Genomic DNA, 57,671 nt, shown 5'->3' with positions numbered 1-57,671 from the left:
GTGCTACTTTGGCTAGTAATAACAATTAAAAAGGAGAAAAAAGAGATGTCTAAACCAGTTATTTTGTGCGTTGACGATGAGAAAATAATATTAGACAGTCTCAGAACGCAGCTAGCAGCAGAATTTGGGAATGCGTACACCTATGAAGGAGCCGAAGATGCTGAGGAGGCGTTAGAGGTGATCAGCGAACTTTATGATGACAAAATTAGCCTTGTTGTGATTATTTGTGATTGGTTAATGCCCGGTATTAGGGGAGATGAGTTGCTGATTCGCATTCACCAAAACTACCCCAATGTTATTAAAATTATGCTGACTGGTCAAGCGGATGAAGTAGCCATTGACAGAGTACAAAAACAGGCTAACCTTCATGGTTGCTTATCTAAACCTTGGTTGGAATCCGATTTGCTAGAAACTATTAAATCTGGTTTATCTAAACTATGAGCCAACAGGTAATTATCTGTGTTGATGATGAAAAAACTGTACTCAGGAGCCTCAAAGCAGAACTGCAAGAGGCTGTGGGCAATGATTATATAATCGAAATTTCTGAAGGTGGGCAAGAGGCATTAGAGCTAATTGAAGAATTGCTAGAGGAGGGGGATGAAATTCCTTTAATTATTTCCGACCATATTATGCCTGATATGAAGGGAGATGAGCTGTTAAAACAGGCTCATATAATTTCGCCTAAAACTATAAAAATTATGCTGACAGGACAAGCAGATATTGGGGCGATCGCCAATGCTATCAACTCTGCAAACTTATATCGTTATATTACCAAACCTTGGCAACCGGAAGACTTAAAATTGACCGTTAGAGAAGCGCTAAATAGTTATCTTCAAGATAAACAACTGGCACAACAAAATGCCCAACTCCAGCAAATAAATCAGGAGTTGGCCGAGTTAAACAGCCAGCAAACCGTACTCATTGCTAAACTACACGAAAATGAAAATCGGTTGACACAGTTTTTGGAAGCAATGCCGATTGGTGTGGGTGTGCTGAACGCGGACGGCCAACCTTACTACATCAATCGGAAAGCAAAAGAGATATTTGGTAAAGGAGTTGTGCCGGATACCAGTTCCCAGCAATTGTCAGAGGTTTATCAACTCTATCAAGCAGGGACGAATCAAAAGTATCCTACGGAGAATTTGCCCAGCGTACGCGCGTTGAATGGGGAAAGTGCTACGGCTGACGATGCAGAAGTTCATCAAGGTGACAAGATTATTCCCCTAGAAATCTTCGCTACTCCCATCTACGATCAACAAGGAAATATTGTTTATGCTATCAACACTCTTCAAGATATCACGGAACGCAAAGAAGCTGAGGCAGAACGCAAAAAGTTTATTGAGGATCTCTTTGAGGTCAATTGCAATTTGGAACTTTCACTGGATGCAGAATTAGAAATTGCGGAGGCGACAAGTCGCTTTGTACCCAAAGAGTTGTTAGCTTTTTTGGGATGTGACAGTATTGTTGATATTAAATTGGGAGAAGCGGTGGAGTTGGAAATGTCAGTTTTGTTTTCTGACATCCGCGATTTCACTACTCTTTCGGAACAGATGACACCTGAAGAAAATTTTAAATTTATCAATTCTTATCTGAGTCGAATGGAACCGCTGATTGTGGAAAATAAAGGGTTTATTGATAAATATATTGGTGATGCAATTATGGCTTTGTTTAGCGAGGGGGCGGATGATGCTTTGAAAGCGGGAATTGCCATGCTGCATACTCTTGCGGAATACAATCGAGATCGCGCTTCTGTGGGCGATGTGGCAGTTGAGATTGGGGTGGGAATCAATACTGGTTCTTTGATTCTGGGTATAGTAGGCGGAAAAAGCCGCATGGACGGTACTGTGATTAGCGATGCGGTTAATTTGGCTTCTCGGATTGAAAGTTTGACGAAAAATTATGGGGTGTCGCTGTTAATTACTCAGCAGACTTTCGATCGCTTGAGGAATCCGGGTGATTATGCAATTCGGGTAATTGATAAAGTTCAGGTTAAGGGTAAGTCTGAATGGGTGACTGTTTATGAAGTTTTTGATGCTGATTTGCCGGAAGTTAAAGCGGGGAAGTTAGCGACTCTGCAACTATTTACTCAGGCTTTGTCTTTGTACAATATGAAGAATTTTAGGGAAGCTGGGGGACTTTTTGCGGATTGTTTGGGGCAAAATCCGGGAGATAATGTGGCTCAAATTTATTGGGAAAGGTGTAATTAAGGAAGAAAGAAGTTCGGCAATGGATTCGCTTTCTTCGGATGTAACGGATGTAATGGATGGAAGCCGGAAGAAGGAAGAAATAAGAAAAGCCAGGGTTTTAGCAATACAGAACTTATGCAAAATTTCTATAGGTCTAATTCTATAGAATTCAATGCACACTGCATCTTACCACTTTAGTCCGAGCGAGTTTTATGAGGACTAAAGTCCTCACTAGAAACCGTGACTCGTTATCCCGATGCGATCGCCCCGATCGCACTTTAGGATTGTTTGATAGGCTGTTCGATCGGCAATTCTATGATAAACTCGGCCCCGTGGCCGAGTGCAGACACGCAGCTAAGTTTGCCACCGTGTTCTTGGACAACTTTGTAGGAAATTGACAGACCTAAACCGGTGCCTTTGTCGGCGGGTTTGGTGGTAAAAAAAGCCTCGAATAACTGCTGGGAAACTTCTTCTGGCATACCGGGCCCGTTGTCAGAAATCCTAATTACAGCATTGGAGTTTTGGACTTCTGTCCTAATTTTAATCTTACTGCGGTTAGCTTTGACTTCGGCAACTGAACGCCCTTCGTTGTATTCCTCGATCGCGTCGATCGCATTTCCGATCAAATTCATAAATACCTGATTGATTTTTCCAGCATAACACTCAACCAAAGGCAAATTTCCATAGTCCTTAATTACCGCAATTTCGGGATAGTTACCTCTGGCTTTCAGGCGACTTTGCAGAATCAGCAACGTTCCTTCAATCCCTTCGTGCAGGTTAACTTTGCTCATTTGAGAATCGTCTTTGCGGGAGAAATTTCTGAGCGATCGCACGATTTCCCGAATGCGATCGGCCCCAACCTGCATCGAAGACATCGCTTTGGGCAAATCTTCTAGCAGAAACTCTAATTCGATATCCTTAATTTTATTTTGAATTGCTGCCGACGGCTGCGGGCACTGCTTCTGGTACATATCGAGCAAATTAAGCAAATCTTCCGTGTAGTGGCCGACGTGGACGAGATTGCCGCAGACGCTACTAACAGGATTGTTAATTTCGTGAGCGACCCCAGCTACCATTTGACCGAGAGTAGACATTTTCTCAGTGTGAATCAATTGAGCTTGAGTTTGCTGCAATTCGTGCAAAGTATTTTCGAGTTGAAGTTTTTGTTGGGTTAACTCTGTTTGCGATCGCCGCAAAGCTTCTTCACTGCGTTTCTGCTCGGAAATATCAGTAATTAACCCTTCCAAAGCTATCAATTCTCCCGAGTCGGAAAACACTCCCAAACCTTGCTCCCAAACCCATTTTAATTCGCCATTTTTAGCAGTAATTCGGTAATTTAGCTGATAGGGTCGATTTTCTTGCAAAGCAACTTGCACGGCATTCCACAAATTATCGCGATCGTCCGGGTGAGTCAATTCCGATATAGAAATTTCCCTAGTGCCGATAAATTCTTCAGGAGAATAGCCGGCTAACTGATAGCAACCTTCGCTGACAAACTCCATACTGCGATCGGCATCGTTGCGAAAACGGTAGGCCATTCCCGGCAAATTGCTCATCAGCGTCGCCAAGGCCCGCTGACTTTCCCGTAGGGCTTCTTCGGCGTGTTTGCGATCGGTAATATCCGTCATCACCGCCAGCATACAGAGTTCGCCGTCCAAATTAATCAATTCCGCTGACAGCAAACACACCACCACCGATCCCGACTTCATCCGAAACTCGCACTCCTGATTGCGAACAACGCCTTGTTCGTGCAAACTTCGCCTAAAATTAAGTCGGTCTTCAGGTCTTACCCAAATATTTAACCCCGGTACTGTATTCCAGAGCGTTTCTTCTAAATCGTAACCAGTCATCGACAAAAAACTATCATTAACTTCAATAAAACGACCCTCAGCAAAAGTAGTAATAATCATCGGATCAGGACTCGACCGAAAAGCCTTAGAAAACTTTTCTTCCGACAACCTCAACTTTTTAATAGCCTCTTCCAACTGACTTGTCCGCTCTTTAACCCGGCATTCCAATACCTCATTAGCCTGCTTCAGGGCTTCCTCAGCCTGCACCCGATAAGTGATATCGCGCACCACGCCTTGCAACCCTATTTTGCCGCCGATATCCATAGAAGTTAGCAGCACTTCCGCTGGAAATTCAGAACCACCCAAACGGCAGTGCCTCCAGTCAAAACGGCAATTTCCCGATCGCATAGCGGTATTAATGCGCTCTTGATAAAGACTCATAGAATCTTGTCCGTCCGGTTGCAACGGCGGGCTGAACTCCGAAGGATGCTTGCCGCAAAACTCCGACTCAGTGCTGCATCCAAATAACTTTAAAGTAGCCGGATTGCAATCCAAAAAACCCTCTTCGTCTAGCAGCATTACCGCATCAGTCGTCGATTCGTACAAAGTGCGAAACTTTTTTTCCGACGCCTGCAAAGAAGCAATCAACTGCATCTTTTCCTCAGCCGCCCGCTTTTGCTCAGTAATATCCTGCATTACTTGAGAAAAGCCCTGCAACTTTCCCCTTTCATCGCGCAAAGGAGTAACAATAATATTCGCCCAAAATTGCGACCCGTCTTTGCGAAGTCGCCAGCCTTCATTTTCGTATCGACCTTCTGCCACCGCCCTGATTAGTTTTTCTTTGTGCTTGCCGATTTCAAGATATTCTTTAGTGAAAAAACACTCCGAAGTATTGCCGACTATCTCATGAGCTCTGTATCCTAAAATGCGTTCTGCACCCGAATTCCAGCTAGCTACATACCCATCAGGATCTAACATGAATATAGCGTAATCCTTAACGCCTTCAATTATTAAGCGCAGGCGTTCTTCGCTTTCTCGAAGTGCAGATTCTGCTTGCTTGCGCTGGGTGATATCTTCTACAAAACCTTCGTAGTAGAGCAATTTCCCTGCTTCATCGCAGACAGCCCGCGCATTTTCAGCGATCCAAATTATTGTTCCGTCCCGCCGATAAATCTGCGACTCAAAATCCGATACGATGCCCTCTTCTTGCAAAGCAGAAACAAACTGATCGCGCCGATCGGGATTGACGTAAAGCTGATCGCTGATATCAGTCAGACTGCCCATTAATTCTTCGGGGGAATTATATCCGTAGATGCGAGCCAAAGCTGGGTTAGCGCTGATGTAGCGACCGGATTGGGTTGTTTGAAAAATGCCCGACACAGCATTTTCAAACATACTGTAATATTTTGCTTCCATTTGGTGCAGTGCCTCCGCGACATTCAGGCATTCTATCGCTTTATTTTCTAATTTTTGATTTCCCACTTGTGAATACCCTGCTCTTGTGTTTGAGGTGAATATTTTTGGTCGACCGCCTCTTAAATTTGAGCCGTTAGGCCGAAAGATGGTGTGTCGCAGCCGGAGACGAGTGTGTTTATTCATCTGTCCTACTGGGCTGTTAGTTCTTAGTGGTTGCTGCAGAAAGTTTAGTTGTTCGGGTATTTATTTAAGGCTTGACTGGCTGTCACGATCGCATTGGCATATCGATCGGGCTGCGGTGCAGGTGTTCTAGCAAAACCTGCTCCTTGAAATCTCCCTGAATATATTAGCAGTTGAATACCCTGAAATAAGTTAGTAGCAAGGATGTTGTTACAATAATAAAAGGCAGCGACTTCTACAACCGCAAGACTCTATTTTTAGGATTTGGGTGAGAGTACGATCAACTCTTACCCGAGGCAACAAACCCGCCTGCATCAGTTAACCGCTCGCTGTCCTTGCTGTCAGTCGATTGGAAACTTTATATTTTAGATGAAAGTTGACTCCACAGATGAATCTGGGGTTCTCCTAAAATCTAAAATTTTTTGGTTTCCGCAACTCCTGTCGGAAACTTTTATCGGTCTTTGGGTGCTCTGAGTTACTGTTAAGTATTATTGCTGGTAGATAATACAGCAGACTGCTGGCAGTTGTACGATCTGGGGTTTCTATGTAAAGTTGGCACAACAATAGGGTAATTGTTGTATCAAAAAATTCATATTCTGCTGCTGCGGGGGAAAAATTATGTAGCGGTGCTGGCATTTGGGCAAAAATCTGAACCCGATCGCGCAAAATTGGGTCTGCAAGTCTGGTAAAATCCCGATCGATTCTCGGTTTGGCCGCCAAGCTCGATCGGGCTAAATTTGACTAGAACTAATAAATGACAGATTCTCCTCTCCTAGCAACGCCAGAGTTATCCCCAGCTTCAACCCAGACGGCGGATTCTCCTCTGTGGCCAGCCCTCCTGCAACAACTATTAGACAGGCAATCTCTCTCGCGCGCCCAAGCAGCCGAGTTGATGCAGGGATGGCTAGCAGAAGCTATTCCCCCCGTTCTTTCAGGAGCAATTTTAGCGGCCATCCAAGCCAAAGGCATCTCTGCCCAAGAATTGGTAGGAATGGCTCAGGTATTGCATTCTCAGTCGCTTGCAGGCGACTCGGAGAGCGTTTTCAATCCCAAATCCTCAATCTCCAATCTCAAATTAATTGATACTTGCGGCACCGGCGGCGACGGCGCTTCTACGTTTAACATTTCCACTGCTGTAGCTTTTGTCGCCGCCGCCGGCAAAGTTCGAGTCGCGAAACACGGAAATCGCTCCGCATCAAGCAAAGTGGGTTCTGCTGACGTGTTGGAAGCACTCGGAGTCAACCTCAACGCCGATGCCGCGAAGGTAAAAGCTGCGGTAGACGAAGTAGGCATTACCTTTTTATTTGCTCCTGGGTGGCATCCCGCCCTTAAGGCTGTAGCGTCGCTCCGGCGCACTTTGAAGGTGCGGACTGTTTTTAACCTTTTAGGGCCCCTTGTCAATCCTATGCGCCCTACAGGGCAGGTAATCGGGGTGTTCGATCCTAGTCTGGTATCAACTATTGCCCAAGCTTTGGGCGAGTTGGGGACTGAGTTAGCTGTAGTCGTTCACGGCAGAGAAAAATTGGACGAGGCGGGGTTGGGAGATGTGACTGATTTGGCCGTTTTGTCGGATGGCAAAGTGGAACTGGCTACTTTAGACCCCCAAAAGGTAGGATTGACACCAAGTGCGATCGGCTCGTTAAAAGGCGGAAATGTTGAGGAAAACGCCGAGATTTTGCGGAACGTTTTGCAAGGCAAAGGTACGCCCGCACAAATGGATGTTGTAGCTTTGAATGCCTCTTTGGCTTTTCAGGTGGGAGGTGCAATTCCTATGGGTTCCCACGCAGCAGGAGTTTCTATGGCTAAGGACATTTTACTGAGCGGCGAATCTTGGTTGAAGTTGCAGCAGTTGATTGAGTTTTTGAAATGAAGGAAGAGGGAAGAAGGAAGAGGGAAGAAGGAAGAAGGAAGAAGTAAAGAAAAATTTAGAATACCCAAATCTTCCCGCTCTAACCGTCTAAAACTCAGCCTTCTGCATTCATACTTTTTCAAGTTGGGAAACTTTTTTCTCTCTTCTCTTCTTGTTGGTTAGTAAAAAAAATCCTTCTTCCTTCTTCCTTCTTCCCTCTTCCTTCTTCCTTCTGTTTAAGAGCGCGATCGAAATTCAATGACATCTTGCTTAATAGTCACATCTTTATTACCAAAAAAGTCGTGACCCAACAGTCCGATATCTAGGGATGGCGAGACTGCGACAACTACATTGTTAACCGCCAGACCCCCAGCTTCCATAGAAGTCAAGCGACCGAGGGGAAAAGTAGCCACTCCGTTCGGAGTTTGTGCTTGCACTGTTCCCTGGAGAACAACGCCCAAGGCTTTAGCCATTGCTGGTGTAATTACTGTGCCACTAGCTCCAGAATCTACCATCATCTCGAACTTTTGTTTGCCGTTAAACGTGACTTCTATGACGGGGATATTAGCCTCTCGGCGTTTGATTTTTGCCTGAAACACTCCCGACTTGGCCGCCGCCGAAGTAGTGGGCGTCAATTCTTTGGGGAGAAAACCGCAGACTGATTGGCTGAGGTTGACGGTTCGGCCTGACGAGCTCCGCATGAAGCATCCCTCACTTTCTTGAGCCACTGCTCGCGAGGAGTTGGCAACAGTCCCTACTAAAATTGAACTGCTCAGAGAAATAACTGTTGTTACAACCAGTAACGGTTTGCACCGTTTTTGAGAGTTCAGTAGATGCTTGTATAAGTTTGAGAGTAAAGGCAAGGGAGATTTACTAGCCATAGTTTCGTTAAACGCTGTAGCTCGATCGTAACAGCGACAACTGCCTTTTGGTATAGATTTAGACTTTCTGCCGTCATAAGCGGCTGGCAGATAAATTGCTGCCCCAGAGGGAGATGGAGAGACGAGGAGATGCCGAGGGTGGGGAGTGGGAGAATTTGCACTTGTTGCAGCTTTTTGATTACCTGTTGCTTCTGCCTCGGGCCTAGGTGCCTTGCTTTGCCGAACCCTTGCACAAATTAAAATAATATCTGTATATTGCCGACTAGCATCAAATCGCTGGCAGTGGTAAGAATTAAACCAAACGAAAGTATTTAAGGATGCCATGTCACTTTCAACTGCACAACCCGCTCTCCTAGTCCTGGCTGACGGTACTGCTTACCGCGGCTGGTCGTTTGGCGCTGAAGCCACCGTCGTTGGCGAGGTAGTATTTAATACGGGAATGACGGGCTACCAAGAAGTATTGACCGATCCCAGCTATTGCGGTCAAATTGTAACTTTTACTTATCCAGAATTGGGCAATACCGGGGTAAATCTCGAAGACGAAGAATCCTCGCGCCCGCAAATTCGGGGTGCGATCGCCCGCAACGTATGCAGCCGCCCCAGCAACTGGCGCTGCTCGCAATCTCTGCAAGACTACCTGAAACAGTACGATATCCCCGGAATTTACGGGATCGACACCCGCGCCCTCACTCGCAAAATTCGCACGGTGGGAGCGATCAACGGCGGCATTTCGACCACGATTCTCGACCAGGCAGAGCTTTTGGAGCTAGTACAAGACGCCCCCAGCATGGACGGGCTGAATCTGGTCCAGGAAGTCACCACTCGCGAGGTTTACGAGTGGTCTGAAGCCACGGACTCGGTTTGGGAGTTCAGTCCTACAGTCAAACCTGCTAATGGCCAAATGTGGACGGTGGTAGCGCTAGACTTTGGGATCAAGCGCAACATCCTGCGGCGTCTGGCGAGTTACGGGTGTCGGGTCATCGTTGTCCCCGCTGACACGTCGCCGGAGGAAATCCTCAAATACAACCCGGACGGCATTTTTCTGTCCAACGGCCCCGGAGATCCGGCGGCGGTCACGGAAGGGATCGCGACTGCGAAAGCTTTGTTAAAGTCGGACAAACCCGTATTCGGCATCTGCATGGGACACCAAATTTTGGGACTTTCCTTGGGTGCAGAAACTTTTAAACTTAAGTTCGGCCATCGTGGATTGAATCATCCAGCGGGTTTAACTGAGCAAGTAGAAATTACTAGCCAAAATCACGGTTTTGCGATCGACCCCGATTCCCTAGCCCCCGAAGTAGAAATTACTCATCTCAATTTGAACGATCGCACCGTAGCCGGATTGAAGCACAAAACTCTGCCACTGTTCTCCGTGCAGTACCACCCGGAAGCCAGTCCGGGCCCGCACGACGCCGACTATTTATTCGATCGATTCGTGCAGTCAATGCGAGACAATCAGAAAGTAGCCAGCAGTAAGTAGTCAGCAGTCAGCAGTCCTGAGTCAGTAGTCATCAGAGGCTGTTTGTGTCGATCGCTTCTGACTAATGACTCATGACTAATGACTCATGACTAAAAAACTGTAGACAAAAGACCAAAAAACTCCTATAATGAAGCCTCGACTTTAAGCCATATCTAGCTAGGAGGGTGTCATTCCTGAGTCATTGACCCTGACCGTTAGCCTCAGAGGCACTCGCGAAGTCAAGAATAACTATCAGTTATTTCGCCTGACTGGCCTGCTGGACGCTTTTTCTGAGGCAACTTTTCGGAAGGTAATAAGCAAATGTATTGACGAGGGCCCAAAACACGTAATTTTGGACTTGTCTCAGATAGACTTTGTGGATAGTTCAGGCTTGGGCGCACTTGTGCAACTTGTCAAAAAAGCCCAAACCTTGGAAGGGACATTGCAAATTGTCTCAAATCCCCGCGTAACTCAGACTGTTAAACTGGTTCGCTTAGAGAAATTTTTGTCTTTGCAGCCTTCGGTTGATGAGGCGGTAAAAAACGTCAAGGATGCTTGACGCCAAAGTGAATTAAATTAGCTATCCGGTTCTCAACGCTGGATAGCAAATTTTTATTTTAGTGCGGGTAAAACAATACCGATTTTCCCAGAAGCTGCGACACGCGCCAGCCACCCTTTCCCCGATGCTTAGAGTTTCGTTGGATGGGCAGTAAAATATGTGTGGCAAACACGCGGAAAAATGGTATAAAAATTAGAGCATCCCGATTTGGTAAAAAGCCTTTTTTAGGAGTGCGATCGTCACGCAAAGCTTTGCCTATATATCTCGTTTCGTGATCTGACAGCGAACACTCCTGGGAAAGCTATAATTGCTGAAGTGATGAAAGACGCAATAAGTAAGTGACTAGAAAAACCAAGCTGTGCGGAAGTTTTATTTAAAAAAGTATGTCGCCGATCGCAGATGACGGGCTCAAACTGAGTCTGACGGATATCAGTTTAAATCGAGTGCATCCTGCGAGGGCTACACCAGCAGAAATAGAAAGAATTTCGCCCGCAGCCTGGGCATATTTGGGAGATGCAGTATACGAACTCTACGTTCGGAGTTCGTACTTAGTCCCACCCAAAAGATTGCAAGCTTATCACGAATTAGTGGTGGGGCAAGTACGAGCCGAAACTCAAGCGCGTCATTTGCGATCGCTCTCTCCTTACTTGAACAGTACAGAATTAGCAATTGTCAAGCGCGGCCGCAATGCTGCAGCGGGCCGTTCTAAACGAGCAGATCCAGAGATATACCAACAAGCCAGCAGCTTAGAAACCTTGGTCGGATATTTGTATCTCACCGATCCCGAAAGATTGACCGAACTTCTGGGACTTTTAGATCTTGAGACTTAAAGGATTTAGCAGTTAAGAGTTGGGCATGGGGAGGGATTAATTAACCCTCCTTACACGGCTAACATAAAACCGCAAAAATGTCGATCGGCAAAACAGGATTTATCAGTTATTAACTAGCAATTTGAACACAGCAAAATCCTTGCTCCCTCGCTAGACTATCTAAAATCTCGAAGCCCAAAGATTGCTCCCTCAATCAACAATCTCACATCTACAATCTACAATCGACTAGCCTTCAGCCAAAACCTTTTGACCACAAGAAACCAATGAGAAAATTTACCAAACCCAACTTTTCGCGATCGAATTCCGACAGCAAGCCATTCAAAAGCGAAGGCCGCCGTCAGGACTCACAACCATCCTCTCCCCGCTTTGAACGCAAGCCCCGTCCCGACACTCGCGGAGTAGACGCGCCTCAAAAGCGATCGACCTTCGCCCCGCAATCGCGAGAAATGCCTGTGAGAGCAATTTTCAAACGGAGAGTCGATTCCGACAGCCAACCATCCCTTCGCAGAAATAATACTTTCCAAGACAGAGACAGCAGCCCGCAGGAATCCAGGGGCAATTATTACCAAGACAGAGACAGAGACAGCAGCCCGCAGGAATCCAGGGGCAATTATTACCAAGACAGAGACAGCAGCCCGCAGCCAGCCGGCAACAATTTCCGAGACAGAGACCGAGACAGAGACCGAGACAGCAGCCCGCAGCCGGCCCGCAACAATTTCCGAGACAGAGACAGAGACAGAGACAGCAGCCCGCAGCCGGCCCGCAACAATTTCCGAGACAGAGACAGAGACAGCAGCCCGCAGGAATCCAGGGGCAATTATTACAAAGACAGAGACAAAGACAAGAGCCCGCAGGAATTCCGGGGCAACCATTTCAGAGACAGAGACAAAGACAGAGACACTCGCCCTGTTGACAGTGCCTCAAATACAGTCGTGCAACCAGACGCAGACACAGACGACATGATTTACGGCCGCCATGCGGTGCAAGCAGCTTTAGAAACAAACCAAGTCCTCAACCGGATCTGGGTTGTTCCCCACCTGCGCTACGATCCCCGCTTTCATAGCTTGCTAACAGAAGCCAAAGCCAACGGCAGCATCATTGACGAAGTTGACGATTTGCGCCTCGACTACATCACCCGCAAAGCAAACCACCAAGGCGTAGCGGCTCAAGTATCAGCTTACGAATACCTGGATTTGAGCGAACTGATCGCAAAGGCTAAGTCGGCTTGCGAAGATCCAGTAATTGTGGTAGCAGAAGGACTCAACGACCCGCACAATCTAGGGGCGATCATTCGCACCGCAGAAGCATTGGGATCTCAGGGCATGGTGATTCCGCAGCGGCGGGCTGTTGGGATTACCTCGGCAGTAAGAAAAGTGGCAGCAGGGGCATTGGAAAGCCTGCCCGTGGCGAGGGTTGTCAATCTTAACCGGGCGCTGGAAGAACTCAAAGAGGCTGGATTCTGGATTTATGGCACTGCAGCAGGCGTCGGTCAATCTATAGAGACAGTCAAGTTCTCCGGACCCACTGTTTTAGTGGTAGGTGGTGAAGCTGACGGTTTGAGCCTTTTGATACAGCGCGGATGTGACGGATTAGTTTCAATTCCTTTAAGGGGCCATACTCCTAGCCTGAATGTCTCGGTAGCAACGGGGATGGCTTTATACGAAATTTACCGCCAGCGCGGGCCCAAAAAGTTTCACGTACACGGATCGTAAAGGTGCTTGAAAAAAAGAGCACAACAGAGTAGTTTATTGTGAATGCTGCCCAGAATTGAGCAGCACCACACCCGGAACAAGTAAGGATAGCCGATCGACTGTCGTTACTTGTTCAGGCGAAAGTAGAAGGGGCCAGCCCCCCAGGTTCAAACAGGAATTCGACACCAATCTATTTAGATATCAGCTTTAAATAGGTTTGGATCGGTTCTTGGCAGCAGTGAGCCACGTGTAAATAACAACAGCCTAGGCGTGTTCGCAGCACCCTGAAACACCGTCAAATACATTAGAAAAGCAGATGAAAGAATTCTTGATTAGCTTGCTCAACTTTTTCGGATTGGCTTGGTGGGTTGAAGTTAAAACTTCAGCGCCGCGGTGCATTTACTATTTTGGCCCGTTCTTAACCGATGGAGAGGCGGAAGCTGCAAAAGCAGGATATGTAGAAGACATAGAAAATGAAGGGGCAGAAGGTGTTAGTGTTTCGATTCACCGCTGCAAACCAATTACTTTAACTGTTGCAGAAGATTTGGGAAAGCTTGGTGATGGAGGGCTCTGGCCGGTTTTGAGCGGTCAGTAGAAGCAGGGGGAATTTTGAGTTTTGAGAGGGCTACGCTTCCCTCGCAACGCTGTGCGGTTTTGAGTTGTGAGTTATAACTTCAAAACTCTTGAGTGTTGGGTGATAAATTGCTTGTGAAAAACTCAAAACTCAACACTCGCAATTGCCAACTGCTTCGGGGTGACTCTCAATCCAGCGATCGATGTCTGCGAGTACCCGATCGGGAATTTCCCAAGGGAACAAGTGGGCTGTATTGGGATAGCACTGCCACTGACAATCGTGGAGGTGGCGGGCGGTTTCTAAACTGGATGCTGAGGTGATGTGCCGATCGCCCTCTCCGGCCAACACCAAGCTGGGACATTGAATATCGCCCAGGTGGATCAGTCGATCGTATCCAGCCCTCAGAGCGGTATTTAACGCCTTGGTGGCCGTGTTGGAAGTCTTGAGATAGGCGGGGGTACCTGCCTGTGCTAAGTAGCGGTAAGGGGTGGCGTTATGCTGCTGTATCAAGTAGCGAAAGAGCGATCGCCTCGCAAAAGTATCAATATTCCACTGCCAACCGGGTAGGGCCCAATTGATAATTCCGGCTAAACCTGTGTAAAGGTTATCTTGCCAAGAGATGGGAGGGTGACTTCCTCGCGGTTTGGCTGCGGATGCAAGTAGAATCAAACCAGTGACTCGCTGGGGATATTTCATGGCTAATTCCAGGGCTAAAATCCCTCCCAAAGACCATCCGATCACCAAACACCGATCGACTCCTAATCTGTCTAATAGTGCTTCTAAATCGACCAGATGATCGGTCATTTCAAAGAAAGTTGAGGTGCGGCTGTTGCCGTAGCCGCGCAAGTCGGGGGCGATCGTCTGGAACCGCTTTGATAGGTGTTCTGTAAATACCGACATACAATCGCCGGAACCTGGATGGCCGTGCAAGCAGAGAATAGGAAATCCTTTGCCTTTGACGGAAACACTGAGTTTGTGATGCGGCATTTTTTAACTGTTTGGGCGGTGCGTTTTCCCCGCTATAAATTGTATATTCCAGCGGTTAAAAGCTGGGGTTTCGGACAATGTAATCGGCAATTTTAGAAATAGACTGGCGCATTTGTAGCTCGCCGCTGCGGCTGTCAATCACCGTAATCACATAGGCCTCGTCGTCAATGCTCATTGCTAAAGTTGTGCCGAGCACCCGCGAATTTTGGCCTGTTTTTTCGCCCAACCACTGAGCTTTAGTTCCTTGCAAGGCAGCAAATCCCAGAGCGTGATCGTACTGACGATTGAGAGTTTCTATTAACAGTTTAGCACCGGGTGTTTCGCCGTTGTAAATTTGCACCATCATTTCGGTGAGTTCGTTAGCAGTCAGGCGGTTGCGACCCGAACCGGGGTTGGAAGGCATAATTTTTGCCCCCATCAATTTGAAGTTGACGCGGGTGACTTCGTAGCCGCTGTTATCTAAATATTGATTGATGTAATCCGATCCCAAATAATCGATTAGTTGATTGGTGGCAATATTGCTGCTGTGATAGATCATTTCTTCTAACAGTAGCTGTAGCGGGTAATTGCGATTGGACCTAATCTTTGCCGATGCGTCTTCGGTGAAATTACCGCGACTGACTAATACTTCCTGATTCAGACTAATTTTTTCTTTTTCGACTTTTTGCATCAGGGCGACAGCAATCGGCAATTTAATTAAGCTGGCAGGACTGGCAGGAGGCACATCGCCCCGGAGGTTTACGCATTCTCTAGAAAGCTTGCAAACACCGATCGAAGCTTGAGCCGACAAACCGCTTTCCCGCGCAAGCGCACCCAAAAAATCAGATTTTGCTTGCTGCACTTGAAAGGTTGCTGCTGTTAAATTTTCCCGGTATTCTTGAGTTTTTGAGGCAGTGAGCGAAGCTAAAAATGAATTTTGAGGAACTTCCTGCAAGTTGTTGAGCGCCTGATGCCAGAAAAATTGAGTTTGCTGCGAAGATTCGATCGACTTATTTTGCTGCCGTTGAGTTTCTACGGCTCGGTTGGCTAAACGGACTGCTTGCTGTAAGTCGTCCTTAGCCCTCTGTTCTACTAATATTTGAGCTTCCACCGCTTGCAACTGCTGTAGCAGTTGTTCTTGAGGATTGGCGGCAACGGGAACTAAGCGCGAGAGCAGGGTTGGTTCTGGGGAGGGAGATGGGGGTTGTTCTAATTCGGCGATCAGCCGATCGCGAGTTTTGTAGAGTTCGTCTAGGGAACGCGGGTTAGATGATTGAGAGAATGAACTTGCGATGGTTAACATCTGAACCAGTCCAATGCCGGCTACTACTGCCGCCATCTTGTTGGCGATCGACAAAAAACACCTGATATCTTGCATCTTGAACATCCTCAACACCACCACATTCAATATAAGCAGCTATTGTTACATCAGTCAAACGCTTTGAGATTTTAGATGGGAGATTTGAGATTGAAGAACAACTCTAAAATCTCCCATCTAAAATGGTTTTAATCGCGCCAATGTGGCAAAATAACCAAGATAAAGGGAGCGATCGCACCAAAGCAATCAACCCCCTTTAAATATTGGGAACTATCTACTTTTTGCGCCGCCGTCGCCAGTCAGCACCCAACCGCTTGAGGTAATCCCAGCCGCGTTGGGGCCAGACATGATCGCTACCGATTTTTTCGGCAATCCAGCGAGCTACTTTGGGGCCTGTCCAGTCTCCGCCGTCGGGGGCAGGGCCTTGCAGCGCTTGTCGCAGTTCTTCTTGCTCTTCAGGATTCAGCAAGGATTTCGCAGGAGGGGGCTGGCGGTCTCCGCTGCGATTTCTCACAGAGTTAGGCCCTTCTCGGTTGTAGCGCTGGACAATTTCTTTGGCGTAGTCGTAGTTGAGACCTACGACTTGGGCTGCTTGTTTGATAGTCCAATTTCTGGACACTAAGAGCAGCAAGTGCCAGCGGCGCGACTCTGTGGTGTTTTGTGCCTGCCGGTAGCGAATTTTGAGTTCCTCTGCCGTCAGGTGGGATTCTAAGTGAGCTTTAGGTGGCATTCCTCCAACGGGGCATCGGGAACTTCTTACCATATATCTTTGGTTTTGGGGATAATTCCGGATGAAATTATTTTCCTGGGGATCGTTCGGGCAAATAAGTAGCTTTTTTTACCCCAGATGCACGCAGCTAGTCGCACTTGAGGAAGGACTGCTGTTTTTTTGCAGGTGCGGGCAACAGGATACCTCGGCGTGGCGGTGACCGTTTCGAGCTTTTTTGTGAGCCCCAGATTTCTGACAGGCTTTTTAACCCCTGGCACAATGGGCCTGTATGGGAAAAGGTCGATCGCTATTTTCTTCGATCGCGCAGCCGCCATTAATTCACTCGGCTGACTGATAACTTTCAGTAATTTTTGACTAAAAATTGCCCTTCATAATCTGGTTATAATTATTAGGGGATGTGCTGTCATAATCTAATATTATATTTGTCGTAACTTTTTATTTTCAGTTGATTTTTTCTGGATAGCCAGGAGGGGAGTAATCTCGTCCAAACTCAGCTACAGATGCTTCAATATCTGTCTTTAAAAATAAATTATTTCTCACAAAACTGGTACTATATTATTAGTACATATTTAATTTTATCTGAATAGATTTGCCGGAATAAAGCAGTAAAAATATAGAAGTAGTGTATTTTGTATACATCTTTTTATCCCATAACTACTAAGTTTCGTCAAAGATAAGCTGGGTTCTAATATTTTAAAATTTAGATTACAGAATTGGGAATGACTGATTTCCTAATGATTGTGATCTTGCATACACATTCTTGGAGGCAGAACCTAATTATGTAGGGTCGCACTGCACACATTACCCCTTACTTATATAAATCTCGCATCAAACCACTTTTTGCATCAGTCCTGATACACTTGCATTCTTGGTTTGTTAAAAGATTAGGTAAAAAACTCGATCGCTATTTTGTGTTCGGTGGGATTTAAGGAATTTAATCTATTGTACATAAAATGACCGATCGCGCGATCGAACTTTCGCCACAAAAATAGCTGACTTTGCCTTCGGGCTGTAAGCAGGTACAATTGCCAGTTATATTAACTGTATTGTCTCAAAGTAGAAATAATAAAGGTACGAGCATGGCATCCATCCGCGAGTTGCACCGACAACTGGTCAATAAAGAACGCTCTGCTGTGGAAATTACTCAAGAAGCATTAGACCGAATTACCCAGCTAGAGCCGAAGTTGAAAAGCTTTCTGTGCGTGACGGCAGACAGCGCATTGGCGCAGGCCCATAAAGTGGATGCCCAAATCGCAGCCGGAGAGCAAATTGGCCTGTTGGCCGGCATCCCGATCGCCGTTAAAGATAATATGTGTACCGAGGGCGTTCCCACAACCTGCGCCTCTCGGATTTTGGAGAATTTTGTGCCTCCCTACGATGCAACCGTTGTCTCCAAACTGCAAGCAGCCGGTGCGGTGATTGTGGGTAAGGCGAATATGGACGAGTTTGCAATGGGGAGCTCGACAGAAACTTCTGCCTATCAAGTTACCGCGAATCCTTGGGACTTGGAGCGCGTGCCCGGAGGGTCTTCTGGGGGTTCTGCCGCAGCAGTGGCCGCTGGAGAATGCGTCGTGAGTTTGGGTTCGGATACTGGGGGCTCGATCCGCCAACCTGCCGCTTTTTGCGGGTTGGTGGGGCTGAAACCGACTTATGGGTTGGTTTCTCGCTACGGTTTGGTGGCCTATGCTTCTTCTCTCGATCAAATCGGGCCCTTTGGCCGGACTGTTGAGGATACGGCGATTTTGTTGGGGGCGATCGCCGGTTACGATCCGAGAGATTCCACGAGTCTTAATGTCCCAATTCCTGACTACGCTCAAGCTTTAAGACCCAGTTTGCGACCGAAGGGTCAGATTAGAATTGGTGTAATTAAAGAAACTTTTGGTGTAGGGCTGGACTCGGGGGTTAAAGACGCTGTTACTAAGGCGATCGAGCAATTTCAACAATTGGGCGCAGAAATTCAAGTCATTTCTTGTCCCCGGTTCCGCTACGGTTTGCCCACTTACTACATCATTGCTCCCTCGGAAGCTTCGGCAAATTTGGCGCGATATGATGGAGTCAAGTACGGTTTCCGATCTCCAGATCCCGATAATCTTTTGGATATGTATGCCAAAACCCGCTCTCAAGGGTTCGGTGCGGAAGTTAAACGCCGGATTGCGATCGGCACTTACGTATTGTCGGCTGGATATTACGATGCCTATTATCTAAAAGCTCAAAAAGTTCGGACTTTGATTAAAGAAGACTTTGAAAAAGCTTTTTCTCAAGTTGATGTTTTAGTCTGTCCCACTGCTCCTACTACCGCATTTAAGGCAGGCGAAAAATTCAATGACCCCCTGAGTATGTATTTGTCAGATTTGATGACTATTCCCGTGAATCTTGCTGGTTTGCCAGCTTTGAATTTGCCCTGCGGATTTGATGATAAAGGACTGCCCGTGGGTATACAACTGATTAGTAATGTTTTGCAAGAATCTCGGTTGTTTCAAGTGGCTCACGCTTACGAACAGTCTACGAATTGGCACTTACACCACCCGGAATTGCATTAATTTTTGAAAATCGGCGGAATGCTGCGGCGGAAGTTAGTAATCGATCTTGGCTAATTGTCTGAATTAATCATTTGCCATTAGCTTTTGAGCGATCTATACTTTCCCGCGTGCTCTATCTATGAACAATTTGCTAGTATTCCTTTTGTCTAAATCGCTAATAGCTTTTGGGATAGTTTTTGCCGTTGCTTATTCTGCTGCTTGTGTATTCCTATTTGTAGCGCAAGGTAAGTTTATCTTTTTTCCTGCGCGGGCGATCGAAACTACGCCAGATGATTTTCAGTTGAAATATCAAGATGTCTGGCTGCCAATTCCAACTAAAACAGGCGCGGTGGACAGCGTGCACGGGTGGTGGATTCCTGCCTCGGAAAATCCCCCCAGCCCCCCCTTAGCAAGGGGTGGAGCAAGAAAGGGGGAGGCTGTTCCCTCTGTTAACACCGGAGACTCGGATACCCCCCCCAGCCCCCCCTTGGCAAGGGGGGGAGCTAGAGGAGTCGGAACGTCCCCGCAAAGTGAGAGACCGGCAGTCGCTCCGGTTCCCCCCCTTAACAAGGGGGGGTTAGGGGGGGTAGTTTTGTACCTGCACGGCAATGCTTCAAATGTGGGAGCAAATGTCGAACACGCTTATCGATTTCATCGATTAGGTTTGTCGGTATTTGTGATGGATTATCGTGGTTATGGAAAAAGCCAGGGCGATTTTCCGAGTGAATCTCAGGTTTATGAGGATGCTCAACTTGCTTGGGATTATTTGGTGAAACAGCGGGGGATTAACCCGAATCAAATTTATCTCTACGGTCATTCTTTGGGAGGGGCGATCGCGATCGATCTAGCGGTGCGTCACCCGGAAGCGGCGGGGTTAATCGTAGAAGGTTCTTTTACTTCGACGCGGGCGATGGTTAATTTCCAAAAAGGGCTGTTTTGGATGTTTCCGATCGATTTTTTGCTGACACAGCGGTTTGATTCTCTTTCAAAAGTCGATCGCCTGCAAATGCCGGTGCTCTTTATTCACGGGACTGCTGACAATGTAGTTCCTGTAGAAATGAGCAAAAAACTGTTTGATGCAGCACCTGAGCCCAAACAGCTTTACATAGTTCCTGAGGGAGGTCACACTAATGTGGCACAGATCGGGGGCGCAGAATATTTGCAAATACTGAGCCAATTTTTAGGTTCTTCAAAGTAGATAAAAGCTATTGGCGGTAACAGGTTAAGTTTGATATCTGTACCGCCTGCTCGCATTTCTAACAGTACATATCTAAAGCGGAGCAGTTATCCCGATGATACCGCTTACTGCAACCTTAATACATTCAGCCACCAGTCATTCAAGGCATAGCAGTAATTGCAGTAATTGTTCGTGCTTATCGCTTGTTCTTTCTTAACTTCGCAGCCTCGCCGAGATATTTTTCTGTTCGGCATCCGGGCCCCGCAGAGATTGGCATCGGTGAGATTAGCTTTGTTCAATCTCGCATCCCTCAAGTCGGCAGATCTAAGGTCTGCACCGCTGAGATTTGCACCGCTTAAATCGGCTTCTTGGAGGTCTGCACCGCTGAGATTTGCACCGCTTAAATCGGCATTTCTCAGGTCTATTCTACTTAGTTTAGCGGCGCTCAAATTACTGCATTTTAAGTTAGCCAACTGGAGGGATGCGTCTCGCAGAAAACTCTCGCTGAGGTTAGCATTTTCTAAGTTAGCTCCCCTGATGTCGGCCCTGCTCATGTCGGCTTTGCTGAGGTCGGCGTCAGCCAAAAAGGCGTTTCTCATGTTGGCGTTGTTTAAATTAGCTTCCATTAAGTCAGCTGCAGTCAAGTCTGCATCAACTAAGTCGGCCCTGCTGAGAGTGGCGCGGCTCAAGGAAGCCCCAAACAAATCTGCACGGCTCAAGGAAGCGCCAAATAAGTCGCATCCGGGACATCCTCTGGTTTCTAGCAGCCGCTTGACTAGAGACACATTTTGAGCTGGTAAGGGAAGTGCGGCGCAAAATGGGAGTAGCATTATCGCTGCAGTCAGAATTTTCAGTTTGATTTTGGTCATAGTCTGGGTAAGTCCTGTAACTGCCTTTCATCACCGATTTGTCTGCTAGACTTACGTGCGGGAGACCAAAAACCCGGTTTCCTCGTTAATTCCTCGCTGTCAAACCCAATATTCTAAGCAGAAACTGGGTTGTTTGCGTAAGTCCTAGTCTAGTGGATGGACGTGAATCGACGGTGTAAGGTTCGATCGCGCTCACGGATATTACTTAGGCGTTGGGGATGAAAGCCCGCACATCAAGGCTCCGCGGCAGCAAGCGGCGAACGGCCGGAGGCGCTAAATACCAGGGATTCTGGAGCTGGCGACGGCTGCGACAAGTGGCTGACTCGGACAACGGATAAGTATTTGTAAGCGATGCAGTTGGATTTTGCTGCCGAGGGCGATCGTTCTCCGTACAGGCGATAGGTAAATAAGCCAATTGGCTTAGACTCTTAAGACATATTGCTGATGCGCTGCCTTCTCTAAAAAAGATAGCATTTTTGTATGATCCCCGAAATAATACCGAGCAAGCAAGTATAAAAAAAGTACCAAATGTCTCGGCGGGTGGGAAAATAGGGTACAGCTAATACTTTCAGACGAGGAAAATAGATGTCGAACAGCATAGATCAACTTGCAGAAGGCGGCAGGGGGATCAAACTCATGTGGCAGATTGCAGACGAGATCAGTTACACCCGGACTCTCGACAATCGAAATTGTTTGTCCCTGAGCAAAAGTTACGAAGTAGAAGGTCGCAATCGCTCCCAAAATATAAAAAAAGCTAGCGTTTTAGATGGGTTAATGAATTTATTAAACACCTGGGATTGGCAGACTGAAACAGAGCAGGAAGAAGAGCTGCATGAAACTTGTATTCAACATATTAGCCTGCAAGTCAACACAGATGTCAATGCTTTAACTCAAGTTTTGTTGTGGTTTGAACAGTTGAAAGATATATCGCTCCCCAAGGAAGTTTGGTGGAACTTTCAGTTGGCGTTGGCTGAAGGTTTCACTAATGCAGTTCGCCACGCTCACAAAAATCTGCCAGTAGAAACTCCTGTTCAACTGGAAATTAGGGTGTTTAAGGGACGGTTGGAACTCAAAGTTTGGGATTGCGGCCCGTGTTTTGATTTTGATGCTAAGCTGAAAGAAATTCTGGCAGCAGATAGAAATAACGGCTTGGATTTAGAGGTTTTGAACGATGCTTGCTTGATGCCTAGCAGACAGAAAACTGTGGAACAGTCTCTATTTCTAATTGCTGGGTAGCTTTAGAGTGAGGGACAATTAACAGACTGGCACGGTGAAAAATGTGTTATGGTAAAAACGGTGTTAGGGGAAAAGTTACGGGTTTTGTCTCCGCGTGGGTGAGGGTTTTTGAATAACGCCAACCTGCTGCGGCTTGGGTTAAGAGCTATGGTCTTGGGTGATTCTATAGCGGTTCGATAGAAACGGGTGCATCTGTCTAATTAAATATTAAAAACTAAACATTAAAAGTTAAAAAATATTCACACTAATTTTTGAGCTTTTAATTTATCATAGTATCTGGTCGCTCGCCAATTACTAATGATTTCCAAAGAAACTTTATTTGTTCTGTCTCTATTTCCCTACTTGGGATTTCTCTGGTTTTTGACTCGATCGGGAAAAACACCCCGTTTAGCTTTGATGGGATTTTACGGCACTCTCGTTTTTGTGGCTGTGACGATTCCCGCCGCAATTTACGCAAAAGTTGCCTACAACGAGTCGCTAGCAAATGTCGATTGGCTGCACGGTTCTGCAGAACTCTTCTTAACAATTGCCAATATTTTATTAGTTTTAGGTTTTAGAGAAGCAGTGATTAAAGCCAAAGCATCGTCACAGAAGGGCGGCGAGGAGCCAGAGTGTCTTTTAGATGGGGGAGAATAGCCGAGCTCATCTCAGTTTTGTATTTACTCTCCGCGTAAATGCTCCAGAATAGCCGTAGTTAACAGTTAATTAACTGTTGACATACCAGTTTGTGAGCCGCCAACCGGCAAAATTTTAGGAAAGCATTAGAATATATGGAAACTCACATCAAGCACTTCTAGTGTCCTCACCTTGGTTTCTTGCCACGAGCTCAACTTGAGAGCCGAGATTTTGGGTTAAGAAAGCGAGTTTCTCGGGTATTATCGAGAATGGTGCTCTGGGCGTGAGTGGAAACAGACTACCATGTTGCTAAGTTTAGCTGTGGTGGGAATCTCCAGGCCGGAAAAAAGATGAGCTATTGCCTCAATCCCCATTGCCAAAAGCCGCAGAATGCTGACTCAACCAATTTTTGTCTGGCGTGCGGCTCTAAATTGCTACTGAAAGAGCGTTACCGCGCCATTCAGCCTATCGGTGAAGGAACATTTGGCAGAACTTTTTTAGCTGTCGATGAAGATAGGTTGAAAACTCCCTGCGCCATCAAACAATTTTTCCCCCAAGTTCAAGAAAAAGCTGAATTAGAAAAGGCAACTGCACTGTTTAAACAAGAAGCTCACCGATTGCACGAACTCGGAGAGCACCCGCAGATTCCAAGTTTGCTGGCTTCTTTTGAACAAGCCAAACGTCTGTATCTTGTGGAAGAGTTAATCGAGGGAAATAATTTGTTTCAGGAGTTGCAGCAGCGGGGAGCTTTTAGCGAGGAACAGATTTGGGAATTGTTAATCAATTTGTTGCCTGTTTTGCAATTTGTTCACGAGCAGCAGGTGATTCATCGGGATATTAAGCCGGAAAATATTGTGCGGAGAACTCCCCAAACCTTGCGGGCTGCGGGATATCCCAGCTCGACTCCTGGTAAACGAAAAGGAGGGGCAAATTTACCTCAATCTTCTGCTGGTATGAAAGGGCTAATTGTCGCTGAATCTCCTGCTGTACAGGGGAAGGCCAGGGGGGGTCAGTTTGTGCTAGTAGATTTTGGAGTTGCTAAGCACATTACCGGCCTTTCTGAGGCGCAAACTGGGACGATAACTGGAACTGCAGGCTATGCGCCGATCGAACAAATTCGCAGTGGCAAGGCGTATCCGGCGAGCGACCTTTACAGTTTGGGCGTTACCTGCATTCACCTGCTAACTGGGGCGGTATTGAAGGATTTGTTCGATGCTTTGGAATGCCAATGGATTTGGCGATCGCACTTGGCGCAAAAAGGCATAAAAGTCAGCCAAAAATTAGCAACTATTTTGAATAAATTGCTCAAAGATTCGGTACGAGAGCGATATCAATCCGCTGCTGAAGTGTTGCAAGACTTGGTAAATTTTGGGCAATATCCCCGCTCTCAAATCAGTTATAATTCGCCCACCAAAATCGCTATTAATTCGCCAGTAACTAACTCGCAGCCAAATACAGCAACCGCCTTCTCTGCCGCGCCGCCCCAAAATATTAATGTTGCGCCATCCGCTCGCAATCCGACATTATTGTCTAATAACTGGCGGTGCGAGCGGATTCTCCAGGGTCATTCGGCCCCGGTTAATGCTGTGGTTATTAATCCTCAAGGTAATATTCTCGCGAGCGCCAGCGACGATAAAACAATTAAGCTGTGGAACCTGCAAACAGGTGAATTCATCCATACTTTTTTCGGCCATTCCGCAACGGTTGATGCTGTGGCAATCAGCTCAGACGGGAGAATGCTGGTTAGCGGCAGTTTTGACAGAAAAGTCATTGAGTGGAAGCTGGATAAAAAGGCGATGATTCGCGAATTTTATAGCGATTTTGGTTCGCCGTACAGCCACCGCTACGGCTCCGTGTACTCGGTGGCTTTTAGTTGCGACTCGGGAGCGATTGCGAGTGCTAGCGGCGACCAGAGTATTAAATTGTGGAACCAGCGCAATGGAGAATTGGTTCAAAAACTTTCGGGACATTCTGACAAGGTTTTATCTGTTAGTTTTCGCCCTCAAAGTATGATGCTTGCCAGCGGCAGTGCTGACACAACTATCAAGATGTGGCTTGTAGGTATTGGGGAGAGTGTACGGACTTTTGTCGGTCATTCAGATTGGGTTTATGCGATCGCATTTAGTCAAGATGGAAAGACGATTGTCAGTGGAAGTGCCGATGCTACTATTAAATTGTGGAATGCCGATACAGGGGAATTAATTAATACTTTGATCGGGCATTCAGATGCGGTAATTTCGGTGGCGATTAGTCCAGATCGCGAAACTATGGCTAGCGGCAGTCGAGACGGTACGGTTAAACTCTGGAACCTGGAAACAGGAGAATGTTTGTGCTCTCTTGCTGGGTGCAATCCGGTGGCTTTTAGTCCTGACGGTCAAACTTTAGTCACCGGTGGGGATGGCGGCGAAGTGCTAATTTGGCGGGCGTCTGTTTAGTTGGGCGAGATAATTGACATACTTGTGAAGGCGATCGGTGTTAGTGTCAAGTAAACGACTGGCCCAAGAATGTACATTAAGTTGCGATCGCATTTCTCGAAACACCGCAGCATCCCCGCGATTGCCTAGAGGAAAAACCCAAGCATCAAATCCAGCCGACTTAAGACGGCTAACAGTTCCCTCGCCATCTTGCACCCACAATTGAGGGTTAATGCGAACGGGTTGACAGGAATATTCACCGACAACAATTCCTCCCACAGAAACGCTAGCACCTTCTCCACGATTGGAAAGTTCTTGTAAAATAGCTTTGAGGGAATTGAGTTTTTTGCCGTCTTGTACTTGCTGCGGTGTCAGCTTGACAATCACCATTTCTAAAACTTCCACAGGTTTTGTCGATCGTACAATGTTGACCGGTTGCGCCGCCCAAGAATTTTGTGTTTCCGGTTGCGCCGCCCAAGAGTTTTGTGTTTCCGGTTCCGTCGCCCAAGAGTTTTGTGTTTCCGGTTGAACCCTCTCGATTTCCTCTGCAACCTGTACTGTTTCAACCGGCTTTGCAGTGTCTACAATTATCTGAATTTCCTCCCCATCTTTCTCAATTTTTCCACTAATCTGTAAAATAGCATTCTCTACAATGTAAGGCTTCACTTGTTCGTAAGCCTTGGGGAACACAACAGCTTTTATTTGATGTGTCAAATCTTCTAATTGCAAAATTGCCATGGCATCGCCTTTTTTTGTCACTACCATTTTGATAGCGTTGAGCATGACAATAACTGATACTTTACCCTTTTTATCTGCTAGCTGTTCGAGAGTCACCACATCGGGATCTGGGTTTACTTGCATGAGAAATTTCAGGGGATGTTCTGATACATAAAACCCAAGTAATTCTTTTTCTAAACGCAATTTCTCCTGTTTGTCATAATCTTGTACCAATTTAGATTTAGGTGCAGACTCATAGGTATTGACAGACTTACCAAAGCTATTCGTACCTAACAAGTCAAAGAGATTACCTTGCCCGCTTTCTCTATCTCTTTTGCGCTCTTGCGCCCATTTCATCACTCCTTCGAGGTCGTTTACTAATTGCTTGCGGTTGTTTTCAATTTTGTCAAAAGCACCGCATTGAATTAAAGCTTCTAAAGCGCGGCGGTTGACAGAATGGAGATTTACGCGATCGCACAAATCAGCCAGCGATTTAAACTTACCCCCTTCCTGTCTCGCTGCCAAAATATTTTCAATTGCCGCTTCTCCCACATTTTTAACAGCAGAAATCCCAAACAAAATTTTATCTTTTGCAGAGCCAGTCATCAGTTTGGGAAGCGGTGTAAAAGTAAGTTCCGAGCTATTAACATCTGGCGGCTCAACCTCAATACCCAGCTTGAGACAATTGGCAATATATTTCTGTACTTTATCCTGATCGCCCCTGTTAGCAGTCAGAAGTGCAGCCATGTATTCTAGAGGATAATTCGCCTTTAAATAGGCAGTTTGATAAGTGATATAGGCATAAGCCATTGAATGGGATTTATTAAAACAGTATTCAGCGAATTGCAGCATCTGGGCGAACAGTTTCTCAGCAATCCTTTGACTGACTCCATTCTTAGTTGCGCCGTCGATAAACGTTTCTTTTTGCTTCTGCATTTCATCAGCTTTCTTCTTGCCCATTGCACGCCGCAGCAAGTCAGCTTGCCCCAAAGAATAGCCGGCCAAATCTTGAGCCATCCGCATAATTTGCTCTTGAAAGCAAAGCGTTCCGTAAGTCTCTTTTAAAATCGGTTCTAATAGCGGATGATCGTACTCAACTGTTTTACCGTGCTTGCAGTCAATAAACTGAGGAATCAAACCTGCATCCAGCGGCCCAGGTCGGTAAAGTGCCAAAATAGAAGAAATATCATCCAGACAGGAAGGTTTGAGTTTTTTCACTACATCCAGCATTCCAGAGGATTCTAACTGAAAAATACCTTCTAAATCTCCTCTTTCTAAAAGTCTATAAGTTTTATCTACATCATTTGGTAACTTTTTGATTCGGGTAAAAGTCTCTTGAGCTCTGCGCTCTATATCAGAAGGTAGCATTTCTGGATCTACAATTAGATTTTGGGTGTGCTTAATATAATCAACTGTTTTCTGGAGCGTTGTTAAATTTTTCAAGCCCAAAAAGTCCATTTTCAGCAGCCCCAAAAATTCCAAATCTTCCATGAAATATTGGGTAATTACAGCACCCTCATTATTCTTTTGCAGCGGTACAAGTTCATCCAACGGCTCTGAAGAAATTACCACACCTGCTGCGTGAACGCCATAGGTTTTGTTCGTTCCTTCAATGCGAATTGCCATGTCAATCCACTGACGCACAGGGACTTCTGTCCCTGTTTCTTCATTGATGCAAATTGTATTTTCATAGTTGTCTTTAAATTCCTGGGCAGGTGTGTCCTCGGAAATCATCACCTTAAGCTTTTCCGGTTTTCCCCGGGACACGGGAATTAATTTTGCCATTTCGTCGGCTTTTTTGTAGGGAATACCTAACACCCTGCCAACATCCTTCAATACAGCTTTTGATGTCATTCTATTGAAAGTAATAATTTGCGCTACGCGGTCGCTACCATATTTTTCAGTAACGTATTTAATCATGTCATCCCGCCTTTCTATGCAGAAATCGCTATCAATATCTGGCATAGATTTGCGTTCGGGATTGAGAAATCGCTCGAATAGTAGTCCGTGGTGTACGGGGTCTATATTGGTGATTTTGAGGACATAGGCAACTAGAGAACCTGCGGCAGAACCGCGTCCTGGCCCTACTGGAATATCGTTGTCTCTCGCATATTTTATGTAGTCCCAAACTACTAAAAAGTATTCCGAAAATCCCATCTGCTGAAGCATTTTCAGTTCGTATTCTAGTCTTTGTTTGTAGACGGCGGGGATTTCATTTCTGGTGCGGGCTTTGAGGCGTTCTAAGAGTCCCTGCCAGGATATTTCTTCTACATAAGTATCGGCTGTATGTTCTGGGGGAATTGGAATTGTGGGAATTCGAGCTTCTCCTGTGAGCTCGTATCTCGATACTTTATTTGCGACCTCTAGAGTATTTTCGATCGCCTCTTTGATTGTTTCATCATCCAAATGGTCTCGAAACAGTTGCGCCATCTCGTCTGCGGACTTCAAATATTCGGTGCCGCTGTAGCGCATCCGCTTGTCTTCTTCAATCAGTTTGTTGGTGTTAATGCACAGCAAAGCATCGTGTGCTTCTACGTCGTTGCAGGAAATATAGTGAGAATCATTGGTGGCAATTATTTTAATCTTGAGTTCACGGGCAATTTTAACGATTTCAACATTAACAATCCGATCTTCCGGGGAACCGTGGTCTTGAATTTCTATATAGTAATCTTCCCCAAATACTTCTTTATACCATGTGGCTACTTCGCGGGCAGTATCTAGCTTGTTTTGGAGAATCATTTGGGGAACTTCCCCGCCCAAGCAAGCACTGGTGACAATTAAACCTTCGGAGTATTGTTTTAGCAGTTCCTTGTTGATGCAAGGTCGGGCAAAAATACCTCTTTCAGGCATTCCCTTTAAGTGGGAAATTGTGGTTAGTTTGACGAGGTTTTTATAACCTTGGGTATTTTTAGCTAAAACAACTTGGTGGTATTTTCTTCTACCTCGAACTTTTACTTCAATGTCGCCGTTGACGACATACATTTCATTGCCAATAATCGGCTTGATATTTTTATTTCGGCAAACTTTGATTAGCTCGATCGCGCCGTACATCACCCCGTGGTCTGTAAGGGCGATCGCGGGCATCCCCAATTCCACCGCCCGTTCTGCGAGCTGTTGTAGCTGAGAAGCCCCATCTAGTAAGCTATAATCGCTGTGAATGTGCAAACCAACGAAGGACATAGGGATTTAAAATATAAGATTTGAGAATTTAGATTTTACACCATCGGCGTGTCAAAGCGTAAAATAAAAAACAAAGCTTTATATCACTCTTGAGCTGGTTTGTGCTGGGGCTTCTAAAAGTGCAAAAGATGAGGTTGTCGCGGTATTGATGATTGAATGGGTAAATTATTCTCGATCGCGATCGAACTTTTACAAATTTGCTTGTTTCAAATAACCTTCCAAATCTTTAATCCGTTCTTGCGTCACTCTGGCCCTGCAATAACCGTAGGTAGAAGCAGCCAAACTACCGCCTTCAAACTGCCCTTTTGCATAATCACAATTTTCATCTCGAAATTTGATCCAAGTACGCTGGGCCAGCGTCAATCTCTGCTTTTGTCTACTGCTGATTTTTGCTTGCAGTTGCTGATAGACTTGATTGAGCTTTTTGTCCGCAGCCTCAAACTCTTGACTAGAACACATATTCATGTCTAGCGTGGTTTGAGGATTTTTGCAGTTAGGCTGTTGGGCGACTTGCAGGGGAATGTTGCTGGCTTTGCTGGGAAGCAAAAATCCGGCTGTCAACAAAAGCAAAATCGCCGCAAATTTTACCAAAATAGGGCTATTTTTCACTTCGTTTCTCCTTTTTTTAATCTTTAATTTTCTCTGCTGGCTGAGCCGATCGCCAAATCCACCAAGCCGCCGCCCATAGAGTAAAATTGCCGATGAGAGTCATCGCCGCTTGCAGGGTAACAATCCATTCTAGGGCTGGGGAGTTGTCAAAATAGTGCCATGTACAGGCACACATAGCGCTGACGAGAGCGGGCAGCATTGCGGCGGAAAGGGCCCACCAAGCTCGGTTTTGAGTGACTTCGCCGTAAGTCCAAATTAACCAGATGGCGGCAATCCACTCGACGACGCTAGAGACGTGAATAATCCAGGTGGGAATTGACAAAGCGTGCATTTTTTGTATGGTGAACGAAGATGAAAGATTTATCGATAACGAAGATGAAAAATTTATCTATCGGGACTTACGAAACTGTCATATAAAGTATGATGCGTCATACAATTTTAGATTAGCGATTTGAGATTTTATTAGATTTTCGATTTGAGCTGACTGATGACGTAAAGCCTTGAAGCTTGCTGAGAGTAGCATTTTTTTGGTAGTAGGATCAAATCTCAAATATCAAAAAAATCTAAAATCTCAAATCTAAAATAGTTAGATTCCCCATCACAAACCAAGAAAAGAGTAGAAATGCGAGCAATTTTGTGCGGCTATTACGGTAAAGGCAACGGCGGCGACGAGGCGCTGTTGGCATCGCTACTGCAAATGTTACCAGATGGGGTGACGCCGATCGTCCTGTCTGGCAATCCTGTCGAGACAAATCAGCGGTACGGGGTAGCTGCGCGCGATCGCATGAATGCGTTCCAAGTTCTCGAAGCACTCCGCACATCCGACGCGCTAATCTGGGGCGGCGGTAGTTTAATCCAAGACGCTACTAGCATTGCGAGCCCTTTTTATTATGGGGGTTTGATGGGATTAGCGCAGCGGATGGGCTTAAAAACAGTTGCCTGGGCCCAAGGAATTGGGCCTTTGAAGCGCGAAATGACTCGCAAGTTATCTCAGCGCTGTTTTGCTGGATGCACCGCCGTCAGCGTGCGCGATAAAGGTTCAGCTACTTTACTTGCAGATTGGAAAATTCCCTTTACTTTAGCGCCCGATCCCGTGTGGGCTTTGGAGAATTCTCCCGTGTCGGGTTTGTGGGATTTACCTGCGCCCAGAGTTGCTGTTTGTTTGCGTTCTCATTCTACACTAACTACTGCCCGTTTGTCAATCTTAACTCAAGCTTTAGTTGACTTTCAAAAAGCAACTCGCACCTTAATTTTGCTGCTGCCTTTTCAAGCGTCTCACGACTTAGAAATTGCGAAACATTTGCACGAAGCCCTGCCCAAAACGAGCCGCATCCTCAGTTTAGACGATCCGAGAAAATTAAAAGGAGTGTTCCGGGGAGTCGAAATGGCGATCGGGATGCGCTACCACAGTTTAATTATGGCAGCATCCGAAGAATGCCGCTGTTTTGCCCTCAGCTACGATCCGAAAGTAAGCCAGTTAATGGAAGAGCTAGAAATGCCAGGATACTTATTATCAGAATTGCCAGACGATCCTTATTTAATTAGCAAAACCTGGATGGAACACTATGCTAACGGCGACGCCTTATCGCCAGACAGGATAAAATTTATAGTAGAGCGATCGCTCTTTCATAGCGAAGTATTGCGAGCCGCGCTCCAGTAATCTCATCCAGAGGTGAAATACAATGACAGCCAGTACAGCCGACTTAAAAATTACCTGGGAAAAATTGCCAGACGATTTTATTTTAGACGAGGAACCTGTGGAAAATATGGACCAGCCCTTGCTCGCTGCAGCCTTGCGAGAAATCTTAGAAATCGCGGGGCTAATAGAAGCAGGAATATTAATTGCCCCAAATATGGGCATTTGTGCCACAGTAGATAGCAAGCTAGTTATCAAAGCTCCAGATTGGTTTTATGCCCGCAACGTCCAGCCGCTTTCTAGTCAAGAAATTCGCCGCAGTTACACTCCCAACTTAGAAGGGGAAATTCCGGCGATCGTCATGGAATTTTTGTCAGCTAGTCCCAACGATGAATATTCAATAAAACCAACGTATCCGCCGGGAAAATGGTTTTTTTACGAGCAAGTATTGGGAGTGCCAATCTATGCACTTTTTGAACCTGCCGCCGGACTTCTAGAAGTCTATCAGTTGAATTCATCAGAAAGATATCAAGTACAGCAGCCGGATTCAAACAATCGTTATTGGATTGAAGGAGTTGGGTTATTTCTAGGTGTTTGGCAGGGAACCAAGGCCGAAAGAACCGGATATTGGTTGCGGTGGTGGGATGAGAGCGGAGAGATGTTATTGTGGGGAGCAGAAATGGTAGAAAGGGAACGGCAGCAAAGGGATATCGCTCAACAGCAAGCCGAACAAGAACGAGAACGATCGGAAAGATTAGCCGCGCAATTAAGAGCAGCAGGCATTGAACCAGAAGCCTAATGCAATAATGAGCAATTAAAACTTGGCGATAAACAATTTTTAATTGCTCATTAACTAAAAAGTATTAGACAACATCGCAAAAATCAATATTTATCTGCGTAAATCCACGTTCATCTGCCCTAATCAGCGGTTAAAAAATACATTCAGGAGACAGCAAAATTGGCAAGAGTAAGAGTGCGGGAACACGTCAATCCCCTATCAATTAGATATCAAGCATCTGCAAGTCCCCCGGATTGGACTAAAATCTATGCCGACTTAAATTTACCGCTGCATTTAGATATCGGCTGCGGCAGAGGACGGTTTTTGTGGCACATGGCCCAAATCCAAACAGACTGGAATTTTCTAGGATTAGAAATTCGGGAACCTCTGGTAGAGGAGGCGAATCTTTGGCGAGACGAAAAAGGCTTGACAAATTTGCACTATTTGTTTTGCAATGCCAATAGTTCCCTGAAACCAATTTTAGAAACTTTACCCGCAGGTATTTTGCAGCGAGTTAGCATTCAATTTCCCGATCCGTGGTTCAAGAAAAAGCACCACAAACGCCGGGTGGTGCAGCAGGAATTAGTTAATGAATTGGCAACTTATCTGGCAATTGGCGGCGAAGTTTTTATACAGTCAGATATTGAGGAAGTAGAAAGAGAAATGTGCGATCGCTTTTCATCTCACCCTAGTTTTAAATGTCAAAACGGCGACCACTGGCTAGCAGAAAATCCCCTACCTGTTGCTACAGAAAGAGAAATTGCTACTCTGAAACGCGGTGAACCAGTTTATCGAGCACTGTATCAAAAATAATGCTCGCTTGTGCAAACTCGCCTTGGTAATAAATGTTATAACTTACATCTTGCACCTTTGTTAGGAACAGGCAAGATGCCTGTTCCACAAAACTTAATTTTCTTGTGCAACGGGCATCTTGCCCGTTAATAAAAGAATTATTTCTAACTTAAACCCAAGACGGCAGCCACATCCGAATTTTCCATTCTATTTGCGACAAAGGCAGTCCCAAATAGATAGGCATCCAGAAAATAAAAGCACCCAAAACCATAAAAATAATTGTTACCCCCATCCCTCGGAGTCGAGTTTGAGGGCTGTGCAGCCACCTGTCAACCCACCAAGCAAGTGCTAAGGCTGCAAACACAGAACAGCCCATATAATGGTACAAAAATATGCAGCGAGTCACCTTCACCCACGGCAGCAAATTAGCCACCCAATTAACTATTAAATATAACCCCAGCCACATTTCAGCAGTCGGCGGAAACAAAATCGGTCGCTGCTGTTCTATCGTGTCAACAGAAGCCTCGCTGCGCGTTTGCAGCCACACCAAAATCCGGTGAACTAAAACTCCTATTACTAGCAGTAAAGCTAAGGTTGACAGCCACCAAAGCAAGGGGTTTCCCATTGCGTGAACGTCAAAAATTGCCTGAGTTGCACCTTCAGGTAAAGGCGGCAACTCCGGATCTGGTTGGGCATTGCTGCTAGCCATTTTGTAGAAGTAAACTATGGGGCGCAGCATCAAAGGCCAACTGTACCATGTGGAACAGTAAGGATGTACATCTGGGCCGCTTTTAATCCGCTGGTGATAAGTCAAAATTTCCGTTTGCATCTGCCAGAAATTGGGAGTTGGATTAAAGTGCAGGTGAGGAATCCAAGAGATGCTGTAAACTAGAATAGGAATAATAGCTAGACTTAAGCAGAGTTCTAGAAAATTGAGTTTAGTCAGTTTTTGTACGGGACTTTCGGCAGGAATTAGAGGTGAATCTACCTCGCGGCTTTGTTCTTCATTTCCTCTGTTACCCTGGATAAAACGCACTGCCCAAGCACAGATTAAACTTAGATAAGTACCGAAAAGAAACCACAATCCGTTCCATTTGATAGCAGCAGATGCGCCGAAACCTATTCCGGCGAGTACGAGCAAAATCCAGCGCTTTTTACCTTTGGCTTCTACGGATTTTAAAATAAATAACTGACCTAAAATCCCAAATAAAACTAGATAAATGTTGTTCAGCGCGTAGCGAGACTCCACTAAAAACAAACCGTCGCAGGCGATAAATAAAGCAGCAATAAAAGCAAAGGTGCGGCGCCGAACTAGCTGATAAGCTAGTGCTCCCACAACTAGGGGAATAAAGGAACCTGTGAGAGCATTCAGGCAGCGGTAATCCCAAGGGGAAAGCAGGGAGCCAGCCCTAGTGTTGACGGCTGTTTGTCCGAAAGGAAGGTGAGTGCCGATCCAAATGCCGATCGCAATTATGTACTGGCTCAGAGGCGGGTGAGCGTTGAAAAAGGGAGTTTTTGTGAGATAATTGTTGGCAAATTTAGCGTAGTAAACTTCGTCAAATACTAAGGTATTAAATCGCTCCAGTTCCCAAAATCGCAGAATTAAGGAAAATAGGAACACAGCGAACATTCCTAAGCAAAAAACTAAAGTAGATCTGTTGAATTGTTTTTTGTTGATTTTCATAAAACAGCAGCAAATAGTAAATGCTAGATTTGAGGGCGATCGCTAATTTAAAATTCCTGAGTTGAGACTAACGTAAAATAGGACTTGTGCCGAAACCTAATTTTTTAGGAGAAACCAGGTTTTTTGGAACAACTCGGTTTCTTAAACCCGGTTTCTAATAATCCTTGGAGAGTGCAGCGAGAACGAGGAGGGACTATTGTTTCACCAAATGCTCCCGATCTAATTGGCAAGCAGGAAGGAAAAGGGTGCATCACAAGGTGCGATAGATTATGATAGCAGCTAATCATGTCTTTTTTGAGCGAGTGCTTATGAATCCCATACTTTCGATTTGGGGGCGTTGGGGCTTAGCTGTAGGTGCGACTATCCTGATGGGATCTGCAGCCGCGCCAAATTCCCAGACATTTGAAAGTTTTGCTGATTTCTGTACCAACAAAGAGAATTTGACCCCTGAAACCAGGCATACGGTGGAGGTGTTGCTATCAAAAGCAAAAACACAAGAGTGCGATCGCGCTCAAAAAGCACTGACTAATCTCACAGAACTTTCCCTAATTCGCAATCAAATAGTCGATATCAAACCATTATCAAAATTCACCAATCTGAGAAAGCTCAACCTCAGTTTAAATAAAATAACAGATGTGCAACCTTTATCGGGACTGACTAATCTGAGATTTCTCGTCCTCAATTTCAATCAAATCTCAGACGTGAAACCATTATCGGGACTGACTAATTTGACAGAGCTTTTCCTCGAAGCCAATCAAATCGTAGATGTAAAACCTTTAGCTGGATTGACTAATATAACAGGGCTGTCCCTCGCATCAAATCAAATTGTAGATGTGACACCTTTATCGAGAATGACTGAGTTAAATTTTCTTTATTTGAGTGGGAATAAAATCGCCGATGTAAAACCATTATCGGGATTGACAAATCTGATACTGCTTTTTCTCGCATCAAATCAAATCGCAGATGTCAAACCTTTAGCGGGATTGACAAATCTGACCGCCCTAGACCTCAGTAGAAATCAAATCGCAGATGCCAAACCTTTAGCGGGATTGGTAAATCTGACAACCCTCGATCTCAGTAGAAATCAAATCCCGGATGGGGAAGCCGAGCGATTAATACAGAAAAACAAAGAACTATTAAATCTAAAAACAGATGAAGCCGAGCGATTGGTTCAGGAAGCTAGGCGACTATTCGATCGCGAAACAGCAGCATCTTATCAGGAGGCATTGCAAAAATTTGATGCAGCGCGTTCGCTTTATCAAATGCTTAGAAATAGGGAGAAGGAAGCTTACACGCTGCATCAAATGGGCTTCATTACTAATAGATTAGGAGACAGACAGCAAGCCCTGAACTACTACAAGCAAGCCCTTTCTTGGAATCAGACTGTAGCCGATCGCCCTAAACAAGCCGTCATCCTCAACAACATTGGCGCCGTCTACTATGCTTTGGGAGAGAAACAGCAAGCCATCGACTACTATAACCAAGTCCTTTCCTTAATTCGGGAAATGGGCGATCGCCCTGAAGCAAGTATCAACCTCAGCAACATCTCGAACATACCCGCAAACAGCGACACATCTTTGGGCGATCGCACTGCGGAAGCCACCACACTCAACAACATCGGCTTAGCCTACAACGATTTGGGAGAAAAACAGAAAGCAAAAGAGTATTTCAACCAAGCCCTTCCCTTATTCCGCGCTATGGGCGATCGGGCTAAGGAAGCAACTACCCTTACCAATATTGGCTTAGTCTATTCAGATTTGGGAGAAAAACAAACAGCCCTCGACTACTACAAACAAGCCCTCGATTTGAGACAAAAAGCGGGCGATCGGCGGGGAGAAGCCCTTACCCTCAACAATACAGGTACTACTTACTCAGAATTGGGAAAACAGCAGGAAGCAGAAGAATATTTCAAACAAGCCCTGCCGCTGTTTCGCGCTGTGGGCGATCGTCCTGGGGAAGCTCTAACCCTCTACAATATGGCTAATATCAAAGGCGATCGAGGCAATTTAATCGCAGCCCTCACTGACATTGAAACCTCCATCAAAATCATCGAAAACCTCCGCACCAAAATTACCAACCACGAGCTCCGCATATCATACTTTGCCACGGTACAAGACTATTACCAGTTCTACATTGACCTGTTAATGGAACTGCACAAAACCAATCCCAAATCTGGTTACGATCGCAAAGCCTTTCAAGCTAGCGAAAGTTCCCGCGCCCGCAGCCTCCTCGAACTTCTTCAAGAAGCAAACGCCGATATTCGCCAAGGTGTCGCCCCGGAATTGTTGCAGCAAGAACGCAATTTACAACAGCAACTCGATGCCTTAGAAACACGCCGAATCGAAACTCTAAGCCGCCCCAATCATACCCCCGCAGAAAAAGTAGAATTAGACCAAAAACTGCAAACTTTACTAGGACAATATCAGGACATTCAAGCCCAAATCCGCTCCACCAGTCCCCGGTACGCCGCCCTCACCCAACCGCAACCTTTAACCCTGGCCCAGATTCAACAACAAATCCTCGATGATCAGACAATTTTACTCCAGTATTCTCTAGGGAAAGAACGCAGCTATCTGTGGGGTGTGACTAAAACCAGTATCACCAGTTATGAATTGCCAAAACAGGTTGACATCGAAAAAGCCGCCCGCAATTTCCGCGATGCTGTGACTAACCCGCGCTACCGAAACATTGCCGATCGAGTTGCTGAAGCTAACAACGCGCTCAGTCAAATTATTTTACAGCCTGTAGCAGCACAACTCGGTCAAAGACGCCTGCTGATAGTTGGCGATGGCATTCTCAATTACCTCCCCTTTGCCGCCCTCTCACTCCCCGAAAGACCCGGTAGAAATCCGAATCCGCCTTTAATTGTAGACCATGAAATTGTGCTGCTGCCTTCAGCCTCCACCTTGGGAATCTTAAGACAAAACTACAATGACAGACAACCCCCAACTCGGACTTTAGCAATGCTCGCAGATCCAGTTTTTAGCCCGGAAGATGAACGAGTCAGAACCCAGTCTAATAGCGGCAATCCCCAAGCAATAGAATCAGTAAATCTCGGTTTAAGCCACTCTAGCCGCGCCAATAACTTACAGTTGAGCCGTTTAAAATTTACTCGCCAAGAAGCTCAAATCATTCAAGCGTTAGTACCAGCTAATTCTCGCACCGAATCTTTGGATTTTGAAGCCAGCCGCGCCGCAGCAACCAGTCAGAACTTAAGCCAATATAAAATTATTCATTTTGCCACTCACGGTTTAGCAAATAGCACTAACCCGGAACTATCGGGAATCATCTTGTCACTGGTAGATGACAAGGGCAATCCTTTAAACGGATTCCTACGACTTACTGATATTTTCAATCTCAAATTAGCAGCAGATTTAGTAGTGTTAAGTGCCTGTCAAACCGGAATGGGGCCGATCGTTCAAGGCGAGGGGATGGTAGGATTGACACGGGGATTTATGTATGCAGGGGCTCAGCGAGTGGTGGTGAGTTTGTGGAGTGTGGACGATGAAGGAACGGCTACGTTAATGTCGAGTTTCTATCAGGGAATGCTGCAAAAAGGATTAACGCCAGCGGCGGCATTGAGGGCGGCACAACTGGAAATGTGGAAACAGGAAGAGTGGCGTTCTCCTTATTATTGGGCGGCTTTTACGCTTCAGGGGGAATGGCGATAAATTTTATGAAAAACCGTTATGATATCAAGTCCGATTAATTGCTGATAAAACCTATACGGGCATCGGGCATCGGGCTTGCCATGAACAACAGCCAAAAGTCAACATTCTTCCTTCTTCCTTCTTCCTTCTTCTACTAAAGTGTTAAATCGCTCTAGTTCCCAAAATCGGAGTGTTAAGGAAAAGAGGAACACACCGAGCATTCTCAGGGCAAAAACAAACATTGATTTGTGGGATTGTTTTTTGTTGGCGTTCATAAAAAATCAAAAAATAGTAGATGCTAGGTTTGGGAGCGATCGCTAATTTAAAAATACTGAGTAGAGAATAGCGTAAAAATTACAATTATGACTTTTAATCTTCGCGGAGGCAAATCCGATGCGGTCGATCGCCCTTGGAGGGTGTGGCACTACGTGCAGCGGCGGAATTTCACAATATGCTCCCGATGTAACCGGCACGCAGTCCGGGAAATCGCACCTGATAAGCTGCGATCGACTATGATACCGGTTAACAAGGTCTTCTTTGAGCAGGTATTTATGAATATCACACTTTGGGTTTGGGGGCGTTACGGACTCGCTGTAAGTGCTCTGATTTTGCTAGGAGTCCCGGCGGTAGCTGCACCCAGTGCGATAAAAATTAGTCAAGGGGTATCGCAGCAGTCCGAGGGCAATCCTGCGGCGGCTGCTGCTGAAAGAGCTTTGAAAGAAGCGGATCAAGTTTACCAGGAGGGGACGGCGGAATCTTTAAGAAAAGCACTCGCCAAATATGAAGAAGCGTTAAAGCTGTTTCGGGCCGGGGGCGGTCGCGCTGGGGAGGCTACCACCCTCCACAGCATCGGCAAAGTATACTCAGATTTGGGAGAAAAACAGAAAGCGCTAGAGTATTACAGCCAGTCCCTTCCCCTGAGTCGGGCAATAGGCGATCGTTCAGGGGAAGCTGTCACCCTCACCAACATCGGCAGAGTCTACTCAGTTTTAGGAGAAAAACAGAAAGCCCTGGACTATTACAATCAGTCCCTTTCTTTGAGCCGGGTAATAGGTGATCGCCAAAAAGAAGCCTACAACCTTCTAGGTATTGGCATGATCTACGCAGAATTTGGAGAACAGCAGAAAGCGCTAGAGTATTACAATCAGTCCTTTTTTTTGAGCCAGGAAATAGGCGATCGCCGTTGGCAAGCTTTCACCTTGATCGTCGTTGGCAATGTCTATTCAGGTTTGGGAGAAAAACAGAAAGCCCTAGATTATTACAACCAATCTCTTCCCCTCAGTCGAGAAATAGGCGAGCGCTCTGTTGAAGCCTTCGCCCTGATTTCTGCTGGTAGAGTCTACTCAGAATTGGGAGAGAAACAAACAGCCTTAGACTCTTACAACCAGTCCCTTAAATTGTTCCGGGCTATAGGTGAACGCGAACAAGAAGCTCGTACCCTTAACTACATAGGTATTGTCTATTCAGAAGTGGGAGAAAAACAGAAAGCCCTAGAGCATTACGGCCAGTCTCTTCCCATCAACCAAGCTGTGGGCGATCGCTCTGGGCAAGCTGTTACTCTAATCAGCATTGGCCATGTCTACTCAGAATTGGGAGACCAACAGAAAGCTTTAGAGTATTACAGCCAGTCCCTTCCAATTTTCCAGACTCTAGGCGATCGCTCCTCAGCAGCAACCACTCTCACCAGCATTGGCATTGCCTACTCAGAATTAGGAGACAAAGAGAAAGCCTTAGAATATTTTAACCAATCCCTTATCCTCAAGCGCATAGTAGGCGATCGCTCTGGAGAAGCTCGCACCCTCACTGGCATTGGTAACATATACGCAGAATTAGAAGACCAACAAAAAGCCCTAAACTATTACAATCAGTCTCTTTCTTTGAGCCGGGAAGCAAGCGATCGCCAAAGAGAAGCCTACAGCCTTATAGGTATCGGCAGGAGCTACGCAGAATTAGGAAACAAAGAGAAAGCATTAGAGTATTTCAATCAATCCCTTCCTCTGAGTCAAGCCACCCTCGATCGCTCCTTAGAAGCTCTTACCCTCTATAGTATTGCTACTATCAAACGTGACTATGGTAATCTTAACCAAGCTCTCACTGAGATTGAAGCCTCCCTCAAAATTATTGAAAGCCTCCGCACCAAAATTGCCAGCCCAGAACTCCGCACCTCATACTTTGCCACCGTACAAAACTATTACCAGTTCTACATTGATCTGTTAATGCAACTGCATAAAAGGCAACCCAAATCTGGTTATGATACCAAAGCCTTTGAAGCCAGCGAACGTTCCCGTGCCCGCAGTCTCCTCGAACTTCTGCAAGAAGCAAATGCCGATATTCGCCAAAGTGTCGCCCCTGAATTATTGCAGCGAGAACGCAGTGTGCAACAGCAACTCGATGCCCTTGAAAAACGGCGCGTCGAAGTTCTCAATCGCCCCAACTACACTCGCACCCAAGAAGCAGAATTAGAACAACAACGGCAAACTTTAATCGCACAATATCAGGACATTCAAACACAAATCCGCGCTACTAGCCCCCGGTACGCAGCCCTCACCCAACCGCAACCTTTAACCCTGGCCCAGATTCAACAACAAATCCTCGATGATCAGACAATTTTACTCCAGTATTCTCTAGGGAAAGATCGCAGCTATCTCTGGGCTGTCACCAAAACCAGCATCACCACTTATGAATTACCAAAAGCTGCCGACATCGAGACAAATGCCAGAAAATTCCGCGATGCTGTCACAGCTCCAAGTTCCCGAAACAGCCCCAATCAAATCGCCCAAGCCAACGATGCTATCAGTCAAATTATCTTACAGCCGGTTGCTGCCCAACTCGGTCAAAAGCGCCTGCTAATTGTTGGCGATGGCATTCTCAATTACCTCCCCTTTGCTGCCCTTTCCCTCCCCGGAAAATCAGGTGAAAATGGGAATCCGCCTTTAATAGTAGACCATGAAATCGTGCTGCTGCCTTCAGCTTCCACCTTGGGAATATTAAGACAAAACTACAGTGACAGACAACCTCCTACTCGGAGTTTAGCGATTATCGCCGATCCAGTTTTTAGCCCGGAAGATGAACGAGTCAAAAACCAGTCAACCGCCACCAATCTGCAAGCAATAGAATCAGTAAATCTGGGTTTAAGCCGCTCTGGTCGCGACAATAACTTAATGTTGAGCCGTTTAAAATTCACTCGCCAAGAAGCTCAAATCATTCAAGCGTTAGTACCAGCTAATTCTCGCACCGAATCTTTGGATTTTGAAGCCAGCCGCGCCGCAGCAACCAGTCAGAACTTAAGCCAATATAAAATCATTCATTTTGCCACTCACGGTTTAGCGAATAGCACTAACCCGGAACTATCGGGAATCATCTTGTCACTGATAGATGAAAAGGGCAACCCTTTAAACGGATTCCTGCGACTTACTGATATTTTCAATCTCAAATTAGCAGCAGATTTAGTAGTGTTAAGTGCCTGTCAAACCGGATTAGGGCAGAACATTCAAGGCGAGGGGATGGTAGGATTGACACGGGGATTTATGTATGCAGGGGCTCAGCGAGTGGTGGTGAGTTTGTGGAGTGTGGACGATGAAGGAACGGCTAAGTTAATGTCGAATTTCTATCAGGGAATGCTGCAAAAAGGGTTAACGCCAGCAGCGGCATTGAGGGCGGCGCAACTGGAAATGTTGAAGCAGGAAGAGTGGCGTTCTCCCTATTATTGGGCGGCTTTTACGCTTCAGGGGGAATGGCGATAAATTTTATGAAAAACCGTTATGATATCAAGTTTGATTAATTGCTGATAAAACCTATACGGGCATCGGGCATCGGGCTGGCCATGAACAACAGCCAAAAGTCAACATTCTTCCTTCTTCCTTCTTCCTTCTTCCTTCTTCTACTAAAGTGTTAAATCGCTCTAGTTCCCAAAATCGGAGTGTTAAGGAAAAGAGGAACACACCGAGCATTCCCAGGGCAAAAACAAACATTGATTTGTGGGATTGTTTTTTGTTGGCGTTCATAAAAAATCAAAAAATAGTAGAGGCTAGGTTTGGGAGCGATCGCTAATTTAAAAATACTGAGTAGAGAATAGCGTAAAAATTACAATTATGACTTTTAACCTTCGCGGAGGCAAATCCGATGCGGTCGATCGCGCTTGGAGAATGCGGCACTACCTGCAGCGGCGGGTGCGATCGCACAATATGCCCCCGACGCAATCGGCACGCAGGAAAGGAAAGCGCACCTGACAAGCTGCGATCGACTATGATACCGGTTAACAAGGTCTTCTTTGAGCAGGTATTTATGAATATCACACTTTGGGTTTGGGGGCGTTACGGACTCGCTGTAAGTGCTCTGATTTTGCTAGGAGTCCCGGCGGTGGCTGCACCCAGTGCGATTCAAATTAGTCAATGGGTATCGCAGCAGTCCGGGAGAAACCCGGCTGCTGCTGCTAAAAGAGCCTTGACAGAAGGGGCTCAACTTTACGAGCAAGGGACGGCGGAATCTTTAAGACAAGCACTCGCCAAATTTGAAGAAGCATTAAAGCTGTGTCGGGCCGTGGGCGACAATGGAGGGCAAGCAATTAGCCTCCTTGGTCTTGGCAGAGTCTACTTAGCTTTGGGAGAAAAGCAGAAAGCGCTAGAGTATTACAGCCAGTCCCTTCCCCTATTTCGGGCAGTAGGCGTTCGCTATCTTGAAGCTGTGACCCTCAACAACATCGGCTTAGTCTACTCAGAATTGGGAGAAAAGCAAAAAGCGCTAGAGTATTACAGCCAGTCCCTTCCCCTGTTTCGGGCCCTAGGCGATCGCCCTGGAGAAGCTGTGACCCTCAGCAACATCGGCCAAGTCTACTTAACTTTGGAAGAAAAGCAGAAAGCGCTAGAGTATTACAGCCAGTCCCTTGCCCTGTTTCGGGCAGTAGGCAATCGCTCTGGAGAAGCTACCACCCTTATAGGCATTGGCAATGCCTACTCAGGTTTGGGAGAACAGCAGAAAACGCTAGAGTATTACAACCAGTCCCTTGCCCTGTTTCGGGCAGTAGGCGATCGCTCTGGAGAAGCTATCACCCTCAACAACATCGGCAGTGTCTACTCACAATTGGGAGAGAAACAGAAAGCGCTAGAGTATTACAGCCAGTCCCTTCCCCTGCGTCGGGCCCTCGGCGAGCGCTCTGGAGAAGCTGTCACCCTCAACAACATGGGCAGAATCTACGATGATTTGGGAGAAAAGCAGAAAGCGCTAGAGTATTACAACCAGTCCCTTCCCTTGTTTCGGGCAGTAGGCGAGCGCAATGGGGAAGCTACCACCCTAATCAACATCGGCGGTGTCTACGATGATTTGGGAGAAAAGCAGAAAGCGCTAGAGTATTACAACCAGTCGCTTTCCCTGAGTCGGGCCCTCGGCGAGCGCTCTGGGGAAGCTACCATCCTCAACAACATCGGCAATGTCTACGATGATTTGGGAGAAAAGCAGAAAGCGCTAGAGTATTACAACCAGTCCCTTCCCCTGTTTCGGGCAGTAGGCGAGCGCAATGGGGAAGCTACAACGCTTTACAACATCGCTGATTCCAAACGCGCTCAAGGCAATCTCACGGAAGCCCTCACTAACATTGAAGCCTCCATCAAAATTATTGAAAGCCTCCGCACCAAAATTGCCAGCCCTGAACTCCGCACCTCTTACTTTGCCACCGTACAGGACTTTTACCAGTTCTACATTGACCTGTTAATGCAACTGCACAAAACGCAACCCAATTCTGGTTATGATACCAAAGCCTTTGAAGCCAGCGAACGTTCCCGCGCCCGCAGCCTCCTCGAACTTCTTCAAGAAGCAAACGCCGATATTCGCCAAGGTGTAGCCCCTGAATTATTGCAGCGAGAACGCAGTGTGCAACAGCAACTCAATGCCCTTGAAAAACAGCGAATCGAAGTTCTCAATCGCCCAAACCACACTCCCGCCCAAGAAGCAGAATTAGAAAAACAGCGGCAAACTTTACTAGCACAATATCAGGACATTCAAGCACAAATCCGCACCACCAGCCCCCGTTACGCCGCCCTCACCCAACCCCAACCTCTAACGCTGGCACAAATTCAACAACAAATCCTCGATGATCAGACAATTTTACTCCAGTATTCTCTAGGGAAAGATCGCAGCTATCTCTGGGCTGTCACCAAAACCAGCATCACCACTTATGAATTACCAAAAGCTGCCGACATCGAGACAAATGCCAGAAAATTCCGCGATGCTGTCTCCGCTCCAAGTTCCCGACACAGCCCCAATCAAATCGCCCAAGCCAACGATGCTATCAGTCAAATTATCTTACAGCCCGTTGCTGCCCAACTCGGTCAAAAGCGCCTGCTGATTGTTGGTGATGGCCTTTTGAATTCCATCCCCTTTGCTGCCCTTTCGCTCCCCGGGAAATCCGGTGAAAATGGGAATCCGCCTTTAATAGTAGACCATGAAATCGTGCTGCTGCCTTCAGCTTCCACCTTGGGAATTTTAAGACAAAACTACAATGACAGGCAACCTCCTAATCGGAGTTTAGCCATACTCGCCGACCCAGTTTTTAGCGCTAAGGATGAACGAGTTAAAAACGCTTCTTCAGTCACCACTCAGCAAGCGGTAGAATCAGCAAATCCTGGTTTAAGTCGCTCCAGAGGCGACAAGACCGGACAGTTTGAGCGTTTAAACTTTACTCGCCAAGAATCTCAGATTATTCAAGCGTTATTCCCGGCTAATTCTCGCACAGAATCTTTGGATTTTGCAGCCAGCCGTGCCACAGCCACTAACCCAAATTTAAGCCAATATAAAATCATTCATTTTGCCACTCACGGCTTCGCCAATAACGATCACCCGGAACTGTCGGGAATCGTCATGTCGCTGGTAGATGAAAATGGCAACCCTTTAAACGGATTCCTGCGAATTACTGATATTTTCAATCTCAAATTAGCAGCCGATTTAGTAGTATTAAGTGCCTGTCAAACCGGAATGGGGCAGAACATTCAAGGCGAGGGCTTGGTAGGATTGACACGGGGATTTATGTATGCAGGGGCTCAGCGAGTGGTGGTGAGTTTGTGGACTGTGGACGATGAAGGAACGGCTACGTTAATGTCGAGTTTCTATCAGGGAATGCTGCAAAAAGGGTTAACGCCAGCGGCGGCATTGAGGGCGGCACAACTGGAAATGTTGAAGCAGGAAAAGTGGAAGTTTCCCTATTATTGGGCGGCTTTTAACCTTCAAGGGGAATGGCGATAAATTTTATAAAAAAAACCAGCATCAATTCCCATTCCGGGCGAGTGTAACTCTGGCGAGAACTTTTTGCGGTGAATCTGGATACCAAAAAAAAGCGGCTCCGCTTGTCGCAGAACCGCCGTCACAGAGGATGAAAAATCAAAACTTAACGCACAGCGCCCTGTACAGAAGGTGATTCAATTGTTTTCATGAAGTAAAGTTTCAACAACTGCCAGCCGTTCGAGAGATACAAAGGCAATTTTTGGAAGAACTGCAAGAATTTCGGAGTATTAGAAGCAACAATTGCAGTCAACTTCTGATTGTTCTTGAGGCAAACATCCAGCCTTTCATAAAACTCGGGATTGTTCACGTCCAGCATGACGGGGAATACGCGGCCTGCTGTTTCGTTGGTCTTTTTAATCACTTCAATGTCGTATTCGCGAGCATCGAGACCGAGCGATCGATAAAAACCAGCGCGTTGGATATCATTGAGATACATTGTCGCGAACACTGACAGCAAGAAGAAACGGCACCAAAGCTTAGCGCGCCAATCGTTCAACATCTGAGGCTGAGCTCTCATCACCGCATCAAAGAAATCTCCGTGGCGGTTTTCATCCTGGCACCAATTTTCAAAGAATCGGAAAATCGGATAAATCTGGTCTTCAGGATGGGCTTTTAAGTGCTGATAAATGGTGATGTAGCGCCAATAACCGATCTTTTCCGACAAGTAAGTCGCGTAGAAAATAAACTTCGGCTTAAAGAATGTGTAACTGCGGCTCTTTGTCAAGAAACCCAAATCCAGGGACAAATTAAAGTCTGACAGGGCTTTGTTGAGGAATCCGGCGTGCCGCGCTTCGTCCCGCGACATCAGCAAGAAACCTTCGGCCAGCACTGGATTTTTGTCCTTGAGCTTGCGTGCCAACTCTTTGTAGAGCAAGAAGCCAGAAAACTCAGCGGTGCAAGAGCGTTCCAGGAATTCAATGAACAACTGGCGCTTTTCGCCGTCGATGTGTTCCCAAGATTGATCGAACTCGGCATCACGCACGAAGTGGTTGCGGTTGTAGTCAACGCGGAACTCTTCAATAATTGCTTTTAGTTCGGCTTCATTTACCGAGATGTCCATTTTGGCCATCTCGTCAAAATCTGTTGTGTAAAATCTCGGCGTGAGAATAGTTTCTTTGGCTGGGGCTTTCACTCCCGGCCGCAGTTCTTCAAAAGTGGGTTTTTTGAGGGAATCTACCATATGTTTATTGGATTTCTGCTTATAACTACTCGCTTGTTTCCATTGTCGGGTACTGCGGGCGATCGCGCTCGTGTATGTCCGGCCAGCGCTGGCGGCGCGCTCGGTTTGGCGCTCCGTGTGGAATCCAGTTCTAAGCTGCTGTAATTTCCACGCCCTCCAGTTTACCAAGCTCTCGCCCGCGCAAATATGTTGCTGGCGTTAAGAATTGCTACGCAAAATTACTCATGGGCTTCCAGACAAGGTATTGGGAAACCAAATTCTGCCTTTTGTCAGTTTATTAGGCTACCACACAAATAAATTCCCCTGTCAAGCTGTTTAAACACCGCATAGAAAGTACAAAATGTATAGAGGGACTCCAATTCTAGAATAATCAGGCAGGACGGTCAGAAAATGAGCAATTTAGGTGTTAGTTACCTTTTATGGGCAGCTTGTTTTTTCGGCCCCTTCGGACTCCACCGCCTCTACAACGGCAAGATTGGTAGTGGTTTGCTGTGGCTGTTTACCTTTGGTTTGTTTGGGTTTGGGCAATTGTTTGACTTGCTGCTGCTGCCGAACATGGTGGACGAACGCAATGCCAGTCTCAGGGGCAAACTCGGCGTATCTCGCGAAGGTATACCGCTATATCCAGTCAGCGGGGCGATCGCCGCGACATATCCCAAGCCAACTCCAGACCAGTTAGGGGTTAAACTCCTGAAGGCAGCTTATACCAAGAACGGAAGATTATCTGTCACCCAAGGGGTGATGGCAACCGGCGCTACTTTTGCCGAAGTGGAAGAGGCTTTCACGGCAATGCTCAAAACGGGTTATGTGAGTATCGAGAACGATGCCGTAACGGGCGTCGTGATCTACCACTTTCACGAACTTTAGCTGCTGCGGGTGCGTGCTCTAGGGGATTTTGTCTATTTTTCCAGAAGCTAATCGCTGACGCACCCTACTACTTGATATTGGTTGGTGAGCAGTTATTGCCGTTTTTTGAGTAAGCATTGCCGACAAAATCGGCTAGAATGTTTGTTTGTCTATATAAGCAGAAAGTATTTAGCGTCATGGCAGTCCCTAAGAAGAAAACCTCCAAATCCAAGAAGAATATGCGTAAGGCCACATGGAAGCGCAAAGCTGTAGTGGCAGCTCAGAAAGCTTTGTCTCTGGGCAAATCTGTTCTGACTGGGCGTTCCAACAGCTTCGTGTATCCCGGCAATGAAGAAGAGGAGGAAGAATAGAAACGGAATACCGGGCATGGGGCGAACCCGATGCCCGATCGATCAATCCTTTTTTGCTGTTGGTAAAATCAGCATGGCATCGCCAAAGGAATAAAAGCGGTACTGTTGCTCGATCGCTTCTCGGTACAAATCCAACAGCCGAGGCCTTCCAATCATCGCACTTACCATCATCATCAAAGTAGAGCGGGGCAAGTGAAAATTGGTAATCATCCCCTCTACAACCCGCCACTTGTAACCAGGGTAGATAAACAAATTGGTCGGGCCGCAAAAAGGTTGCAAGGAAAAATCGCCACTCGCGGCGGCGGCTCCCTCTAAAGCTCGGACTGCTGTTGTACCCACAGCAATAATCCGCCCGCCTCGGGCTTGAGTTTCCCGGATTTTCTCTACGGTGGCGGGGGGTACTTCTACCCATTCACCGTGCATTTTGTGAGCCGTCACGTCTGTCACCTCCACCGGGCGAAACGTCCCTACTCCGACGTGTAAGGTGACAAAAGTTTTTTCTATTCCCCGCTGTTCCAAGCGGCTGAACAATTCTTCGGTGAAGTGCAGGCCTGCTGTGGGAGCAGCCACGGCCCCAAGCCTCTCGGCATAAACAGTCTGGTACTGTTCCGCTGAAGCTTGGGAATTTTCGATGTAGGGCGGCAGGGGTATGTGGCCGTATTCGTCCAAAAACTTCGCCAGATTCTCATCTGTGGGGATGTCAAACTCTAACAGCCGTCCCCCTGTTGCGTCGTCCCTCTCTATAACTGTTGCAGTCAATCGACGACGATGGGGGGGCATCGTGGCATCGGGAAGGCAACAGCAAGGAGCTGTGCTCGAGTCCTCACAGCCAGGGGCGATGGGATCAAACTCAATTTTTGCTCCCAACTTTAATCGTTTCCCCGGTTTGACCAAAGCCAGCCAACAGTTGTGCTGCCGTTCTTCCATCAACAATATCTCCACAGCCGGGCCGTTGGGTTTGTGCCCGTAGAGCCTCGCTGGCAGCACGCGGGTGTTGTTCAGTACCAGCAAGTCGCCTGGTTGCAGCAAATCGGGTAAATCCCTAAAAATCCGGTGTTGGTGGCTGCTGGGAGAATCTACAGCCAGCAAGCGAGAACTGTCCCTCGGCACTACGGGATTTTGGGCAATGCGTGAGGGCGGAAGTTCGTAGTCGTAGCCGTCCAAAGACCAGTCCATCTCTGTCATCGAGTGAATTCCTGTGCGATCGATCTGTCAACTGGGTAACAAATTGGGTAAAAACCCCCATCCAAAGTCGGGTGCTTTTCCCCTTGTGGTCGCGGGTATAGCCCGCGAGGATAGAGGTGTAGCATCAGCTTTGCTCATAAGGATCGTTATGGAATACCTCTACTACATCGCCAATACTAGCCTTACTCTGAGAGTCGTGGATTACCTACGCACGGCTCATCATCTTCCCTTGCAATTTATCACTGTTATTCACCAAATTGACGGCTGGGTGGTAAAGGTGAAAATGAGCCAATATTTAACACCCGAAATGCACGGGGATTTTCGGGCTTTTATGAACGAACTCGGGATTCCTTACGATCCTGAAATTCGCTTGCAAATGGCGCTGTGGAGTTTGGAAACCGGACAGTCCCCGCTGAGCGTGATGCGCCGATACCAGGTGGCAGTGGTTTGTCACGGCAGCCCTGACCGCAAAGAAATTGAAGCGTTTCGCCAGCAGTTTGTCAAGGGTCTGGGATATTGCCCGGAAACTCTGGCCTAGATTGCTACGCATATAAATTAACTGTGATGACAGAACAGGAGAGGGAGAGAAGGGGAAAGCGGGAGAAGATTTAACGCTTTTTTCAGCTCCGTTAAAGCTCAAGAGAGAAATGGGCGACAGCCTAGGCAAGTTAACCATTAAAAATTACCTAGTGGCATTGCTTTGAGATTTTACCCTCTAAATTTTAATTATATATTTTTAATTGCTAAAAGCCGAGCGAATGTATTCTTCCAGGGTGAGTCGGTAGTTTCCTGTAACGGCGGATTGAGAGTTCGCTGCTGTGAATGCTGGTAATATTCGCTTACTGTTTTGTTGTGAAGGTTCGCACCTGACTAAGGCGACATCAAAGCGACAATAATTATTGGCTAAATCTGGATGAGTGCTTAAAAATATTTCGGCTGTTTGCCAAAGTTTGGCTTGTTTTGTGGTGGTAACAGCCAGCATTCCACCAGCATCCCAATTTCCCCGGCGGCGAGTTTTTACCTCTACAAATGCTAATGTTTGGGAATGGGGAATGGGGAATGGGGAATGGGGAATGGGGAATGGGGAATTTTCGTTACCTCTGTTGATTTCGCTTTCTTCATCTCTTCCGAGTGCGATGATGTCAATCTCTCCCCAGCGACAGTGCCACTGCCGGTGCAGGATTTCCCAACCTTGCTGCTGCAACCAGTCGGCGACTAAGTTTTCTCCCAATGTGCCGATATCCCTAGAGTTTGGGGATTGGGGGGAATTGGAGTCAGCCGTCGCGAGCGGGCGATCGCTCTTTCTGGTAGAATTCAATTCTGAACTTTCACGACTGCCCATTAGCTTGAACTTGTATGATGATTTCTCGAATTCGCCAACATATTTATACTTTCTTGCTGAGTTTTGTTATTTTAGCAGTAATTGCCGCTGGGGCGATCGGCATTAATCCCGCACCTGCTTTCGCTTTGGATCACGACAAAGAAATCCTAGTCGGCGCTGACTTTACTGGCCAAGTTCTAACTGACGACAGCTTTAATAAAGCCAATCTTCGCAACAGCAATTTTACTAATGCAGATTTGCGCGGCGTAAGCTTTTTTGCTGCCAATATGGAAGAAGCAAATTTAGAAGGCGCTAATTTCACGGGTGCGACTTTAGATTTGGCTCGCATGATGAAAGCAAATTTAACTAATGCTATCCTTGAGGGTGCTTTCGCTTACAATACCAGGCTGGAAGGAGCTATCATTGACGGTGCAGATTTTACGGATACACTGCTGCGAGACGATATGATAGAAAAACTTTGTAAAGTGGCAAAAGGTACTAATCCAGTGACAGGTAGAGATACTCGCGAAACTCTTTTTTGCGATTATTAAAAGGCTCGTTGAATAAAGGAATAAAGTCCTTAGTACAAACAGGCTTCTAGTAAGGACTTTATTACTTATATCAGTTAAAAAAATGTAACTGCAGGCAAGCTTCCAACCTGTATCGAACCAGTCATCCCCAATCTAAAATCTAAAAGGGTATTACCCCCAAGGCACGGATGTTAAATCGTAAAAATTAACTTGACGCAGCCGCTCTAATTCCTTGAGCCATTCTTGTTCGGCACAGAAGAGTTGGTGATATTCTATAGCCTCTTCGCCACTGCTAGCTGCCTTGGCTTTTTCCCACATATTGAGTGCAATTCGGCGGCGCTTCATGCTGATAATTTGCTCGATACAGGCGAGGGCAGATCTAATGACTAGAGGTGCGCGATAAACGTTTCTTTCTGAGAACTCATTTAAGTGAAATAAATGCGAGATTTGATTTAGTTGATTCGGATATTCAATGAAGCTATCTTGCAATTTCAATATTAACTCTGAAGGCGCTACTTGTAAAGACATTTTGTGCAATATTTCAGCATTCACAATCTGGTGCCACAAAAATCTGTGGTGAGAAAGGCTGAACTGCACGTCTCTAGCTTCTATTGCTTCTCTGACATCTTGGCGATATTCGGGACAGTGCAAATAAATCTGCAATAATTGCGCTTCTGCTTCTTCTAAAAGACTGCGGGCTACGGCAGATAAGCTGGATTTTGAGCTTTTGTTTTCGCCGCTTGCACGCTGCTTTTTATATTGTTTGTTCGGCTTTAGCTTGTTTCTAATTAACAGGGGCATTGTTAAAGATTCGTCTTGACTCTGCCGCTTTGCCCAATCGCTGACTACTTGATTGAGCAAGTTTTCAGCAATCATTTTTGTAAGTCTAAAATCTCCTTTACTGAGAATTTCGGCGCATTTTTGCAGGTAATGTGCTAGCTGATTGTCGTCAGTGATATTGGTTAATAAATTAATGATTTTTTTGGTAACTTGCTGGGAAGTATCGGCTTGCTTCAAATCTTGATTGACGAGCATTTGTTGCAGTTGCCAGTCGATCCACAACGGAGCATTTTCGAGCAATTCTCGATATTGTTCTGGGGAGTAGGTTTTGAGGTATTCGTCGGCATCTTTGCCGTCGGGAATGTTGAGCACCCGCAGTTGCACTTCTCCTTGATAAGCGAGTTTTTCTATTTCTCCAATAGCGCGTTCTGCTGCTTGAGTTCCTGCTTTGTCGGCGTCAAAGTTGAGGATAATTTGTTTGGAGTCAGTGTAGCGCAATAACTGCCGCACTTGGTTTAAACTTAAGGCTGTGCCGAGGGAAGCGACGGCGTTGGAGATGCCGGCGGCGTGAAGTGCGATCGCATCAAAGTACCCTTCTACCACCACTGCGCGATCGGCTTTGCTAATGGCTGTTTTTGCTGTATCTAAGGCGAATAAAGTTTTGCCTTTGTCGAACAGTTCTGTTTCGGGAGAATTGAGGTATTTCGGCTGTTCGTCGCCGAGAGCTCTGCCGCCGAAACCGATGACTCTGCCTTGGGTGTCGCGTATGGGAATCATAATGCGATTGCGGAAGCGATCGTAATAACCGCTGCCGCCATTTTTTCGGGGTACAATTAATCCAGCTTGTTCGACTAACTGCGCCGGATAGTTTTTCTGTTCTACTAAATAACTGTAAAGTGCTTCCCAACCTTGGGGTGCATAACCTAATTGAAATTGTTGGATAGTTTCTTCGCTGAGCTGGCGCTCTGATTTGAGATATGCTAAGGGTTCTTCTCCTTGGGTTTGTCGCAAAGCGTGTTCGTAAAAGTTGGCTGTTAGTGCTGAGATTTCATAGAGTTGTTCCCGCAGAGAAATTTGCCGCTGCAATTCTTGTCGGTGTTCTGGTTCGACTGTTTTGACGGGGACTTGATAATTTTTAGCTAATTCTAATACTACTTCGCTGAAAGGACGTTTCTCCAGTTCCATGAGAAACTTAAAAGCATTGCCACCTGCACCACAGCCGAAACAATAATACATTTGTTTGCCGGGGCTGACGGTAAAGCTGGGAGATTTTTCATCGTGAAAAGGACACAAACCTACGAATTCTTTGCCGCGTTTACGCAAGACGACACGACCGGAAATAACGTCTACTATGTCGGCTCTTTGTTTGACTTCTTCGATTGTTTCTGGATGCAGCCGGGGAACTTGCATAGGGCTATTTTAGGCAAATTGAAAGTATAGCGGATGGAAGAAGGAAGTTCGGCAACGGATTATGTAACGGATGTCAGGAAGAAGGAAGAAGGAAGAAAAGCCAGGGTTTCAGCAAGTGAGAAAGTGTGAATCGTCTTAGGGATTGCTATATGTTTATTGTGAGCGTTCGCACTTTATTAAAGCACAAAACTGACTTCTATGACTTGTACACAAAAAGTCAAGGGTTCCGGTTTTTTGTACCAGGGCTGATCGCTGTTAATGTGTGTTTTATTAAAAAAACAGGTTTTTCCGTAAGGCATAACTTTATTGTAAGATATTTACACTAACTGTAAGGAGCATCGAAAATAATGCGAATTTTAATGATGGGCGGTACTCGGTTTATCGGGGTTTATCTTACTAAGATTTTAGCAGCACAAGGGCATGAAGTGGTGTTGTTTAACCGGGGCAACAAGCCTGTACCGGTGGCGGGCGTAAAACAGATTCAGGGCGATCGCACAAATGTCGAACAACTGCAAGAAAAGTTATCGACGGTCGAGTTTGACGCTGTTTTTGACAACAACGGCCGCGAACTCAGCGATACAAAGCCTTTAGCTGAAATATTTAAAGGGCGGGTGCAGCACTTTGTTTACATGAGCTCTGCGGGGGTTTATTTGAAGTCGGATCAAATGCCTCATATCGAAGGGGACGCTACCGATCCTAAAAGCCGGCATTTGGGTAAATGCGAAACCGAAAATTACTTGGCCTCATCGGGTTTGCCTTGGACTTCGATTCGCCCGACTTACATTTACGGCCCCCAAAATTATAACGATTTAGAGGCTTGGTTTTTCGATCGCATTGTGCGCGATCGACCGATTCCGATTCCCGGTAACGGGATGCACTTCACGCAGTTGGGGCACTGTCAGGATTTGGCTAAAGCAATGGCGGCGGTTTTGGGTAACGAAAGGGCGATCGGGCAAATTTACAACGTTTCGGGCGATCGATTTGTCACCTTTGACGGTTTAGCACGCGCCTGCATTCAAGCCGCAGGCAAATCCCCTGATGCTATTAAGATTGTACACTACGATCCGAAACAATTTGACTTCGGCAAAAAGAAAGCTTTTCCTATGCGATTGCAGCACTTTTTTGCTTCAGTTAATAAAGCTGTTACCGATCTTAACTGGCAGCCAGAATTTGACTTACTTTCTGGATTGAAAGATTCTTTTCAGAATGATTATGTAGTTTCGGGACGGGGCAAAGCTGAGATAGATTTTTCAGTCGATGATGAAATTTTGAAATCGGTTCAAAGTTAAGTTAGAGTGGGAGCATCCCCATGCCAGCAAAAATCTAGAACCCCACCCTAACCCTCCCCTTACTAAGGGGAGGGAACAAGAAAGAAAGCAAACAGACTGTCACAGTAAAGTTCGCACCGCGCACCTTACATCAAAACCAAAGATAGCTACTTAAATGCGATCGCAAAACTCAACAACGATACCTCTGTTGTAATTATTGCAATTTAAGTTCTAAATCGGCAGGCATTAGACCAGCTAGCTTTGTACAATACAGCAAAAACTGATGGAACTAAATTAATGATTGAATAACTGCACAAGAGATTTCACCCTAAAATTGATTGTATTAAAATTCAAACTCCCCAGTTGCGGTTCGACCAATTAAAAAATTGAGAGAGGCCATGTTAGAATTTTCAAATGCGGAAGATGTGACAGCTTGGTTGGAAGCTAATTCTCCAAACGACTAGGAAATATTAGGTGAATTTCATGCTTGGAATAACACTCAGCAATCGCTACAGTATTATCCGTCACTTGGGAGGCGGCGGATTTGCTCAAACTTATTTAGCTGAAGATAAGCAGCTACCAGGCAATCACCTCTGCGTCGTCAAGCAGCTTAAACCTCACGCAACCGATCCGGAAACTCTAAAGGTAGCAAGACGTTTATTCGATACCGAAGCACAAGTTTTGTACAAATTGGGAAATCACGATCGCATTCCCCGACTTTTTGCTTTTTTTGAAGAGAATCAAGAGTTTTATCTAGTTCAAGAATTTATAGAAGGTCACGATTTAAGTCAAGAAATTACGCCCCCTTCCCCTGGAAATGCGGGAGTCATGCAGGAAGATCAAGTCATTTGTATATTGCAGGAACTTCTCGAAATTTTAGACTTTGTACACCAGCAAAATGTGATTCACCGCGATGTCAATCCCCGCAATATCCTCCGCAGAGATAGAGACGGAAAATTAGTTTTAATTGACTTCGGCGCAGTTAAAGAAATTACTACTCAAATCACCACTCCTCAGCCCAAAAATAGCTTGAGTGTCAGCATCGGTACTCCCGGTTATATGCCCAGCGAACAAGCTCACGGCAACCCGAAACTCAGCAGCGATATCTATGCCGTCGGTGCGATCGCAATTCAGTTCCTCACGGGTATAAATCCTCACCAAATGCCAAGAAACCCCGATACAGAGGAAATTATTTGGCAGGACAAAACATCAGTCAGTCCTGAATTTGCGAAGATTTTAGATAAGATGGTCAAGTACGATTTTCGCCAGCGTTATTCTAGTGCCGGCGAAACGCTGCAAGCTATTAAACAATTGAAAGATTCTTTCAGCGGTACAGTTCCTGTATTACCTCCGGTTGCTGCTGCGAATAAGCCTGTAAAACCCCGAAAAAAACTGTATTTAAAAATATTGTCGATAGCCAGTTTAATAGGCGTCACTATCTTAGCATCAATTTATGGTGTAAATACTTTTAATTCTGCCAATGCAACTGACCTATATAACCGAGGCAATACTCTTTACAATTTAAGCCGCTTTGAAGAAGCTCTGGCAGCTTACGAGCGAGCAATAACTCTCAGACCGGACTACGCGGAAGTTTGGCAGGAAAAAGCCAAAACTTTATATGAATTGAAAAAATACCAAGAATCGCAGTCAGCTTATGATAAAGCCATAGAATTAAAGCCGGAATACTTGGAAGCTTGGACGGGACGCGGTTATGCTTTGGATAAGTTGCAACAGTCTCAAGAGGCGATCGCATCTTTTGATAACGCTTTGAAAATCCAGCCCGACTATGCCGCAGCGTGGGAAGGCAGAGGCGATACTCTGTTAGATTCGCAGCGGTACGAAGAAGCGCTCGTCTCCTACGAAAAAGCTGTAAAATTTCAGCCCAATTTGTACCGTGCCTGGTACAATCGGGGACAAGCTCACCAAAAATTAAAACAGTACGATCGAGCCTTAGAATCCTATCAAAAAGCAGTTGAAATCAAATTCGATAATTATGAAGCTTGGTACAATTTAGGCAATGTTTTCCTAGAAGTAAACAAAAACCAAGAAGCTTTTGAAGCCTACGAAAAAGCCGTGCGATTTCAGCCAAATTTTTATCAAGGGTGGTACAGTAAAGGCATCGCTTTGCTGAAAATGCGGAGGCATGAACAAGCGGTAGAAGCTTACGAAAAAGCTGTTAAATTAAAACCGGATTATTATCAAGCGTGGTATAACTTAGGCTGGTCTTACCACGAATTGCGGAGGTATGAACAAGCAATTGAGTGTTACAGCAGAGCCTTAGATTTAAACCCGAAAGAGTATCAAGCGTGGTACAATAGAGGAAATGCTCAGTCCAATTTAAAGCGGTACGAAGATGCGCTAGTATCTTACAATGAAGCTGTCTATGTCAAGCCTGACTACTCGGAAGCCTGGTACAGCCACGGCAATGCGCTTGTGGCGGTAAAAAGATACGAAGATGCGATCGCCTCCTATGACAAAGCAATTCGCTACAACCCCGATTACCGAGCCGCAATGGAAGCAAAAAAGCGGGCCGAAAGTCAGCTAGGAAGCAGCCCGCTAGAGTCCCAACAACAACAATAATTGTTATTAGTCCGCTTAGGCGGACTTTGTTTTACAAGAAGCAATTTTAATTGCAAATTTTTATCTTTTAGCGAACAGCGGGAGCAATTACGGTAACTCGGCGGCTGTCTACTAACATCGGCCAAAAACCTCGATCGCTCAATGCTTTTACCGCAGCAGTAGCGGCGTTTTGATCCGCTGTATAAGCGACGAATAAAAAGGGACGCTGGCCGTAGGAAGCTAAGCCTACTTGCGTGCCTAATGCTTCCCTGACTTGGGCGGCTAATTCCGGTTGGTTGAAGTAATCGACTAACACTGCATAACCAGGGCCGAGGGGTTGGGGATTGAAGGCAAGATTGCCGGTTGAAGGATTGGTGATTGGTTCAGAACCTGGTGCTGGCTGAGGGTTGTAGACTGGCAAATTTTGGGGCAGTGCCGCTGCGGGCGATCGTACTACGTAAGCTTGCAATCCAACAACATCTTCGATGTATTTAACCCAATCGCTGGCGATTTGCGAGTCGCGAAAGCCACCAACTCGCGTCACCGTGTCATTGATGTACCGACAAACTGTGTTGTTAGTATTTCCCGGGAAAGAGCGTTTTGCTCTTTCTTGCTGTTCGGGTGTTCTGGTGACAATTAACAGT

The 57,671-nt window shown here is 46.1% G+C and carries 42 protein-coding genes (1 of these 42 only partly in view); 26 read left to right on the top strand and 16 right to left on the bottom strand.

The window, feature by feature from the left end:
* Window positions 1-45 precede the first annotated feature (45 nt).
* Both QUB25_RS06940 and QUB25_RS06935 read left to right on the top strand, forming a co-directional pair.
* Window positions 46-441, top strand: a complete 396-nt coding sequence (locus QUB25_RS06940) for a response regulator (RefSeq protein ID WP_333182502.1) — start codon at window positions 46-48, stop codon at window positions 439-441.
* On the top strand, window positions 438-2,207 hold the full coding sequence (locus tag QUB25_RS06935; RefSeq protein ID WP_333182501.1) for an adenylate/guanylate cyclase domain-containing protein: 1,770 nt from the start codon (window positions 438-440) through the stop codon (window positions 2,205-2,207). Before QUB25_RS06940 ends, QUB25_RS06935 begins: the two co-directional genes overlap by 4 nt.
* Window positions 2,208-2,464: 257 nt before the next feature.
* Here QUB25_RS06935 and QUB25_RS06930 read toward each other — a convergent pair whose 3' ends face one another.
* Window positions 2,465-5,458: a PAS domain S-box protein gene (locus QUB25_RS06930; protein ID WP_333182500.1), complete on the bottom strand. Its 2,994-nt coding sequence runs from the start codon at window positions 5,456-5,458 to the stop codon at window positions 2,465-2,467.
* 868 nt (window positions 5,459-6,326) lie between these two features.
* Here QUB25_RS06930 and trpD point away from each other — a divergent pair.
* On the top strand, window positions 6,327-7,442 hold the full coding sequence (trpD, locus tag QUB25_RS06925; protein WP_333182499.1) for an anthranilate phosphoribosyltransferase: 1,116 nt from the start codon (window positions 6,327-6,329) through the stop codon (window positions 7,440-7,442).
* Window positions 7,443-7,657: 215 nt separating this feature from the next.
* Here trpD and QUB25_RS06920 read toward each other — a convergent pair whose 3' ends face one another.
* Window positions 7,658-8,626, bottom strand: coding sequence for a retropepsin-like aspartic protease (locus QUB25_RS06920; RefSeq protein ID WP_333182498.1), 969 nt, complete (start codon window positions 8,624-8,626; stop codon window positions 7,658-7,660).
* Here QUB25_RS06920 and carA point away from each other — a divergent pair.
* The 5 genes from carA (at window position 8,625) to QUB25_RS06895 (ending at window position 13,436) form a co-directional block, all read left to right on the top strand.
* Window positions 8,625-9,782 carry a glutamine-hydrolyzing carbamoyl-phosphate synthase small subunit gene (gene carA, locus QUB25_RS06915; RefSeq protein ID WP_333182497.1) on the top strand — a complete coding sequence of 386 codons (1,158 nt, stop codon included), beginning with the start codon at window positions 8,625-8,627 and terminating at the stop codon, window positions 9,780-9,782. The genes QUB25_RS06920 and carA overlap by 2 nt on opposite strands.
* A 181-nt stretch (window positions 9,783-9,963) precedes the next feature.
* Window positions 9,964-10,320 carry an STAS domain-containing protein gene (locus QUB25_RS06910; RefSeq protein ID WP_333037230.1) on the top strand — a complete coding sequence of 119 codons (357 nt, stop codon included), beginning with the start codon at window positions 9,964-9,966 and terminating at the stop codon, window positions 10,318-10,320.
* Window positions 10,321-10,703: 383 nt separating this feature from the next.
* Window positions 10,704-11,150, top strand: a complete 447-nt coding sequence (locus QUB25_RS06905) for a ribonuclease III domain-containing protein (protein WP_333182496.1) — start codon at window positions 10,704-10,706, stop codon at window positions 11,148-11,150.
* Window positions 11,151-11,413: 263 nt separating this feature from the next.
* Window positions 11,414-12,862 (top strand): 23S rRNA (guanosine(2251)-2'-O)-methyltransferase RlmB, encoded by a 1,449-nt coding sequence (gene rlmB / locus QUB25_RS06900; RefSeq protein WP_333182495.1) that lies wholly within the window; start codon window positions 11,414-11,416, stop codon window positions 12,860-12,862.
* Window positions 12,863-13,157: 295 nt separating this feature from the next.
* Window positions 13,158-13,436 carry a DUF1816 domain-containing protein gene (locus QUB25_RS06895; RefSeq protein ID WP_333037226.1) on the top strand — a complete coding sequence of 93 codons (279 nt, stop codon included), beginning with the start codon at window positions 13,158-13,160 and terminating at the stop codon, window positions 13,434-13,436.
* A gap of 129 nt (window positions 13,437-13,565) precedes the next feature.
* Here QUB25_RS06895 and QUB25_RS06890 read toward each other — a convergent pair whose 3' ends face one another.
* The 3 genes from QUB25_RS06890 to QUB25_RS06880 form a co-directional block, all read right to left on the bottom strand.
* Complete coding sequence (locus tag QUB25_RS06890) at window positions 13,566-14,402, bottom strand: alpha/beta hydrolase (protein WP_333182494.1); 837 nt, start codon at window positions 14,400-14,402, stop codon at window positions 13,566-13,568.
* Window positions 14,403-14,457: 55 nt separating this feature from the next.
* Entirely contained in the window at window positions 14,458-15,759 is a 1,302-nt protein-coding gene (locus QUB25_RS06885) for a serine hydrolase (RefSeq protein WP_333182493.1), read from the bottom strand.
* Window positions 15,760-15,973: 214 nt separating this feature from the next.
* On the bottom strand, window positions 15,974-16,429 hold the full coding sequence (locus tag QUB25_RS06880; RefSeq protein ID WP_333044446.1) for a helix-turn-helix domain-containing protein: 456 nt from the start codon (window positions 16,427-16,429) through the stop codon (window positions 15,974-15,976).
* Window positions 16,430-17,508: 1,079 nt separating this feature from the next.
* On the opposite strand from QUB25_RS06880, the gene gatA reads away from it, so the two are divergent.
* Both gatA and QUB25_RS06870 read left to right on the top strand, forming a co-directional pair.
* The gene (gene gatA / locus QUB25_RS06875) at window positions 17,509-18,969 is read left to right on the top strand and encodes an Asp-tRNA(Asn)/Glu-tRNA(Gln) amidotransferase subunit GatA (RefSeq protein ID WP_333058859.1); all 1,461 of its coding nucleotides are present in this window, start codon (window positions 17,509-17,511) and stop codon (window positions 18,967-18,969) included.
* A gap of 118 nt (window positions 18,970-19,087) precedes the next feature.
* Window positions 19,088-20,146, top strand: a complete 1,059-nt coding sequence (locus QUB25_RS06870; protein ID WP_333182492.1) for an alpha/beta fold hydrolase — start codon at window positions 19,088-19,090, stop codon at window positions 20,144-20,146.
* A gap of 104 nt (window positions 20,147-20,250) precedes the next feature.
* Here QUB25_RS06870 and QUB25_RS06865 read toward each other — a convergent pair whose 3' ends face one another.
* Complete coding sequence (locus QUB25_RS06865; RefSeq protein WP_333182491.1) at window positions 20,251-20,955, bottom strand: pentapeptide repeat-containing protein; 705 nt, start codon at window positions 20,953-20,955, stop codon at window positions 20,251-20,253.
* A 244-nt stretch (window positions 20,956-21,199) separates the two neighbouring features.
* Entirely contained in the window at window positions 21,200-21,409 is a 210-nt protein-coding gene (locus tag QUB25_RS06860; protein WP_333182490.1) for a hypothetical protein, read from the bottom strand.
* Between the two features lie 170 nt (window positions 21,410-21,579).
* Here QUB25_RS06860 and QUB25_RS06855 point away from each other — a divergent pair, with 170 nt between their 5' ends.
* The 3 genes from QUB25_RS06855 to QUB25_RS06845 all read left to right on the top strand — a co-directional run bounded on the left by QUB25_RS06855 (window position 21,580) and on the right by QUB25_RS06845 (window position 25,280).
* Window positions 21,580-22,230 carry an ATP-binding protein gene (locus QUB25_RS06855; RefSeq protein ID WP_333182489.1) on the top strand — a complete coding sequence of 217 codons (651 nt, stop codon included), beginning with the start codon at window positions 21,580-21,582 and terminating at the stop codon, window positions 22,228-22,230.
* A 297-nt stretch (window positions 22,231-22,527) separates the two neighbouring features.
* Window positions 22,528-22,866, top strand: a complete 339-nt coding sequence (locus QUB25_RS06850) for a DUF3593 domain-containing protein (RefSeq protein ID WP_190656609.1) — start codon at window positions 22,528-22,530, stop codon at window positions 22,864-22,866.
* A 329-nt stretch (window positions 22,867-23,195) separates the two neighbouring features.
* Window positions 23,196-25,280 carry a serine/threonine-protein kinase gene (locus QUB25_RS06845; RefSeq protein WP_333182488.1) on the top strand — a complete coding sequence of 695 codons (2,085 nt, stop codon included), beginning with the start codon at window positions 23,196-23,198 and terminating at the stop codon, window positions 25,278-25,280.
* On the opposite strand, the gene QUB25_RS06840 is transcribed toward QUB25_RS06845, so the two are convergent.
* The 3 genes from QUB25_RS06840 to QUB25_RS06830 form a co-directional block, all read right to left on the bottom strand.
* Window positions 25,257-29,156, bottom strand: coding sequence for a DNA polymerase III subunit alpha (locus tag QUB25_RS06840; RefSeq protein WP_333182487.1), 3,900 nt, complete (start codon window positions 29,154-29,156; stop codon window positions 25,257-25,259). The two genes, QUB25_RS06845 and QUB25_RS06840, sit on opposite strands and share 24 nt — an antisense overlap.
* Before the next feature lie 189 nt (window positions 29,157-29,345).
* The gene (locus QUB25_RS06835) at window positions 29,346-29,765 is read right to left on the bottom strand and encodes a lysozyme inhibitor LprI family protein (RefSeq protein WP_333182486.1); all 420 of its coding nucleotides are present in this window, start codon (window positions 29,763-29,765) and stop codon (window positions 29,346-29,348) included.
* 16 nt (window positions 29,766-29,781) lie between these two features.
* Window positions 29,782-30,096: a DUF2499 domain-containing protein gene (locus tag QUB25_RS06830; protein WP_006632397.1), complete on the bottom strand. Its 315-nt coding sequence runs from the start codon at window positions 30,094-30,096 to the stop codon at window positions 29,782-29,784.
* 291 nt (window positions 30,097-30,387) lie between these two features.
* On the opposite strand from QUB25_RS06830, the gene csaB reads away from it, so the two are divergent.
* The 3 genes from csaB to trmB all read left to right on the top strand — a co-directional run bounded on the left by csaB (window position 30,388) and on the right by trmB (window position 32,992).
* Entirely contained in the window at window positions 30,388-31,425 is a 1,038-nt protein-coding gene (gene csaB / locus QUB25_RS06825; protein WP_333182485.1) for a polysaccharide pyruvyl transferase CsaB, read from the top strand.
* Window positions 31,426-31,447: 22 nt separating this feature from the next.
* On the top strand, window positions 31,448-32,200 hold the full coding sequence (locus tag QUB25_RS06820; protein ID WP_333182484.1) for a Uma2 family endonuclease: 753 nt from the start codon (window positions 31,448-31,450) through the stop codon (window positions 32,198-32,200).
* A 159-nt stretch (window positions 32,201-32,359) separates the two neighbouring features.
* Window positions 32,360-32,992 (top strand): tRNA (guanosine(46)-N7)-methyltransferase TrmB, encoded by a 633-nt coding sequence (trmB, locus tag QUB25_RS06815; RefSeq protein ID WP_333182483.1) that lies wholly within the window; start codon window positions 32,360-32,362, stop codon window positions 32,990-32,992.
* Window positions 32,993-33,140: 148 nt separating this feature from the next.
* On the opposite strand, the gene QUB25_RS06810 is transcribed toward trmB, so the two are convergent.
* Window positions 33,141-34,601: a dolichyl-phosphate-mannose--protein mannosyltransferase gene (locus QUB25_RS06810; RefSeq protein ID WP_445251934.1), complete on the bottom strand. Its 1,461-nt coding sequence runs from the start codon at window positions 34,599-34,601 to the stop codon at window positions 33,141-33,143.
* 362 nt (window positions 34,602-34,963) lie between these two features.
* Between QUB25_RS06810 and QUB25_RS06805 the strand changes: the two genes are divergently transcribed.
* The 4 genes from QUB25_RS06805 to QUB25_RS06790 all read left to right on the top strand — a co-directional run bounded on the left by QUB25_RS06805 (window position 34,964) and on the right by QUB25_RS06790 (window position 45,538).
* Window positions 34,964-38,326, top strand: a complete 3,363-nt coding sequence (locus QUB25_RS06805) for a CHAT domain-containing protein (RefSeq protein WP_333182481.1) — start codon at window positions 34,964-34,966, stop codon at window positions 38,324-38,326.
* 341 nt (window positions 38,327-38,667) lie between these two features.
* On the top strand, window positions 38,668-42,048 hold the full coding sequence (locus QUB25_RS06800; RefSeq protein ID WP_333182480.1) for a tetratricopeptide repeat protein: 3,381 nt from the start codon (window positions 38,668-38,670) through the stop codon (window positions 42,046-42,048).
* Window positions 42,049-42,396: 348 nt separating this feature from the next.
* Window positions 42,397-42,534 (top strand): hypothetical protein, encoded by a 138-nt coding sequence (locus tag QUB25_RS06795; RefSeq protein ID WP_333182479.1) that lies wholly within the window; start codon window positions 42,397-42,399, stop codon window positions 42,532-42,534.
* Window positions 42,535-42,589: 55 nt separating this feature from the next.
* The gene (locus tag QUB25_RS06790; RefSeq protein WP_333182478.1) at window positions 42,590-45,538 is read left to right on the top strand and encodes a CHAT domain-containing tetratricopeptide repeat protein; all 2,949 of its coding nucleotides are present in this window, start codon (window positions 42,590-42,592) and stop codon (window positions 45,536-45,538) included.
* Window positions 45,539-45,680: 142 nt separating this feature from the next.
* On the opposite strand, the gene acsF is transcribed toward QUB25_RS06790, so the two are convergent.
* Window positions 45,681-46,757: a magnesium-protoporphyrin IX monomethyl ester (oxidative) cyclase gene (acsF, locus tag QUB25_RS06785; protein WP_333182559.1), complete on the bottom strand. Its 1,077-nt coding sequence runs from the start codon at window positions 46,755-46,757 to the stop codon at window positions 45,681-45,683.
* Between the two features lie 390 nt (window positions 46,758-47,147).
* Between acsF and QUB25_RS06780 the strand changes: the two genes are divergently transcribed.
* Both QUB25_RS06780 and rpmF read left to right on the top strand, forming a co-directional pair.
* Window positions 47,148-47,624: a TM2 domain-containing protein gene (locus tag QUB25_RS06780; protein ID WP_333042421.1), complete on the top strand. Its 477-nt coding sequence runs from the start codon at window positions 47,148-47,150 to the stop codon at window positions 47,622-47,624.
* A gap of 176 nt (window positions 47,625-47,800) precedes the next feature.
* Window positions 47,801-47,974 (top strand): 50S ribosomal protein L32, encoded by a 174-nt coding sequence (gene rpmF / locus QUB25_RS06775; RefSeq protein WP_006632406.1) that lies wholly within the window; start codon window positions 47,801-47,803, stop codon window positions 47,972-47,974.
* Window positions 47,975-48,016: 42 nt separating this feature from the next.
* Here the strand turns inward: rpmF and queA are convergent, their stop codons facing one another.
* Entirely contained in the window at window positions 48,017-49,159 is a 1,143-nt protein-coding gene (gene queA / locus QUB25_RS06770; RefSeq protein ID WP_333058836.1) for a tRNA preQ1(34) S-adenosylmethionine ribosyltransferase-isomerase QueA, read from the bottom strand.
* A 148-nt stretch (window positions 49,160-49,307) separates the two neighbouring features.
* Here queA and QUB25_RS06765 point away from each other — a divergent pair, with 148 nt between their 5' ends.
* Window positions 49,308-49,697, top strand: coding sequence for a hypothetical protein (locus QUB25_RS06765; RefSeq protein WP_006632408.1), 390 nt, complete (start codon window positions 49,308-49,310; stop codon window positions 49,695-49,697).
* A 198-nt stretch (window positions 49,698-49,895) separates the two neighbouring features.
* Here QUB25_RS06765 and QUB25_RS06760 read toward each other — a convergent pair whose 3' ends face one another.
* Complete coding sequence (locus QUB25_RS06760; RefSeq protein WP_333058835.1) at window positions 49,896-50,501, bottom strand: YraN family protein; 606 nt, start codon at window positions 50,499-50,501, stop codon at window positions 49,896-49,898.
* A gap of 14 nt (window positions 50,502-50,515) precedes the next feature.
* On the opposite strand from QUB25_RS06760, the gene QUB25_RS06755 reads away from it, so the two are divergent.
* Window positions 50,516-51,031: a pentapeptide repeat-containing protein gene (locus tag QUB25_RS06755; RefSeq protein WP_333182477.1), complete on the top strand. Its 516-nt coding sequence runs from the start codon at window positions 50,516-50,518 to the stop codon at window positions 51,029-51,031.
* A 150-nt stretch (window positions 51,032-51,181) separates the two neighbouring features.
* On the opposite strand, the gene dnaG is transcribed toward QUB25_RS06755, so the two are convergent.
* Window positions 51,182-53,200, bottom strand: coding sequence for a DNA primase (gene dnaG / locus QUB25_RS06750; RefSeq protein ID WP_333182476.1), 2,019 nt, complete (start codon window positions 53,198-53,200; stop codon window positions 51,182-51,184).
* A gap of 347 nt (window positions 53,201-53,547) precedes the next feature.
* Between dnaG and QUB25_RS06745 the strand changes: the two genes are divergently transcribed.
* Together QUB25_RS06745 and QUB25_RS06740 are read left to right on the top strand one after the other, a co-directional pair.
* Window positions 53,548-54,489, top strand: a complete 942-nt coding sequence (locus QUB25_RS06745; RefSeq protein ID WP_333182475.1) for an NAD-dependent epimerase/dehydratase family protein — start codon at window positions 53,548-53,550, stop codon at window positions 54,487-54,489.
* A 462-nt stretch (window positions 54,490-54,951) separates the two neighbouring features.
* Window positions 54,952-57,048, top strand: a complete 2,097-nt coding sequence (locus QUB25_RS06740; RefSeq protein WP_333182474.1) for a tetratricopeptide repeat protein — start codon at window positions 54,952-54,954, stop codon at window positions 57,046-57,048.
* A gap of 67 nt (window positions 57,049-57,115) precedes the next feature.
* Here QUB25_RS06740 and QUB25_RS06735 read toward each other — a convergent pair whose 3' ends face one another.
* Window positions 57,116-57,671 carry the 3' portion of a hypothetical protein gene (locus QUB25_RS06735; RefSeq protein WP_333182473.1) on the bottom strand. It continues 182 nt past the right edge of the window, so only the last 556 of its 738 coding nucleotides appear in the window; its start codon lies off the right edge, out of view; its stop codon occupies window positions 57,116-57,118.

It is taken from the genome of Microcoleus sp. B3-D7, assembly GCF_036705305.1.
Classification (GTDB): Bacteria; Cyanobacteriota; Cyanobacteriia; order Cyanobacteriales; family Microcoleaceae; genus Microcoleus.
The sequence above is the reverse complement of the archived record's forward strand: the minus strand, read 5'-3'. Positions and strand labels throughout refer to the sequence as shown.

What these genes read in the sequence shown, in the direction of transcription:
- QUB25_RS06940 (WP_333182502.1), top strand. Translation starts at nt 46, where the DNA reads ATGTCTAAACCAGTTATTTTGTGCGTTGACGATGAGAAAATAATATTA.
- QUB25_RS06935 (WP_333182501.1), top strand. Translation starts at nt 438, where the DNA reads ATGAGCCAACAGGTAATTATCTGTGTTGATGATGAAAAAACTGTACTC.
- trpD (WP_333182499.1), top strand. Translation starts at nt 6,327, where the DNA reads ATGACAGATTCTCCTCTCCTAGCAACGCCAGAGTTATCCCCAGCTTCA.
- carA (WP_333182497.1), top strand. Translation starts at nt 8,625, where the DNA reads ATGTCACTTTCAACTGCACAACCCGCTCTCCTAGTCCTGGCTGACGGT.
- QUB25_RS06920 (WP_333182498.1), bottom strand. Translation starts at nt 8,626, where the DNA reads ATGGCATCCTTAAATACTTTCGTTTGGTTTAATTCTTACCACTGCCAG.
- QUB25_RS06905 (WP_333182496.1), top strand. Translation starts at nt 10,704, where the DNA reads ATGTCGCCGATCGCAGATGACGGGCTCAAACTGAGTCTGACGGATATC.
- rlmB (WP_333182495.1), top strand. Translation starts at nt 11,414, where the DNA reads ATGAGAAAATTTACCAAACCCAACTTTTCGCGATCGAATTCCGACAGC.
- QUB25_RS06895 (WP_333037226.1), top strand. Translation starts at nt 13,158, where the DNA reads ATGAAAGAATTCTTGATTAGCTTGCTCAACTTTTTCGGATTGGCTTGG.
- QUB25_RS06890 (WP_333182494.1), bottom strand. Translation starts at nt 14,402, where the DNA reads ATGCCGCATCACAAACTCAGTGTTTCCGTCAAAGGCAAAGGATTTCCT.
- QUB25_RS06885 (WP_333182493.1), bottom strand. Translation starts at nt 15,759, where the DNA reads ATGCAAGATATCAGGTGTTTTTTGTCGATCGCCAACAAGATGGCGGCA.
- QUB25_RS06880 (WP_333044446.1), bottom strand. Translation starts at nt 16,429, where the DNA reads ATGCCACCTAAAGCTCACTTAGAATCCCACCTGACGGCAGAGGAACTC.
- gatA (WP_333058859.1), top strand. Translation starts at nt 17,509, where the DNA reads ATGGCATCCATCCGCGAGTTGCACCGACAACTGGTCAATAAAGAACGC.
- QUB25_RS06870 (WP_333182492.1), top strand. Translation starts at nt 19,088, where the DNA reads ATGAACAATTTGCTAGTATTCCTTTTGTCTAAATCGCTAATAGCTTTT.
- QUB25_RS06865 (WP_333182491.1), bottom strand. Translation starts at nt 20,955, where the DNA reads ATGCTACTCCCATTTTGCGCCGCACTTCCCTTACCAGCTCAAAATGTG.
- QUB25_RS06855 (WP_333182489.1), top strand. Translation starts at nt 21,580, where the DNA reads ATGTCGAACAGCATAGATCAACTTGCAGAAGGCGGCAGGGGGATCAAA.
- QUB25_RS06850 (WP_190656609.1), top strand. Translation starts at nt 22,528, where the DNA reads ATGATTTCCAAAGAAACTTTATTTGTTCTGTCTCTATTTCCCTACTTG.
- QUB25_RS06845 (WP_333182488.1), top strand. Translation starts at nt 23,196, where the DNA reads ATGAGCTATTGCCTCAATCCCCATTGCCAAAAGCCGCAGAATGCTGAC.
- QUB25_RS06840 (WP_333182487.1), bottom strand. Translation starts at nt 29,156, where the DNA reads ATGTCCTTCGTTGGTTTGCACATTCACAGCGATTATAGCTTACTAGAT.
- QUB25_RS06830 (WP_006632397.1), bottom strand. Translation starts at nt 30,096, where the DNA reads ATGCACGCTTTGTCAATTCCCACCTGGATTATTCACGTCTCTAGCGTC.
- csaB (WP_333182485.1), top strand. Translation starts at nt 30,388, where the DNA reads ATGCGAGCAATTTTGTGCGGCTATTACGGTAAAGGCAACGGCGGCGAC.
- QUB25_RS06820 (WP_333182484.1), top strand. Translation starts at nt 31,448, where the DNA reads ATGACAGCCAGTACAGCCGACTTAAAAATTACCTGGGAAAAATTGCCA.
- QUB25_RS06810 (WP_445251934.1), bottom strand. Translation starts at nt 34,601, where the DNA reads ATGTTCGCTGTGTTCCTATTTTCCTTAATTCTGCGATTTTGGGAACTG.
- QUB25_RS06805 (WP_333182481.1), top strand. Translation starts at nt 34,964, where the DNA reads ATGAATCCCATACTTTCGATTTGGGGGCGTTGGGGCTTAGCTGTAGGT.
- QUB25_RS06800 (WP_333182480.1), top strand. Translation starts at nt 38,668, where the DNA reads ATGACTTTTAATCTTCGCGGAGGCAAATCCGATGCGGTCGATCGCCCT.
- QUB25_RS06795 (WP_333182479.1), top strand. Translation starts at nt 42,397, where the DNA reads ATGACTTTTAACCTTCGCGGAGGCAAATCCGATGCGGTCGATCGCGCT.
- QUB25_RS06790 (WP_333182478.1), top strand. Translation starts at nt 42,590, where the DNA reads ATGAATATCACACTTTGGGTTTGGGGGCGTTACGGACTCGCTGTAAGT.
- acsF (WP_333182559.1), bottom strand. Translation starts at nt 46,757, where the DNA reads ATGGTAGATTCCCTCAAAAAACCCACTTTTGAAGAACTGCGGCCGGGA.
- QUB25_RS06780 (WP_333042421.1), top strand. Translation starts at nt 47,148, where the DNA reads ATGAGCAATTTAGGTGTTAGTTACCTTTTATGGGCAGCTTGTTTTTTC.
- rpmF (WP_006632406.1), top strand. Translation starts at nt 47,801, where the DNA reads ATGGCAGTCCCTAAGAAGAAAACCTCCAAATCCAAGAAGAATATGCGT.
- queA (WP_333058836.1), bottom strand. Translation starts at nt 49,159, where the DNA reads ATGACAGAGATGGACTGGTCTTTGGACGGCTACGACTACGAACTTCCG.
- QUB25_RS06765 (WP_006632408.1), top strand. Translation starts at nt 49,308, where the DNA reads ATGGAATACCTCTACTACATCGCCAATACTAGCCTTACTCTGAGAGTC.
- QUB25_RS06760 (WP_333058835.1), bottom strand. Translation starts at nt 50,501, where the DNA reads ATGGGCAGTCGTGAAAGTTCAGAATTGAATTCTACCAGAAAGAGCGAT.
- QUB25_RS06755 (WP_333182477.1), top strand. Translation starts at nt 50,516, where the DNA reads ATGATGATTTCTCGAATTCGCCAACATATTTATACTTTCTTGCTGAGT.
- dnaG (WP_333182476.1), bottom strand. Translation starts at nt 53,200, where the DNA reads ATGCAAGTTCCCCGGCTGCATCCAGAAACAATCGAAGAAGTCAAACAA.
- QUB25_RS06745 (WP_333182475.1), top strand. Translation starts at nt 53,548, where the DNA reads ATGCGAATTTTAATGATGGGCGGTACTCGGTTTATCGGGGTTTATCTT.
- QUB25_RS06740 (WP_333182474.1), top strand. Translation starts at nt 54,952, where the DNA reads ATGCTTGGAATAACACTCAGCAATCGCTACAGTATTATCCGTCACTTG.